Source organism: Nonomuraea sp. NPDC049714, from assembly GCF_044465295.1.
In the GTDB taxonomy this organism is placed as follows: Bacteria; Actinomycetota; Actinomycetes; order Streptosporangiales; family Streptosporangiaceae; genus Nonomuraea.
Genome location: NZ_JBITLM010000021.1, coordinates 1 through 55,052, shown reverse-complemented (window position 1 = coordinate 55,052; position 55,052 = coordinate 1). Strand labels below are relative to the sequence as shown.

Here is a 55,052-nt window from a genome sequence, read left to right as displayed (position 1 = left end):
TGATGGCCTTGACCGTCAGCCCGGTCCGCCGCGCCAGATCGCCGATCGAGTAGAGCGTGTCGCCGTCCATGCCCCCCACCTTCGCGCCTCCCCTTACTGGAGATTCAACCCCTCAGGGGTTCTCCTGGATCGGCGCGGTGTCGTCTACGGCCACGCACGGTTTCACCGGTGTCTCCGCCGTGGCCGGCCATCCGCCGAGCTGCCAGGGCTGGCGCGGATTCTGGTTGTCGCGGAACTCCAGCACCAGGGTCTCCCCCGGCTTCATGTGCCGCGGATAGATCTTGAACTCGTGCATGGAGACCGGCCGGATGGCCTTCCTGGACCGCCAGTTCTTCGCGTCGTCCCAGAGCTTCGCCGTGCCCATCCCCTCGGGGATCTTCCCATAGGCCGGATCGGCACTGGTGAAACGGTCGTCCGCGCACTTCTTGCCCGGTGCCGAGAACGTCACGTCGGCCGTGACGCCCGCGGCGATCAACTCCGTCGGCGACCTCCTGATAACTCAGCTCGGCCCAGGCGACGAGCAGCAGCACATCGCGATAAAGCCCCAACTCTGTACGCCGCCGCTTGCCGATCACGTTCGACGCGATCCCGTACGGCCATGGTCGAGCGTCGGGGCGGCCCCTGTCGTATGCGCCCCGGCGCTGGAAGGCGGCCAGAAAGGTGTCGGTGACCACGTCCTCGGCCTCGCTGGGACCGAGGCGCCGCACCACGTAGCGATGCAACATGGGCGCGTGCCGGTCGAACAGGGCGGCGAAGGTCTCCGGTTCGTTCAGCGATCTCTCGAGGAGGGTCGCGTCATCGTCTTCGATGACTTCGGGGGTGATGGTCATGCATTTCGGCCCTTCCTTGGCGTAAGCGGTCGTACGTACTTACCGCGCCATGCCGGAAAGGTTCGCGCGCTCGCGAGACACCCCTGCGACCTGTACGCACACGCGCCGTGGGCAGGTCCTGGGTCAGACCACCTCGGCATTCCGAAAAGTCGCCCTATATCACCTCGGAGGCAACGCAAGGCAGGTCAGACGCGAACCTCGCCCGGGCGGTTCCCGTCATAGCCTGAATAGTCAGAAATGACCGGAGTTATCGGAGTGCCTACCGGAGTGATAACGAAGGTGTAAAGATATGCCCCGTGCTACTTCACCTGGACCGCACGTTCGAGAGTGCTGATGCCGAGGCGGAGCACCGCATCGCGGAGCTCTACCGGGAGTTCGGCGGCCCTCTGCTGCGCCACATACGCAGGTCGACCGGCAACGATCTCCAATGGGCCGAGGACGTCGTACAGGAGACGCTCGTCAGGGCCTGGCGCAACTCAGCGAGACTGCAATGGGAGCCCGGCCTCATCTGGGCATGGCTGCTCACCGTGGCCCGCCGCATCGTGATCGACGGGCGGCGGCGTAGGAGCGTTCGGCCTCTAGAGGTCGAGCCGCCCGAAGTCGATATGCTGGCCGTCCCGGACGGAGCCGAACGATCTCTGTCGGCGATCGTGGTCGCGGACGCGCTGCGCAGCCTCACGGAAGAACACCGCGAAGTCATCGAGCAGACCTACCTCCGGGACCGTACGATAAGTGAAGCGGCGGAAATACTGGGGATTCCGCCCGGCACCGTGAAGTCCCGGCTCTACTACGGCATCCGGGCGCTGCGCGAGGTGCTGCGGGACAAGGGGGTAGCCGGGTAATGCACGAAGAGGTGGCGGCCTACGTTCTCGGTGTCCTCGATGAGGACGAGAACGAAGCGTTCGAGCGCCACCTCGACACGTGCACGGCGTGCCAGGCCGAGCTCAAGAGGCTGGTCGAGGTTCCCGACCAGCTCGACGAGCTGAAGCACCTGCCCTCGGCCTCCGAAGACGACCGGTCCCGCTGACGGTCCCGCACCGGCTCGGCTGATCCTCCGCCCCTGAACACCGAACCGGTGGTCTCCATGTCACAGTCGCCGCCCCGGCCCCCTGCCAAGGACGGACACCACGAATCCCGTGGCCAGAAGCCGATCAGCTCCGGCGCCTGGGCGGCGCCGCGCACCAGACGTTAACCGGCCGCGACGACACTTTCGGCCGGCCGTCGTCAGTCGGCGAGTGCTGCCAGGTGGACGGCGATGTCGTCGGCGAAACGTGCGAGGAGCCGGCCCAAATCCTGGCGGTCCTGCTCAGGCCAGTCGGACAGGACGCCGGCGAACCAGTCGAGCAGGAAGCGAAGATACCTGTCTGTCGCCGCCGTGCCCTCCGGAGTCAGCTCGACGAGCCGTGACCGCTGATCGTGCTCATCGGCGACCCGGTTGACCAGCCCTCGCTTCTCAAGATCGTTCACCAGCCGCGTGACGTGCGGGCCCACGACCTCCATCCGCGCGGCGACCTCCCCCACCCGTAGCGGCCGGCCGGCCAGCTGCACCGTGATGAGCACCGACATCGCCGGCCGTTCCAGCGGGACTCCGGCGGCTTCCAGGGCGCGTTCGATGAGGTGGCCTCGGTGGAGGACGGCACCGAGATTCGTCAGGCGTGGCAGCAGCTCCGACAGCAGGTCAGATCCGTCGTTCCGCTGCTCCTCCTGCTCGTTCATGGGACTCCCCGCTGTACATACATACCTAAGTTAGGTATATTCTTGTCATCGATCAGCTCGCGGAGGGGCCCTCCACGCGTCCAACAAAGATACCTAAGGTACACACCTATAGGAGACCGGCATGAAGCGAAAAGTCCTCATCTCCGGCGCCAGCATCGCGGGCCCGGCCCTGGCCTACTGGCTCCACCGCCGTGGCTTCGAGGTCACCGTCGTGGAGAAGGCGGACGCGGTACGCAGCGGCGGCTATCCCATCGACATCCGCGGCACCGCGCTGGACGTGGTTCGGCGCATGGGCGTGCTGCCCCGGCTCAGGGAAGCCCACGTCGACAGCCGTAAGATCACCTTCCTGAGCGCCGACGGCGGGCCGGTGGGCTCCATCAGGCCCGAGGCGCTGACCGGCGGGCTGGCGGGCCGGGACATCGAAGTGCGACGTCAGGACCTCGCCTACGTCATCTACAGCATCGTCCGCAACGACGTCGAGTTTCTCTTCGGCGACTCCATCGCCACCCTGCACGACCACGACGGCGGCGTGGACGTGACCTTCGACAGCGGGGTGCAGCGCACCTTCGACCTGGTCGTCGGGGCCGACGGCATCCACTCGAACACCAGGGGCCTGGCCTTCGGCCCGGAGGAGGACTACCACCACTACCTCGGCTGCAGCTTCGCCGGATTCACCATGCCCAACGAGCTCGGGCTCTCGCACGAAGCCCTCTTCTGGAACGTCCCGGGCAGGAGCGCCGTGCTCTACGGGGTCGCGGACAGCGACGAAGTGCTGGCCGTCATGACCTTCCTCCAGCCGGAGCCGCCCCTGCACGCCTTCCGCGACCCCGGCGCCCAGCGTGACCTGGTCGCCTCGGTCTTCGCCGGCGACCAGTGGGAGATTCCGCGCATGGTCGACGCCATGCGCACCGCTGACGACCTCTTCTTCGACGTCGCCGGCCAGATCCACATGCCGCAGTGGTCGAAGGGCCGGGTCGCCCTCGTCGGCGACGCCGCCTTCGCCCCCTCCTTCTTCTCGGGGCAGGGATCGAGCATCGCCCTGGTCGGCGCCTACCTCCTCGCGGGCGAGCTGGCCACCAGGCCGGACCACTCGTCCGCCTTCGCGGCCTACGACGCCGCCGCCCGCAAGTTCGTCGAGGAGAACCAGGCGATCGCCATCAGCGGACGCGCCGCTCTCCTTCCCCCCACCGCCGAGGATCTGGCGCTGCGCAACCAGGCGCTGCTCGGCGCGTCACTCCCGTCCGGCGACGAGGGACTGCTCGTCCACTCGTCGCTCCAGCTCCCCGAATATCCGTAGCGGTCAGGAACGCTCCGGCTCGAAGTGCAGCGCGGTGATCCCGCAGTCGAACGGCCTCGCGGTGACCAGGCGCAGCTGCTGGTACGCGCCCTCGGTGGGGAACACCGGCATGCCGGCGCCGATCGCGACCGGGTTCACCATCAGGTGGAGCTCGTCGATCAGACCCTTGGCGATCAGGCCTGTGACGAGCGTGCCGCCCCCGTACGTGATCAGATCTCCGCCCGGCTCGGCCTTGAGCCGGCTCACGATCTCTGTCAGATCACCGCCGGCGACGACGGCGTTCGCCCAGGGCGACTCGGTGAGGGTGTTGGAGATCACGACCTTGGGCGTGTTGTTCATCCAGTCGATGGACTCCCTGTCCTCGCCCTCCGGCTCGGCCGCCCAGGCCGGGATGAACCCCTCGGCGAGCTTACGGCCCAGCACGATGTGGTCCACCGACGCGGTGAGCGCGTCAAGATAGGCGTTGATGTCGTCGGTCCAGGGGAACGTCATCCAGTCCATCTCACCGTTCGGGCCGGCCATGTAGCCGTCCACGGTGGTCTGGACCTGGAGCTTGAGCTTGCGCATGAGCTGACTGCCTTCCGGTTCCTGGTACGGCGTTCCGTCGGGAGGCGAGGGACGGCAGATCCGCCAGGCTGTAGAGCACCGCGACCAGGGCCACCATGATCGCGAGCCAGGCGATTCCGACCTCACCTCCGAAGTCGGCATAGCCATATCCGGCAAGTATGCCCAGCGTGCCCAGGCCGGCCATGCCCCAGCGCAGCGTGTCGAGGAGGGCGAGCCTGGGGTGGTCTTCGTAGCGGCGTACCTGCCGGAGGACGGCGTCCACGATCAGCCAGACAGTGATCAACGCGCCGACCGAGCCGGCCAAGGCGCTCAGGTAGGCGAAAGGCGGCGCGCCGCGAGCTGCGCCGTTCGCCCGCCGGCCTGACAAGAAGGCGATCGTCTACCTGACGAGACACGACCGCCGCATGGTGCATCAGGACGCGACGGGCGTCCACCCTCTGACCGGCAGCCTGGCCGACACCGCGCTGCCCACCCTCACGTTCCACGGCCAGAGCAGGTACGTCGCGCTGGCCAGGGACAGCGCGACGATCACCGACACGAAGACCTGGACCACGACCTCGATCCCCGGCGCCCGCAAGGTCCACGATCTCAGCGAGAGCGGGATCGTGGCCACGACGGCGACTCGGGTGCTCGTGGTCGACCATCGGGGGAAGACCCGGCTGAGCCTGCCCCATGAGAAGTCTTCCAGGGACACCTACAACCTCCGGCCCGACGGACGCCAACTGGTGAAAATCCGACGCAGCAAGGGAGCCGTCGAGACCTTCACCGTGGCGACCGGCGAACGGGGTGTCGAGCGTCGTCCCCGTATTCCCCGTCGACGATTTCCTCGACATCGGTCTCGGCTGGTCAAAGAACAACCGCTTCCTGGTCCGCGCCGCCGTGTCCGAACAGGCCTACGAAGTCGACCTGTCGACGGGCGAACTCCGCAGACACCGGAAATAACCGTCCTCAGGCGGAGTGCCGACTGAGCACAGGGTCGACGACCAACCGGGCGGTCGGGCAGAGCGGAAACGGCCGCTGACCGGGCGGCGAGCCGCCGTTGCCGCCAACGGCAGGACGTCGCCACGCGTTTTCCCCGGCTCACAACCCCCGACTGCGCGGGAACACCGGGTCAGGAGCCCGAGAGCCACAGGTCGGGACCGAACACCTCGTAGTGGATGTCCCGCGCCGCCACTCCCCCCTCGATGAGCTGGGCCCGTGCTTCCCGCATGAACGGCAGCGGCCCGCACAGGTAGGCGACCGCGCCCGCCGGGATCTCGACCTCGGCCAGGTCGATCCGGCCGGGGGCTTGCCATCGCTCGGGACACCGCCGATCGGGAAGACCTGGCCGGCGACCGCGGCCTGGACGCCGTACGGCGTGGCGTTCGCCAGGTTGGCTCCGCCGTCTCCGAGCCAGTACGCCGCGACCTGCCGTGCGGTCACCGCGTCAGAAGCCAGAGCATCCGTCACCGTGGCGGCGGCCCCGGCGGGCGCGGCCACGACGACGGCCATCTCCAAGGTGATCTACGACAGATCAAGCCACAGATGTACAAAGCCGGTCAAGCGTTGCGTGTCCGCGACATCACCCAGCGCGCACCTAAACGGGCGTTTACGTACCGGCGACCAGCTGGCGAACTATCGCGTCAAGGCCTTTTGTCAGCGTGGTCCGTTGACGAAGATCCATGACGAGCGGCAGCACGAACACCGCTCCGGACAGAAGGGCCCATGATGAAGAACCTGCTCAAGACCGCCGTGGTAGGCGTCACTGTCGCCGCGGCCACTTTCGCGCTCGCCCAGCCCGCGCTGGCCAACTCCTTCTCCAAGAACGTCGGCGACGGCACCGTCAGCTACAACGACGGCGAGGACCGGCTCTGCGCTCAGGCGTTCAACACCGAGGGCGCCCGCTGGGTCCGGGTGACGCTGGTTCCGCTCTCCCGGTCCGGCCCGTCGCCCACCATCACGGACCGCAACAACTACTACGGCCACTCGGGCAGCACCTGCACGAGCCTGGCCACCGCCTACGAGGACACCCGCTACCGCGCCGACATCACGTCGTACTGGGGCGAGCGCGGCACCACGGTCTCCCGCGGCTCCGTCACCTTCTACAGCTGATCCGATCACACCCGCTCCCCCGTACGCGCTCGGCGTACGGGGGAGTTCGGCTGTCTGGAGGTGGTGGCCGGCGTGCCTTCAAGTCCGGAAAAATCATGTCACTTCCTGGACTTGACTGGTCACATGGGGTGTTGTCTTATGGTCGGTAGTGCTGTTTCCATAGGGTACGGCCCCCGTTTTTCGCGGCCGTGAGAATCCACGGTTCCATCGAATGCCGATCGTCGGTATTGCCTGAATGGTTGGAAATTCCGAAAGGACATCCAGCTCGGGAGGCTGCGGATGGCCGAATCACCGAATCAGCGGGAGCTTCCTCCCGACGGGATCGATCTGGACCTCGGGGAGTTCGACCTGAGTTCGGTAGAGGAGCTGGACGGAACGGTCCTCGGCCAGATTCTGAACGAGCTCTATCCCGAAGAAATGGCCGACGGCTCACTGGGGCATATTTTCAGCTCGCACAGCCGCCACAGCCGGTTCAGCTCATTCAGCGCGCACAGCCGGCACAGCCAGTTCGGTTCCTTCAGTTCTTTCGATTCGTTCAGCTCGTTCAGTTCCTTCGGCTCGTTCAGCTCCTTCAGTTCCTTCGATTCGTTCAGCTCGTTCAGCTCCTTCAGCTCGCACAGTTCGTGGGCCGGACGTGTTTGAGGCGGAGCCGTTCAAGTCGTTCATCTGCAAGGTCGCCTCTCGCTGCAACCTCGACTGCGACTACTGCTACGTCTACCACCACGCCGACCAGTCCTGGCGTGGGCAGCCGCACCGGATGTCACTGGAGACGGCGGCCCGGCTCGGGCAGCGGATCAACGAGCACGGCCTGGCCCACGGGCTGCCGCAGGCCGATGTCATCCTGCATGGCGGCGAGCCGCTGCTGCTCGGCGTGGCCTACCTGAGAGCGCTGTTCGAGACGGTCACCCGGCACACACCCGACGTGCGGATCCGGTGGAACGGTCAGACTAACGGCGTCCTGTACACCGAGGAAGTGCTGGCCTTGTGCGAGGAGTGGGAGGTCTCCTTCGGGCTCAGCATGGACGGCCCTCGCCCGGTCCAGGATCTGCACCGGGTCGACCACGCGGGCCGTTCGTCGTTCGAGGACGTGGAAAGGTCGATAGAGCTGCTGCGCAGCGTGCCCAGGCTGTGGGGCGGCATTCTGGCGGTCGTCGACCTGGGTGCGGATCCGCTGGAGACCTACTCCTATTTCCGTTCGCTCGAACCGCCGTCCGTCGATTTCCTGCTCCCGCTGGGCCACCACGACCGAAGGCCGCCGGGAAAGGACTCCCTGGAGACCACGCCGTACGCCGACTGGCTTTTACCGATCTTCCATGATTGGTATGCCGAACGGCCCCAGCCGGTCAGGATCCGGCGCTTCCGTGACATCATCGCGCTGTTCCTGGGAGCGACGCACAGCTCCGAGGAGTGGGGCCTGCAACCGGTCGACTTCGTCGTCGTGGAGACCAACGGCGAGATCCAAGCCGTGGACACGCTCAAGGTGACCTATCCGGGCGCGTGCGATCTGGGCATGAACCTTTTCGAGCACAGCTTCGACGACGCGTTGACGTCCCCGAAGGTCCGGGCCCGGCAGGACTCGTGGGCAACGCTCAGCGAGGTCTGCAGGGCCTGTGATCTCGTACGCGTCTGCGGTGGCGGCTACTTCCCGCAGCGCTACTCGCGCGAGAACGGGTTCGCCAACCCGTCGGTGTACTGCGCGGACCTGATGAAGCTCATCCGGACGATCAGCGGCAGGGTCCGTACCGACCTGAAAGGCCTCGGCAAGCGCGACGAAAGGCAGGTCCGGTGATGATACGGCTCGACCAGTCGGCCATCGCGGCGTTCGCCCGGCCCACCGGGTTGACGGACACGACCCGGGCCGTCTTCACAGCGCGATACCTGCACACGCTCGTCGGCCTGAAACGGCTGGCCGGGCTGCTGCCCGAGCCGGTGCTGGCCGCGTCCGGGTTCGCCGACCACCTCGCCACGCTGAGCAGCGTCCCCGCGCCTGTCCAGCGGCGCGTGCTGGACCATCCCAGCGCCGCGTTCTGGGTGGACGTCGCCTGGAACCTGGTCAGCCGGCGGACCCATGAACGCTTCCCTGAGGTGCACCTGGTCCCGCATCTGCGCGAGTTCGCGCGCCTGACCTGCGCGGCCCTGTGCCTGACGGGAACCGGACGGGTCGAGGCGACCGTCCGTGCCGACCCCTGCGGCCGGGTCAGCCTGCCCGGCGCGGGCCTGACGCTGGCCATGGGGTCGCCCCGCGGCCGCGTCCGGCTCGTGATCGAGGACGCCAAGTTCGCCGGGGACCCGCCACACCTGCGGGTGCCCCGGCTGGCCGACACCATCGAGCTCAACTGGCTCGACCACGACCTGCGGCTCGGTGGCCGCGCCGACTTCACCTTCGCCGAGTTGGACCCGGCCGCCGCGGCGCGTTGGCGCGGTGTCCTGGAGGAGCACCTGGACCTGGTCGCCCGGGCATCCGGGCCGCTGGCGGAGGAGCTGTCCGGTGGGCTGCGCGCGATCGTCCCGGTGCTCTCCCCGGACGACCGGCAGCACCTGTCCGGCAGCTTCCGGGAGGCCCCCGGTCTGGTCGCGCTCTCGCTCGGCGGCCGGCTGGCGACCGCCGAGGCGCTCGTGCACGAGTACGGGCACCAGAAGCTCAACACCGTCTTGACGCTCGATCCGCTGATCGTCGAGGACACCGGCGAACCGGCCCACTACTCGCCCTGGCGTGATGACCCGCGGCCGCTGATCGGCCTGCTGCACGCGGTGTACAGTTTCGCGACCGCGCTGCACTTCCACCGGGGCCTGCTCGACCTGCCCGACACGGGCGGAATACCGTCGCAGCAGGTGGTGGGCCGCGTCTATCGGATCGTTCGCCAACTGCGCGACGGACTGGCGGGCCTGCGCGAGCACGCGATCCTGTCACCGCTCGGCGAGGCGTTCGTCGCAGAGATCGCCGTCTGGATCGAGGAGTGCGCGGCCGGGCTGCCGCTGCCTCCGCCGGCCGAACGCCGCCAGATCGACGCCGACCACGCAGCGCACCGCGCCCGCTGGGACGAACGCAACCCGCCCTCGCCCGTCCTGGACCCGACCGTGCCGACCGTGCCGACCGCGCCGGATCCGGCGGCGGCCCCGGCCCTCCGCGCCCTGGGCCTGCCCGAACGGTGGACTCCCGGCGGGATCGTCCGGCGCTGGTATCCCGGAGACTCGCTGCTGGAGGCCGCCCGAGCGCTCGCCCCGGACACGGAGCTGCCGTCGATCCCGCCCGGCACGTCACTGACCGCCGATCTGGCGGCCGCCCATGTGGCCTACGTTCGCGGCGACTACCGGGGGGCCGCCGAGAAATACGCCTCCTGCGTCGCTCTGGACCCTCGGAGCCCGTACTTCTGGCAGTGCTACGCCTTCGCGCTCAGACATCTGGGACGGCGCGAGGAGGCGCTGCACATCCTCACCCGAACCGAAACGCTCATGGCCAGGGCCGAAGCCCCTGCCCTCGACCGAGACACACGGACCTCTGACGAGCCCATCCTCCGCCTACCGGCCGAGCCTCCCGCGCACACCCGCTCAGTGCTGCTGCCGGTATCGGGGCCGGTGGAAGACGAACTGCGCGCAAGCCCGTACTGGCACTTCGTCGCGGCGACACTCGCGGGCGTCCAGCTTCCGACTCTCATAGCGGTCGCGCACGGCCTGAAACCGGCGATGGACGCGTGGATACCCCCGGACGGCTGGCACCCGTTCCTCGCCCTGATCGCGGAGCTGGGGCTGGAGCATCATGTGGACGCCTGCTTCGACCGGTTCTCCCCGCAGATCGCCCAGGTCCCACCGGGCGAGCTCACCACCACCCGCGCCGCCTTCGCCCCAGCATTGACCGAAGGCACCGAGGCCCATGTCTTCATCGCGCGGGACCGTACAGCGCTGGACCGGGTGGTGGCGGCGGGCTGGTACCCGCTGATCGTCAACGGGAAGGTCGTCAACAAGCACCGGGCGGACCATGACAAATTCGGCGACGCCCTCGGCTACCCGCGCTGCTGCCAGGACTTCTTCCGCGCACGCAACAACTGGAACAACGACAACACCTACTACGCGACCCTCCGCAACACCGCCGGAGAACCATCCCTGTTGTGCAACCCGTTCATCCGGCATCGGGTGCACGGGCTCATCGCGTACATGCCGTGCTCGTACACATGCGCGGCCACGCAGGCGTACGCGGGGCGGCTACGCGACATCATCCGCACCGAGCTACCCGCGTACGCCGACGAGATCGGGCGGGAGAGCGCCAAACCGGTGCTGTGCGTCTCGGAACTGCGGATGTACGGCTTCAACGGCGAGACTGTCACCCGGTCGGCGGACACGGTGAGCATCACCTACGAGAAGGTCGAATCGCTCTACCCGGTGGAGAGCCACGACCCCCTCGCCGGCCTTCTCTCATCCGGGAACCGGTGCACGGTCGACGGCAACATCATCCACGCGCACCGCGATGCCGAGTACATCGGCTCGTACGAGGCCCGCAACGACCGCCACGGGCCGGAATGCCCGTTCGTCATCTCCTTCGGGCAGGCGTGACCAGAGCGTCCCACCCAGACGTCCGCGTTCTCAGTCGGTGATGGAAGCCCGGAAGCGGTAGCGGTCGCCCCGGTAGACCTGCATCGTCAGTTCGAGCGGCCGCCCGTCCTGGTTGAAGGTGAGCTGCTCGGCGACCAGCACCGGAGTCCCGTCGTCGATCTCCAGCAGCTCCCGCTCGTGCGCCTCGGGCTGCCGCGCCCCCACCGAGTAGTCCGCGATCCGGGGGACCTGCGCCGGGTCGGCGCTGCGCAGGGTCGCGTAGAGCGACGCGGCGGCGAAGTCGGTGTCGGCCAGCGCGGGGCAGAGCGCCAGCGGGACCCGGTTGTGCTCCAGTACGACGACGAGGCCGTCGAGAAACCGCAGCCGCCGCATCTCGAACAGCGCGGCGCCGGGGCCGATGCGCAGCATCTCGGCCTCGTTCACGGTCGCCGGCCTGGTTCGCGACTCCAGCACTCGACTGCGGGTGGCCAGGCCGTGCTTCAGCGCGTAGTCGGCGAACCCCTCCACCGTGTGCCCGCCCGCCGACGTGACGGCCTGGTCGTTCCCGGTGACGAACCAGCCGCGCGCGGCGGCGGACTCCAGCAGGCCCCGGTTCGCCAGCTCGGCCAGGGCGGCGCGCAACGTGTCCCGCGACACCGCGTATCGCGTGGCCAGACTCCGCTCCGACGGCAGCCGGTCCCCCGCCTTGGCGCCGCGGGCCGTGATGTCGTCCCAGAGCCGGGCGGCGACCTGGACGTAGCGAGGCAGCGCGTCATCGCTCAGCAAGCCTTGGGGGAAGGAGGGAAGATCCGAGGGAGTCATACCAGAATCATACCAGTTCCCTACCGTTGACGGCCATATGCCAGGCCAGTAATATTCCAGTTCAGTGCACCCTCTCCGCTCCTGAGACCCCACCGCAAGGGAGATTTTGTGACCGGCCTTCTCGGCAGCCTGGCTCGCGACACCGGGGCTGATGACACCATCCGCGAGATCGGGCAGCAGCCCGGCATCTGGCGGGAGATCGACGGCATCGTCGCCGCCTCCCGGGCCGAGCTCGACGGCTTCCTCCAGCCGCTGATGGCTCGCGACCACCTGCGCGTGGTGCTCACCGGCGCCGGCACCTCCAGCTTCGCGGGACAGGTGCTGGCCACGACGCTGGCCAGGCGGCTCGGCCGGCGGGTCGACGCCGTGTCGACCACGGACATCGTCGCCGACCCGCGAGGCTGCTTCGCCGAGGATCTCCCGACCCTGCTCGTCTCCTTCGCCCGCTCCGGGGACAGCCCGGAGAGCGTCGCGGCCACCGAGCTCGCCGAGCAGTGCCTGTCGGACGTGCGCCACCTCGTGATCACCTGCAACGAGGAGGGGCGGCTGGCCCGTGAGCATTCCGGGCGAACCACCTCGTACGTGCTCCTGATGCCGCCCGCCTCCAACGACCGCGGCTTCGCGATGACCTCGAGTTTCACCGGGATGACGCTCGCCGCCCTGCTCGCCCTCGGCGGCGCCGCCTACGCCCAGGTCACGGAGCGACTGGCCCGCGCAGCCGAGCGGATCCTGCGGGACGGCGTCTTCGACGAGGGCATCGACGCGCTCCTGGCGCGCGCTCCCGAACGGATCGTCTACCTGGGCAGCGGGGCTCTCAGAGGGCTGGCCGCAGAGTCGGCCCTGAAGGTGCTCGAACTGACCGGTGGCCAGATCGTCGCGACCTCCGACTCCTCCCTGGGCTTCCGCCACGGCCCCAAGGCCGTGCTGAACGAGCGCGCCGTCGTGGTCGTGTACGTGTCGAACGACCCGTACACCCGCCAGTACGACCTGGACATCATCGCGGAACTACGCTCGACCATGGCGCCCGGCAGCGTGATCGCCGTCGAGGCCGGGGACGACAGCACGCCGGACGAGGGCAGCTGGCGGCTGACCGGCGCCGGGGACATCGAGGACGCGGCGCTGGCTCTGCCCGCCGTCATATGCGCCCAGCTCATCGGCCTCAAGGCCGCTGTGCTCCGGGGAATCCGGCCCGACAACCCGTTCCCTTCGGGCGAGGTCAACCGAGTGGTGCACGGTGTCACCCTGCACCCGTTGCAGCACTGACATCACAGCAGCACGGAGGTGGCACGATGTTTCTCGGCGTCGACGGCGGTGGTACCAAGACCGCCTTCTGCCTGGTCGACCGGGACGGAAGGACAGTGGGGCAGGCGCGGACCGCCGGCAGCTACTACTTCTCCGAAGCCTCGGACGGCATCGGCCTGGTCGAGCGCGCCCTCAGACAGGGCGTCGACGCGGTCTGCGCGGACGCGGGCATCGAGCCCTCGGACATCGCGTACGCCTTCTTCGGCCTGCCGGGCTACGGCGAGGCTCCCGGTGACATCCCCGTCCTGGACGCCGCGCCGCGAGCGGTGCTCGGCCACGACCGCTACGCGTGCGACAACGACATGGTGTGCGGGTGGGCCGGCTCGCTCGGCGCGGTGGACGGCATCAACGTCCTCAGCGGCACCGGCTCGATGACCTACGGCGAGCGATCCGGACGCGGAGCCCGCGTGGGCGGCTGGGGAGAGCTGTTCAGCGACGAGGGCTCCGCGTACTGGATCGCGGTCCGCGGCCTCAACGCCTTCTCCCGGATGAGCGACGGCCGGATGCCCGAAGGCCCGCTCGCCGAGGTCTTCCGGCGGCATCTCTCGCTCACGTCGGACCTCAACGTGATCGACATCGTGTTCAACCAGTGGCACGGCGGCCGCGGCGAGATCGCGGCGCTCAGCCGGCGGGTCGTCGAGGCGGCCGACCTGGGCGACGAGTGCGCCGCCGCCATCCTGGCCGAGGCCGGACGCGAGCTCGCGCTGCTGGTGGACGCCACGCGTGAACGGCTCGGCTTCGAGCCCGGCGAGCCCGTCCCGGTCTCGTACTCCGGCGGCACGTTCACGGCCGGCGCGGTGCTCGACGCCTTCACGCGGGAGATGAAGAACCTCTACACCGGTTACGACCTGCGCCGCCCCCTGTACGAGCCGGTCATCGGAGCCGCGCTCTATGCGGCGAAACTCGCCGGCACCCCCCTGGACCGGGCCGCGCTCGATCGCCTGCGCTCCATCCCGGTGCCCACGACCACTGGAGAAGGAGAAGGCGAATGAACGCTGTCAGAAAGAGCTGGATGGTCTACGCGACCCTGTTGGTCGTCTTCTGGGGCGTGTGGGGCGCCTTCTCCAGCCTGCCGACCAGCCTGTACGGCTACCCCAACGAGATGGTGTACATCATCTGGGCGTTCACCATGCTGATCCCCGCGTACTTCGCGCTGCGCGGCAACCGGTTCGACCGGCGGCCCGTCGCCGCCCTCTACGGGCTGCTCGCCGGGCTCACCGGCGCGGGCGGGCAGCTGCTCCTGTTCCAGGCGCTGTCCAACGGCCCCGCATACCTGATCTTCCCGCTCGTGTCGCTGTCGCCCGTGATCACCGTGCTCATGGCCGTGGCGATACTTCGTGAGCGGATCCAACGGCTCGCCGTCATCGGGGTGATCGCCGCGCTGGCCGCGATCGTCCTGCTCAGCATTCCCGGAGGCGGCGGCGACTCGAACGAGACCGGGCCCTGGCTGCTGCTGGCCATCGTGATCTGCGTGGCCTGGGGCGCGCAGGCGTTCTTCATGCGCAAGGCCGCTCTCCTCGGCGTCAACGACGGCACCACCTTCGGCTGGATGACGATCAGCGGCCTGCTGCTGGTCCCCGTGGCGTTCGCGATGATGGGCGGCCTGCCCACCGGCGCCCCCTGGCAGGCGCCCGCGCTGACCGCGGTGACCCAGGTCCTCAACGCCGCCGGAGCCCTGTTCCTGGTGATGGCCCTCAGCCGGGGCAAGGCCGCGGTCGTGGCCCCCATCACCAACGCGCTCGCCCCCGTCCTGACCATCGTGCTGTCCCTGGCGGTCTACCAGACGCTCCCCTCGATCTTCGGAGCCATCGGCATCGTGCTCGCCCTGGCGGGCTCGACCCTGATGGTCTACAGCGACGAGAAGCGCGGCGACGACGCGACGGCGAGCGCCGTATCACCCCCGCCGGAAGCCACCACTCCCTGACCGGCGTCCCATGCGTGTCAGCACACCTTGAAGATGCTCTTCCAGCCGATGCCCGTCTCCTGCCTCGCGTTGCGGTTGGAGGCCAGCTGGAAGTGCACCGGGCCCCTGGCGTTGATGTCGTTGTGCATCCGGCCGTCCTGGCCGCCGCCGAACCACTTGTACGACCCGCGGTAGCGGATGTTGGTCGTGCCACACCTGGTGATGACCTGTGTCCGGCCGGTGAAGCCCGGCCCTTCGAAGGCCACGTACGTCGAGCTGTACCCCGCGGACGTGGAGGCGTAGGCGGCCCCGCTCATGGCCGTGACCAGGGCAGTGGCGACAGCGGAGACCAGGATGATTCTCTTCACGGCGATCCTCCGGATCACTTCGTAGATTTCTGTACGAAGAGAACATATGGATCACCACTTGATCGCCTCTTACATCCCACCAACACCGCTCTTCCCACGGGGTGTCAGGAGGGGACCTCCGTGACGGCGCTCATGGGAGTTTAAGAATGGGCGCCTAGAGTTCGTGATCGTGCTCATGGAAGAGGTTGTGCGGGAGCCGATGCGGGTCCGGCCGCGGCGGGCTCGGGCGGCGCGGCTGGCCGTCGTGGTGGCGGTGGTGTTCGCGGCCGGGACCGCGATGCGGCTGGGCGGGCTGGAGGCCGGGGTCCTCCTGGTGCCGCTGGTGTCGTTCACGCCGTACTTCGGAGTGGCGGCGCTGGTGGCGCTGGCGTGCGCGTTCTGGGCCAGGAGCCGGGCGGCCGTGGCGGTCCTCCTGGTGGTGTGCGTCTGCCTGGCCTGGCTCGTGCTGCCGCGCGCCGTGGCCGGCGAGCCGCCGGCCGAGGGCCGGCCGCTGCGGCTGCTGACCGCCAATCTCAACGGCGGCCGGGGTGACGCCCAGGTCGTCGTCGATCTCGTACGGAAACTCGACGTGGACGTGTTCAGCGTGCAGGAGCTCACCTGGTCGGCGCGGGACCGGCTGGCCGCGGCCGGGCTGGAGGAACTGCTGCCGTACGAGATCACCCAGCCGATGCCGCGCGGCCCCGAGGGCAGCGGCGTCTACGCGCGCTACCCGCTGCGGGAGCGGTCGGGGCTGTTCCGGCCGGTGGGGCACCACATGCCGGTGGCGCAGGTGTCGCTGCCCGGCGGATCGGCCGTGGAGGTGGTGGTCGTGCACCCGGTGGCGCCGGTCCCGTCGACCGTGGACGAATGGGAGGCGGGCATCGCCACGCTGCCGCCCGCCCCGTCGGACGGGCCGCCACGCATTCTGGCCGGCGACTTCAACGCGACACTCGACCACGTCGTGTTCCGGCGACTGCTCGGCACCGGCTACACCGACGCGGCGGCGGCCACCGGGCACGGGCTGACGCCGACCTGGCCGATGCGCCTGCTCCCGCCGCTGGTGACCATCGACCACGTGCTGACCGACGAACGCGCCGGCGCGGTGGCGACGCAGGTGTACGACATCCCCGGCTCCGACCACCGTGCCCTCTTCGCCGACCTGCGCGTCCAGTGACCTTCAGGTCATCAGAAGAGACTGTGCCTCTGGGGCAGATCGACGACGCCCGCCAGCGCCAGCCCCGCCAACACGATCAGGGCGACGGCGAGGACGCCGAGCACCAGCCAGGCGATCGGATGGCCGAGGTTGAGGGTCCACGAGGAGGAGCCGAGACGGTCGTGCACGAGCAGGGCCGGATCGCGGCGGTTGACGTAGACGCTGCCGGCCAGGAACCAGTGGCGGTCGTCGTCGCGCTGGCCGAGCCCCGAGTCCTCCAACTCCTCACCCGGCAGGGCGGGCAGCCGGTGCCCGGCCTGACCCACCTTGATCTCCCACATCACCCAGCCGCCCAGCAGCACGATGAGCGGGGCATAGACGGCCACCTGCCAGCCGATCGCGGGAGTGACCATCTCCCACAGCTGCAGAGCCGCGAGAAGCAGGCTCAGGTTCAGGCAGGCCGCGGACAGTAGCGACAGCACCGCGACGCCGCGCAGGTAGACGCGGTAACGGCGGGCCGACCCCTTGGGCCTGGCGGCGTCGAGGTCGGGGCGGGCGCGCAGCACGACCAGGACCGTGGCGACGACGACCAGAGTGACGGCGGCCTGGTAGATCACCGGCTCGAAGGCGCTCAGCACGGTCGTCGGCGCACGCCGCGCGGCGTCCGTGCCGCCCGCGAAGAGCCGCGGCAGCGTGCCCGGCAGCGAGCCGTACCGCGCCCAGCCGATCCCCGCGGTGAGCAGGAGAACGGCCAGCGCGGGCAGGCCCCACGACCACGGCACGCGAACCGGGTCGGTGCGGAAGGTGGTGTCCACGGCGACTCCCTGACGCCGCTCGGCCGTCCATCCCCCGGTGAGCTTGGCGGCGCGGACCATGCGATGAGCGCGGTAGAACACCAGCAGGTCCACGACCATGACCACCGAAGCGATGACGCCGATCACGGCGGCGGATCCCGTCACCAGCAGCACCAGGATCGAGACCACCGCAGCGAGCGCGGCCGCCACCACGGTCAGGCGGGCGTAGAACCGGCGCGCGGCGATGACGGCCGGATCGCTCACCCGCTCGATGCCCACGCGCACGCCGAACGGCAGGGTGGGCCTGGCCAGCGCCGGAAGCGCCAGCATCAGGGACGTGACCAGCGCGATGAGGATCAGGCCGGCGCCCAGGAGCAGAATCACGAGCTCTCCTCGAAACCGATCAGCAGCGCCTCGCACCGGCGCAACGCATCCTGCCGGTCCATGCCCTGAACGGTGGCTTCCGCCAGCAGCACACGCATGCGTTCCTCCCAGTCGTCGACGAAGGTTTCCTCGGGCGGGCCGGTGGCGGCATCACGCCGGACGACCGCGCCGCTCTTGCGGTTGATTCGGATGACGCCCTGCTGTCGCAGCAGGTCGTAGGCCTTGTTCACGGTATGGAAGTTGATGCCGAAGTCCGCGGCGAGCTGCCGCGTGGAGGGTAGCGGGTCGCCTTCGCGCGCCTGCCGGCTGGCGATCGCCTCCACGATCCGGTCCCGGATCTGCTGGTAGATCGGGACCTCACTGTCGAGATCAAGGGTCAGCTGCACGCCATCACTCTACCTGATATACAACTAATAGAACAGATTGAACCCAACCTGAAGTAAGGGCGAACCGATGACACAGTCCGTCAGCCGGCCGGCCGCGCCGCCCAGCACCGCCCCTCGGCTCCTCTACGTCGACAACCTGCGAACCGCCCTGATGGCACTCGTGGTGATCCATCATTCCGCGATCGGCTACAGCAACGTCCCGCGCTGGTACTACACGGAACCGCCGGCCGACCCCACAGGAACGCTCCTGGACGTCATGATCCTGTTGAATCAGGCGTTCTTCATGGGCGCCTTCTTCCTCATCTCAGGACTCTTCGTACCTGGCTCCTACGACCGCAAGGGAACCGGGCACTTCATCAGGGAGCGACTGCTGCGCCTGGGAGTCCCGCTGCTGCTCTGGCTGCTGGCGGTCCGCCCTCTGGCGACCGTAGGCGAGTACGCCGCCGCCCAGCAGGTGCCCTACTGGCACTACTACCTGCAGTCGTTATCACCCGGGCCCATGTGGTTCGTCGAGGTGCTGCTGGTGTTCAGCGCGCTCTACGTACTCTGGCGGCGGCTGACCGTCAAGGACCCGCGCGCATCCGCACCGACTCCGGCCACGGGCCGCCCGCCCGGCGCCGTCGCGATCGCCGGCTTCACCATCGCCCTGGCCCTGGTGACCTACCTGTGGCGCATCGTGGTGCCGATGGGTGTGTCGATCCTGGGGTTGCCGTCACCCGCCTACCTGCCGCAGTACGCGGCGCTGTTCACCGTCGGGCTGATCGCGGCCCGGCGCGGCTGGCCGGCAGCCCTCTCCAGAACGGCCGGCCGGGCCGGGTTCGCCACCGCGGCCGTCGCGGCGGTCGCGCTCCTCGTCGTCGCGATCTCCGCCGAAGAGGCCTTCCTGGGCCACGGAACCCTGCCGTCCCTGCTGACGGCAATCTGCGAGTCGGCACTCGCCGTCGGCATCACCCTCGGGCTGCTGGTGCTGTTCCGGGAACGCCTCGGCCACCAGGGCCGCCTCCGCCGGTTCCTGTCGACACACGCCTTCACCGTCTACCTCACCCACCCGGTCGTCCTGGTCGCCCTGGGCCACGCCCTCCGCGACGTGCAGGCGCCCGCAGCCGCGAAGTTCGCCCTGCTCACCGCCCTCGCCCTGCCGCTGTGCTGGGCAACGGCGTACCTGGTACGAGCCCTGCCGGGCGCCCGGAAGGTGCTCTAGACCGTACGGGATCCGAAAGACAGCCGAGCTCGGCCTGGTCCGGACACACCCGCGTGCCTCTCGGTGGGAACCTGTGTGAAGGCGGATGCCGCCCTATCGCGGCTGGGCTTCCAACCGTTCACGCTCAGCGAGAAACTCATCGAGCAGCTCGAAGAGAACCCCGATCACCCGAGACTCGTCCTCTGGCGACAGTTCCCGCTCGTCCCAGCCGGCGGGCAGAGCGATATGACGCACCAACCAATGCCAGACAAGGTTGTCGCCCCAGCCCAGCCGAGCCGCCAGCCATTCTCGCCACCCTGGCAGACCTGGCCCGCCATGGCGCTTCGCATGCTCGTCGTAGCCGTCCAAGAAACCTTCAACACCGGCGAGCGTAGAGCCCCTCACGTACATCCCCAGCCGCTTGGCCACAAGAGCGAAGTACTCACGCTCACTCATCCCCGCCAGATTCACCCTCACCCACTCCTTTCAGGCGTGGCGGCCGCCCTACTGAACTACAGCGGCCTGGATATCAGGCCGCCAACTGTGCCTCGCGTATGGCCACGGTGATGGACGTTGCCGTCAGGGTAGCCGTCGGCATTCAGCGAGGAACAACCTGAGCGCGCACGCCAGGGAGATCGTCGAATGCGGCGGACGCATCCATCGTCAGCACCGTTCTCGCGGTGGCCGCGGCCGTAGCTGCGATCAGGAGATCGTACGCGCCTCGCGACTTGCCCTCTCGCCGGACATGCGCCATAAGACGGGCGTGAACTCTGGCGACGTCCGTCGTGTACTCCTCGACAGGGATCAACGCGAGAACTTCGTCCACAAAGGACTGCCGATCGGGCCGTCGTGCCGCATCGGCCAGTTCCACGCCGACGAGCAACTCAGCCACAGTGATCGCCGAGATCGCCACATCATCGGCGTCTCCTATCACCGCGTCCACGGATGCCTTGCCTCGCTCGGCGGCGATGAGCACACCGGTGTCAAGGATCAGGCGTCGGGCCACGTGCCCCTCATCTCGTTGTCGATCGTCTCGCGGGCCGCCGCTACGTCAGCTTCGAAATCGGCGTCCAACGTCCCCGCCCTGCTTGCCAGAAACGCCTTGACCATACGTCCCGGCGCTGTCGGCGCGGGACCGATCACAGCGATCCGCTTCCCACCGCGAGTCACCACGATCGTTTCCCCATGCTCGGCCTCATCGAGAACCGTCGCAAAGCTTCGAGACGCTTCAGTGGCAGTCATCACCTTCATAAAATCAGATTATCTGATCCATGAGGTAGCGCTGGCAGCAACTGTTCGATGCGACCGGCGACGACGGCCAGGACGAGGCATCTTCCCGTTGTCCCACCCTCCGGGGAGTTGGCCCTGGTCTGCTCGGCTTGCCTTGGGATGACGGCGACAGGAAGATCCGCCTCCCGGCCACCTACGAACCCCGCTCTTGCCCCTGCTGATGAGAAACCTGCGGGTATGGTCCGAGGCATGGCTCACCAGCCGTCACTACCAGGCCCGCTCCACGGCCAGCACACGTGCGGCCTCGGCCTCGGTCGCGTCGCGGACCGTCAGCAGTTCGCCGTCCTCGTCGAGCACGGTCACGATCGCGGAGACCAGCACCTCATCGCGAGAGCAGTCCTCACTCTCGATCCGCCGGCCGACGCCGAGGACACCGGGCTCGCCCTCCCCCACCGGCCGCCAGAGCCGGACCCGGCAGGTCGCGCCGGTGTCGACACTCAAGGGGCTCTGAGGATCTTCCGCGTGCCGCCTGAGGATCGTGAAAGTGGGTGCAGCGTCGGGATTGAGCTGCCTCGCGATCCGAGCATGGGTCCTCCTGAGGTCGGCGTCCTCCCCGTCTTCGTTGCCGGGAGCGCCGGCCGCGTCGGGCTCTGGCAGGTCGGGCTGACCCCGCAGGGCCGGCCAGTCTGTGGCGGGAACTACGCGGACGGCCGGGGCTCCGTCGTCGTCCTCTCCGGCCGGGCATGCAGGACGGGGTCGAAGGCGTCCCGGATCGGCCAGAACCGCAGCAGCACATGCTCGGTCCGCGGATCCTCATAGAACTCGTGGCCTCTGCCCCAGACCGATGGGACCCGGTAGGCGCGCAGACCGTACAGAAAGTACGACGGCCCCAGCAGCAACAGGCCAGGCCACGCCTCGCCTCGCACACCGACGATTCCCGAACCGGCGAGGTAGGCGATCTCCCAGGTCAGCACCCAAGGAGCGGCAGCCGCCGCAGGCTCGGCGTCCCAGACCTCCACACGTACATTAGCTCTACCGTGAGTGATGTCGCATTCGATGCCCAGGTGATTCGACACCCTCAGGTGCGGGTGAGAAATCGCGGAACCGTCCAGATCAGGCCCGAAGCCCCCCACATAGAACTGTCCGTACTCGACGTCGTCCTCATAGTTGATCCTCCGCAGCACCTCTGCCACCGGTCGTCCTCCCGCCGAGTGCACGCCCACAGGAGGACCGACGGTAAACCTCAGGACCGACAGATTTGAGAGACTCCCGGGACCGGAACATACCGTGATCTTCACGTCGATCTGCGAGAACACGTCAAGGTTCATCGTGCGTATACCCGTGAGCGGCGACACACGCCTGCTCAGGGCAGGCATCCCGCTGCATGGGCCGGAGTTCAGAGGCCCCCTCGCGGGCCTCTGAACTGCTGTGACAGTTAGTGGCAGGTGATGCAGGCGGAGCGATCACCCTGCTCAGCCACCTGGTGCCGTGGTCAGAAGGCTGCCATCGTTCGCCCTATTCGGCTATCAGCTGAGGGGGCCTCGGACGGTGATGATATGGGAGGCCTCGGTCGGTTCGAACGTGGGGCTGTTGGTGATGCGTACGGTGTAGGCGTGGGTGCCGCCGTCGGCAGGGGTGTCGGTGAGGGTGAAGGAACCGTCAGCGGCGGGTGAGATGGACGGAAGATCGGTGGTGACTGTGCCGTCCCGGCTGGTGACCGTATGGGTGACTGAAATGGTGGTGCCGGGCGGGATGGGCTTGCCTGCGGCGTTCAGCGTGCCGGTGAACTGCAACTTTTTGCCAGTCACGCCGGTGGCAGGGCCAGTGAGGGTCAGCGAGGCAGAGTGCTTGGCGACCTGGACGGTGGTGGTGACCGTACTCCAACGGAAGGCGGAGTTGCCGTCCCAGAGCACGTCGTAGGAGACGCTCCCGCCCACGAGGGGTGTGTCGGTGAAGGCGAAGGTGCCGTCGTCAGCGGTGGTCACCTCGGCGAGCGACGTAGTGGTGCCGTCCGGGTGGCGACGGGTGATCTCGAGGGGCCGAGCGCCGGGTGCGATGTCCTCAGACAGGGTGAGGCGGCCGGTGATAGTGAGAGGTTCGAGCGCGGTGCCGGTGGCGGGGGCGGTCACGGTGAGCGTTGAGGCGGGCAGGAGCGCGCCTTGGATCCGCCAGAGGTAGCCCCGCTTGAGCACGGCGAACAGGTCGGAACCGGAGAAGGCGAGCCCCTGCGGGATGATCGCGTCGACGAGATTGTCATAGGTCCCGCCCCTGGCCTCGGTCTCCTTGTTGAACAGCGTGATGTCGGGTCCCGTCTGCGGCCAGCGAAGGGAGGAGTCCATTGAGGCGGCTACCTGGGTACCGTCGGGGCTGACGGCCAGGGCGGCGGGAATGCCTTCGACGGTGGGGCCGGTTCCGTACGTTTTGGTCTTGACCAGGGTGGTGGTGTCCCAGGCGTTGAAGATCCACGGGGCCTCGTAGGCCGTGATCGCCGAGGAGCCGTCCGGGGTGAGGGCCAGGTCACGCAGGTAGGAGCCGTTGGCGTCGATGGTCCCGCGCAGGGTAGGCGTGCCGCTCACGTCATAGACCAGTAAGTCGGCGGGGCTGATCTGAGTACTGCCCGCGACCAACGTGCCGTCCGCGACGGCCACCAGGGGCGCGCCGCTGATGTTCGTGGCAACCCTGACCAGCTGCGGGCTGGCCGCCGTCAGGTCAAGGCTGATGACGCCGCCGCCCCAGGAGGTATGGCAGCCGTGTCCCACGTACAGCTGGTCGCCGGACAGGGCCAGGTGTTCCGGGCAGGTGTAGGAGACCAGGTCGATGCGGCGCGTGACGGTAAGGGCCGCGGGGTCGATCTCGGCGATCTGGTTCGAGTCGGTCAGGGCGGCGTACAGGCGGGAGCCGTCGGGCGTCAAGGCTAGGCCGACCGCGCCCGAGAGGCCAGTGACGGTGCCAATGACCGTACCGGTGGCGTCGGTGGCGACGATGCGATTGTCGGCGGCTACGAAGACCTTGCCGCCGCCCGTGACGATGTCACCGCCGCGGCCGAGGGAGCCGAGGGAGGCGGTGGTGTCGGCGGCCGTCGCCGGGGCGGCCGGGACAAGGGCGAGCGCAGCGGCGAGGGCCAGCGTAACGATTGGCAGGGGGCGCACATGCACTCCGCGTGTGAGAGGTGAAAGAAAACCGCCCCCGATCAAGCCAGAGGACGGCGCTTTCGGTCAAGGCCTACGAACCGTAGTTTTCAAACGTTCGTTCGGAAGCATATGGAGCCCCGTTGACATGGGAAAACGGTGGGCCAGCCAGAGCGTTTTAGTGCGCCCGAAATATCTTGCTCTGAGTAATCACTCCAGGTGGCCTGCGTGACAATTGATGCCAAGCCGTAATGCTGGTTGGGCTGACCGGCTGCCTCTGGAGGAGATCGTCCGGCGCCCGGGCGTCGATGCCACAGTGACCGATGTTGCTGTCAGCGGCTACTCGGGGTGATCCCGCAGCCAGGCTTCGATCAGCCGGGTCGCCAACCAGTGACGGTTGACGAAGGCGAAGTGCTCCGCCGAGACTCCTGCGCCGCCGTCCGATCGCCGTCGCGGATCTGCTCCATTGGCGAGAAGGAGCGCCGTCATATCGACATGGAGTCGATCACCAGTTTGTGCATGACCATCCAATTCCGCCTCGATCGCGTGGTGAAGAAGCGTGAGCCCGTCGTGCTCCTCATGAACGCTCGCGCCTTCGTCCAAGAGCGCCTGGAGCTTCTCGGCATCCTCCATCTCGACGGCGAAATGTGCGGGACTCATGCCGTAGTCCAACCTATGCTCCATCGCGACGTTGCTGTCACAGACACGAAAACGCCCCGGAGCGATAATCGCTACGGGGCATCTTGGCTGGTCATCTACTGTGGTCAGGGGCGGGGTCGAACCGCCGACCTTCCGCTTTTCAGGCGGACGCTCGTACCAACTGAGCTACCTGACCTAGAGCGGTCCTGACGGGACTTGAACCCGCGACCTCCACCTTGACAGGGTGGCGAGCACTCCAAACTGCTCTACAGGACCTTGCTTCGTTCTGTTTGCGCTCGCTTAGCCTACCAGCTCTTCGGTGGTCTTGGACCAGCCGTTTCGCGGGTGCGCTAGGCGCTCGCAGTGCCCCCAACGGGATTCGAACCCGTGCCGCCGCCTTGAAAGGGCGGTGTCCTAGGCCGCTAGACGATGGGGGCTTAGGAATTCCCGTCGCCTTCCGTCGGGAGACCTCTGAAGCATAGGGGATGATCGGCCCTGATGCCAAAGTGGTTAACCGGCGGGTGGCGATGGGGTGCCGCTGATCGTCCCCGATGGGGTCGGGGCGCTCAGTTGCTCTGGAGAAATCATACGACTCGGCTCGGGTTCCACGTGACGCTGGATGTAGACCGATTGTTCGCCGAGTCCTCCCAGGGTGATGTCGTCCCAGGCTTGCAGGCGTTTGGTCTCCCTGTCGAAGTACAAGACCGAGGCCTGGACGGGGGTGGGTTCCTCGTGTTCGAGGGCGCGCAGGCCGGCGCCACCCGTCGAGCCCTGGACGAGGATGCGGGTGCCCGTGGGGAGCATGGTGGTGGAGCGGGCGTGGGCGTGGCCTGCGAGGACCATGGGGGTGGAGCCGGAGAAGCCGCGGCCGACGATGCCGTCGTGCACGGCGACCAGGTCGGCGTCCTTGACCTTCGGGCGGTACGTACGTCCGAATTGTTCGAGGCTGGCCGGATCTGGGTTGCTCGCGGTGGTCTTGTCCGGGGTGAAGCGGGGGTCACCGAGGCCGTAGATCTTCAGGCCCTCGACGGTCTTCTGCTGGTCGTCCAGGACGACGGCGTTCTTCTGCTTGGCGACGGCCTTCTCCGTGGTCTTGGAGTCGTGGTTGCCGCGGACGAAGACGTACGGGACGCCGAGGGTGCCGATCTCCTCGACGAACTTGTTCTCAGGCTTGGTGCCATGGTCGGAGATGTCGCCCGTGTCCACGATCAGGTCGACGCTGAACTGATCCTTGAGGGAGCGGATCACGTTCCAGGCGATCGGGTTGATGTGGATGTCGGAGACATGCAGGACACGGATCGACCGGGGATCGGCGTCGTACACCGGGAGTGTCGAGACCGTGTCGTACAGCTTGGAGACGTTCGTCACGAGTTTGGTGAGCTGTGACCGGTACGACTCGAACTTGGTGACGATCGACTCGGCGCTGCCCACCAGGGAGGGCGCGGCGGCCACCAGGCCCGAGTAGCGCGGCTCGATGAGCGAGTCGGGGCGGAAGGACTTGGCCGCGAACACCCCGGTGCCGGCGAGCGCGACAGAGGCCGCCAGCAGGCCCAGCAGCGCCACCTTGGGCCGCCTGAAGACCATCAGGACCGCGATCAGCGCCCCCGCGCCCGCGCACAGCAGCGAGCGGATGGCCAGCAGTCGCACGCCGTCGATCAGGTCGCTCTCGATGAGCTCCGGCAGCCGCTCGGTCAGGCGCGGGTCCTCCAGGAACGCCCTGGCGCGCTCCTGGTCGATGTTCTCCAGGGTGATGCGCAGACGGAGGGGGGCGTCGTGGGTGTCGAAGGTGAGCGTGCCGAGCGGGCTCGCGTCCACGACCGTCTCGCCCGCCAGGGCCGGGCGCAGGGACATGCCGGTCTCGACCGGCCCGACCTCCGCTTGTACGGTGCCGCTGAGGAAAATGCCGAGCCACGCGCCGATCGCGGCGACGACGAGCACCGCCGCGGCCTTGGACGCGGGCGACCGGATGACAGCCTTCAACCTGTTCAGGAAGTTCATACGGTTTCTTGCTTACCCGACCGGCGAGGCAGAATGGCAACTGTGATCGACGTTTCGCGGGAGAGGTTCGAGGAGTTGGTGTCCGAAGCGCTGGACACGATCCCTGCGGAGTTGGCTCGTGTGATGAGCAACATCGTCGTCACGGTCGTCGACGATCCCCCTGAACCCAACTTGCTGGGCCTGTACACGGGCATTCCCCTCACCGAGCGCGGCGACTGGTACTCCGGAGTATTGCCCGACCGCATCGAGATCTACCGCAATCCGATCTGTCGGATGTGCAGCACGGAAGAGCATGTGGTGGACGAGGTGCGGATCACGGTGGTTCACGAGGTAGGTCACCACTTCGGCATCGACGACGCCAGGCTGCATGAGCTGGGCTGGTAACCCTTTGCATTCGGAACGCGTCTTTGAGTTGCGCCTTGCCGAGTGATCGGGCACCTTAGGTGATATACCGAACACTCTGAGTCAGGCACAGCGGAGTCCAATGGGGGCCATGCGGACGCGACGGCTGTCGGGGCGGCATCGCCGTGCCAGGGAGCGCCAAGTAACCTACGGCGAGGTCATCGCCGTCAAGGAGTTCAGGGCGCTCTGGTACGGCCAGGGCCTGTCTCTCCTCGGTGACCAGCTCGCCCAGGTCGCGCTGGCCGTGCTCGTCTACGAGCGCACGCGTTCCCCGCTCGCCACGGCCGCCGTCTACGCGCTGACCTACCTGCCGTCGATCGCGGGCGGCCCGCTGCTGGCGGGACTGGCCGACAGGTTCGCGCGCCGGGGCGTGATGGTGGCGTGCGACCTGATCCGCGCGGCGCTGGTCGGCATCATGGCGCTGCCGTTCATCCCGTTCCCGGTGCTGTGCGGGCTGGTCTTCCTCGTGGTGCTGCTCAGCGCCCCGTTCTCGGCCGCACGGGCGGCGCTGCTGCCGGAAGTGCTCGAAGGTGACCGCTACGTCGTCGGCTCGGCGTTGCAGAACATGACGAACCAGGCCGTACAGATGATGGGGTTCGCCGCAGGCGGCGCCGTGATCGCCACCATGGGCCCCTACCGCGCGCTGGCGCTCGACGCGGCCACGTTCGTGGGGTCGGCGCTGATCCTCCTCGCGGGCGTACGCCGGCGCCCCGCGGCCGGTCAGGACGGCGACAAGCCGTCCATGTGGACGATGACCACGGCCGGGGCCCGTCTGGTCTTCGGCGACAAGAAGCTGCGCACGCTCGTGCTCTTCGCCTGGCTGTGCGGCTTCTACATCCTGCCGGAGGGCATCGCGGTCCCGTACGCCGTCGAGCTCTACACCGGGGTGCTGCCGATCCCGGTGATCACCGGGCTGCTGATGGCGGCGATGCCGACGGGGACGGTGCTGGGGGCGTTCCTGTTCAGCAGGTTCGTCTCGCCGCCGGGGAGGCTGCGGCTGATGGGCTGGATGGCCATGCTGAGCTGCGCTCCACTGATCGTGACGGCGATGCGGCCGCCGCTGGAGGTGGTGCTGGCGGCCTGGGTCCTGTCGGGCGTCGGCGGCGCCTATCAGCTCGCCGCGAACGCGGCGTTCGTCCAGCGCGTCCCCAGCGAGCAGCGGGGCCAGGCCTTCGGCCTGGTGCAGTCAGGGCTGATGGCGGTGCAGGGCATCGGCATCCTGGCGGGCGGGTACGCCGCGGAACGGCTCGGTCCTGAGCCGGTGGTCGCGCTGGCCGGCGTAGCCGGCCTCACAGCCGCGGCCGTGCTGGCCCTGATGTGGACCGAGCCCCGCGGCGACACCCCTTCCCGGATGCGTCCCCGGGCCGCCGCCTGATCACTGCTGCGGCTTGTGCTCGTCACCGCCCCAGGGGCTGCTACTGCCGTGGCTCTTCTGCTGCTGCTTCTCGATCAGGTCCTGAACGATCGAGGTCTCCTTGCCCTCCTCGGGCATCAGCAGCCAGCCGATCGCGTACACGCCGATCCCGAGGCCGCCGAACAGCGTCATGACCGCCAGCCCGATGCGGATGAGGTTCGCGTCGATCCCGACGTACTCCCCCACCCCCGAGCACACGCCCGCGATGATCCTGCCCTTACGAGTCCGACGCAGCTGCTTACTGTTGAATTCGTTCATGCCTCAACACTGCCCTCCGCCCCGGCATTCGCACATCAGGATTACCCCTGGTAGAACCCTGGTAGCGCCCTAAGCGAGGAGAGGACCGTCATGGACGATCTGCTGCGCCTGGACGAGCGGCTCAACGGCGACCAGCGGCTGATCCGCGACACCGTCAGATCCTTCGTCGCCGATCGCGTCCTACCGCACGTCGGCGACTGGTTCGAGGAGGGCACCTTCCCCGCGCGCGAGCTCGCGCCGCAGCTCGGCGCGCTCGGCCTGCTCGGCATGCACCTCGAAGGCTTCGGCTGCGCCGGCACGGACGCGACCTCGTACGGCGTGGCCTGCCGCGAGCTGGAGGCCGGCGACTCGGGCCTGCGCTCGTTCGTGTCCGTACAGGGCTCGCTGGCGATGTTCCCCATCTGGCGTTATGGCTCCGACGAGCAGAAACAGCAGTGGCTCCCCCCGATGGCGGCCGGCGAGGCGATCGGCTGCTTCGGGCTGACCGAGCCCGACCACGGCTCCGACCCCGCCAACATGCGCACGTACGCCAAACGCGACGGCTCCGACTGGGTGCTGAACGGCTCCAAGATGTGGATCACGAACGGATCCATCGCCGACGTGGCCGTGGTGTGGGCCCAGACGGACGACGGCATCCGCGGCTTCGTGGTGCCCACGGACACCCCCGGCTTCTCCGCCCCTGAGATCCACAAGAAGATGTCCCTTAGGGCATCGGTCACCTCCTCCCTGTACTTCGACGACCTCCGCCTGCCCGAATCCGCCGCCCTCCCCGGCGTACGCGGGCTGAAGGGCCCGCTGTCGTGCCTGTCCGAGGCCCGGTTCGGCATCCTCTGGGGAGTGGTGGGCGCCGCCCGGGCCTGCCTGGAGGCAGCGGTGGAGTACGCCCAGACACGCGTGCAGTTCGGCAAGCCGATCGGCGCCTTCCAGCTCACCCAGGAGAAACTGGCCTGGATGTACGTGGGGACCGCCCAGGCGGGGCTCACCGCGCTGCACCTGGGGGCGCTGAAGGACGCCGGGGAGCTCGAACCCCGCCAGATCAGCTTCGGCAAGCTGGCCAACGTACGGGCGGCGCTCGACATCGCGCGACAAGCCCGGTCCATACTCGGAGGCAACGGGATCACGCTGGAGTATCCTGTGATCAGGCACATGAACAACCTGGAGTCTGTGCTGACGTACGAAGGCACACAGGAGATCCACACGCTGGTGCTGGGCGAGGCACTGACCGGACTGGCCGCATATCGGTGATGGGGCGGGTGGGAAGGGTGTCGCGGGCGGGGCGGTAATCTCTGTACGCTTGCTTGTTGCGAGGGGCGTTAGCTCAATTGGCAGAGCTGCGGACTTTTAATCCGTAGGTTCCGGGTTCGAGCCCCGGGCGCCCTACCATCTCTTACCCTATTTGACCTGCGAGTTCTCGATTCTCCGGGGCGTTTCGCCGAGAAGATGATCTCGCGTGGTCGCTCGCTGGTTGCTCTTGGGTACGGACTGGGCACGTACGCGACCGATCGAAGATCATTTAGGCGCCTGATGTCAAGGCAGGCTACTCGGACGGCGAAGAGAAGACCCCTGAGAGGCGGGTCGTCAAGGCGGCCACGCCCGAGTTGAGCGACCCGATCATCATGAATTGATCAAGCCGTCCGCGTTCGTGCACAAGTTCTTCACCAGCGTGACTCACCTATCGACGCACATCACTCCCGAAGAACACTCTTAGTGATAAGACGATTACTTTCCGAGAGAGAGGATCATCAGTGCGTCGTTTCCAGGTTGTCGTGCAGACCCCCGCCGTCCTAGCCGTCGCCCTTGCCTTGCCCGCATCCGCCCACAGCCGACAACACGAGCTTCCCGCAGCAGCGACCTGTGACATATCGATCGAAGTAACCGCCAAAAAGGCAGCAGTCCGCGACGAAGCCAGAGCCGACGCTCCCATCGTCACCGGCGTCAAGAAAGGTGACATCCTGCAGAGTTGCACCATCGCCGTCGGACGCGGGGAGCCTTACTTCAAGTGCGGCGCAGAGCATTACGACTGGTACCTCGTCAGCACCGGAACCCCGAAAAGCGGCTACCTACCGGTCACCTGCGCCCGCAAGCTGTGACCCCCGCGCGCCGATCCCCGCCTGACATGCGGAGACTCTGACCCCTGGCCTCACCAGTCGCCCTGGATGGCGCCCATGCGCTGCGCCACCAGGGTCTTGATCAAGGTGACCAGGCCGAGGGCGACTCCCGCGATGATCGCGGTGATGATCACCCACTCCACGGCCGAGGAGCCTCGGGCAGGTGCGACGCGCGCCCGGTCAAGACGCTCCCACAGCAGAGCCTGCACATAGATCACCCAGGCACAGCTCATCCGGAACCCCTACGCCAACAAGGTCGGCCCAACCCCTGCGTGCCGACCTGGCAAGGCCCGCCTGGACACCCACCCAAAACCCTCACGGCGCAGGCTGCAACGTAGAGCCAACCACTCCGGTAGTCACATTAAGGGATTGAACCATTACCAAGAGCTACGGTCGAGCGCTCTCCGTGGAATGACACGTGCTGAACGCCCGTCAAGTGTTGATCAAGCCACGTCCGTAAGGCCTCCGCCTACACGACTTCCCCTGGGCAGACCATCCACAGTGGCTCCGTTCCAATCTCCTACCCGGAACGGGAAACCAGCCCATGCTCAATCGGATCACCCTGGCCGGCACCGCCGCCCTCGGCCTACTCCTCATACCCTCGGCGCACGCGCAGACGGCCAACGGCTGGGAGGACCACCAACGATGGGGCTCCGTCACCGTCTCAGCCGACCGCCGCCACATCGAAGTCTGCGACCTGAGAAGCGATCACGTGGGAGTCAAGGTCGAGTACGCCACCTCCATGCTCTTCACCCACACCGCGACCGACTCCAACGGCGCCCAACCCGGATGCGAAACGGACCGCGTCTGGCTCGGCCGCATCGACGCCTTCAAAATGTGCCGCACCGGCTTCGCCAGCGGCGGCTGCAACCAGCCGATCTGGATCAAAAGACGCTGACCACAGCGGCCCTGCTCACCAACCAGGTGGGTCTTGGTGGTCAGCCCACCGCGTGAGCGGCCCAGCGCATGATCGTCCGGTTCGCTCTGCACTCCGCCGGGCGGTTCCTTCTGCAGGTGACCGTCCCGGCGCGCCCTGGCGGCATGCTGATGGGCCCGGCTGACAGTGGAGTCCACGCTCACCGTCCAGCCGATCTTTCCGGCGGCGTCCGCGTGCGCCTGCAACGCGGCCAAGATCTTGGCCCAGGTGCCATCACGCTGCCAGCGGCGGAACCGGCCGCACACCGTCGACCAGGGCGCGTACCCCTCAGGGACATCCCGCCACGGCGCGCCGGTCCGAATCCGCCACCGGATCCCGTCGATCAACTGCCGCCTGCTCCACTTCGGCGGATGACCGCAGCCCGAGACGGCGGGTAACAGCAGCTCCAGCGCTGCCCACTGCGCATCGGTCAGGTCATGTCGCCTCGTCACCGTTACGCTGGCCACGAGGTCTCCGGTACTTGGCTCTTCTTGGTCGTTGAACCAACTGCCGGAGACCTCGTCGTCTATCGAGGAACGCCACGCCGCGAGCCCTCAAAGACTCTTTGAACACGGCCTAGTGCGAGGCTTAGCAGGCCTTCATCCCTCTAACGGCCGCCCAGCCCGCGATGACTCGCGTCCTTGATGCGCTCTGTCCAGCACGGATCGTTAGACACGGCTCGTCAGTGGTTCCAGCCAAATCCAGCTTGCGCTTCACCGCGAAGGAGTGACAATTACGAATCGTGTAATACACGGTCTTCAGAGGGCCAAGAGGCACCTCACCCATCTGGTGGCTAAGGCCGCACGGTGCCGCTGCCATTGCCTGCGAAGTGCTCAAAACGACCATTCCGGATGCCAGTACTCCGACTGTGGCTGCAGAGATGGCCAGGCGCTTGAATAGCTTCTTCACATTCCTCCCTTCTTAACATGTGCTGATCCAGCATCTGTGGCGCTCGCCCATAGGAGACATGACAAATAACACCTCCATTGGCTTGCCCGTTTGCCCCACATTGCCGGGACAACTCAACACGGATCACTCCCCTTCCGCAACCGCTTCGCGGCACTTGAACACTTCTGACGCACATTCATCGCTCTACAGGCGCCTGTTATAGCGATCAATAAGGTGTTCATGTGGCGGGTACCTAATTGTGACGATTTGGCCTCCGGGGAGCGGTTAAGCGGAACATCAGCCAGAACGTGCCGAGCATCCGCACCGTGCCCCACTGCACGGCCCAGCCGAGCTTCGTGGCCGGACGCCGTTTGGACGCCAGCGCATCCAGTGCACTGCGGTCCAGCCGGAAGAACTGCTCTAGCTCCACGGCAACCGCAGCCATCTGCGCCGGCGTGGAATCAAGGCGGCATCCCGAATAAGGCCGACCAGGACGCCAGTCGGCGCGCCAAGGGATCCGAGGGCGGGCGATCTCCCACCTTCGACCCCATCCTCTACCGCTGGCCCCACGCCGTGGAATGCGGCATCAACCAGCTCAAACAAAACCGTGCCATGGCCACCCGCTACGACAAGATCGCCGTCCGTTTCGAGGGCACACTCACCATCGCCGCGATCAACAAGTGGCTCCGAGCCTTATTAAACACGGCCCAGTAGATGATCAGCCGATTGGAGTACGCATATCAGGCCCATAGCCCGCTGTCAACGGCCGATATTCTCCGCGCACATGAAGACCAGGGCACCCAGGACCACTCGACCAGGCCAAGGACCTTTGCTCTGGTTCGGTACCGAAGGGGTTCAGAAGTCGAACTCACCTTTCTTGGCACCATCGATGAACGCCGCCCAGACCGACGGTGAGAAGACATAGGGGGCTTTCTCAGGATGGTCCGAGTCGCGCAGGCCCACTTGGCCGTCGCCCAGGGGAGCCACTTCGATGCAGTCGCCGGCCTCGCCGGAGCGGGTCGCCTTGCGCCATGCGGCGCTCTGCAGCAGTTCTTCGGTCACGTCGTCCATTGCTCTTCCATCTTCCCGATCAATTGGAGTGAAGCCCGTCGGGGCAGGGCCTCGTTGTGCAACATCTCGTACCTTGACTTGATCTCGCGGACTCGCCCGCTGTCGGCGGTGATCTGGCTGAGTGTGATCGACTCAAGGTAAGCCATGTCCGGCATCCCTGGCCCGTCGGCGAGGACGAAAGCTCCTTGCAGGCCGGTGGTCAGCCAGGAGTTGTGTGGGAGTACGCGAACGTTGATGCGAGGATGCTCGTCCAATACGGCCAGGTGCGCCATTTGTTCAGCCATCACCGCCTCGCTACCGATGGGCCGATTCAGAACCACTTCGTCCAGTATTACCCATACCGTCGGCCCGTTGTCGCGCTGAAGAACACGCTGGCGCTCCATGCGCGCCGCGACATTCTGTTCGACCTCTTCAGGAGTAGTGGCGGGCTTGCCGCGGAAGATGGCTCGCGCGTACTCCGGGGTTTGCAGCATGCCAGGCACGATCAGCGGCTGCCACAGGCGGAGCGTGGCCGCCTCCTGCTCGATCTCCGCCAGCCGGGCCAGCCAGACCGGCCAGCGCGAGGAGTGTTCGACCGTCTCGCGCCAGCGCGCCAGCAGACCCCCCTCCGCCCCCAGCGCGGTGTCGGCGGCGCGAGCGAAGTCTTCATCGGCCGCGCGCTGTCCCCGTTCGACCATGCTGATCTTCGATACCGACCAGCCGAGCATCGCGGCGATTTCTTTCTGTCGCCTCCCTGCCGCGATGCGGTATTCGCGGAGATAAACGCCGAATTCTGCTCTCGGCGTTTTCAGAGCGGGTTCCGGCTCGGTGTTGTTCAAGGCAGAGCGCCTCCTTCCCGATGGCGCACAACAAATGCACGCGCCATGTGTAGTAGCACACCTGGTTCGTGCGTGGGAAGTGCTTTGCCTTACCCCCTATGGGCAGGGGATTTCTGGGATGGTCACTTCAGGCCCGCTCGACGCAGCATCGGTCTGCACGAAAAGACAGACGGGCGTGCGCAACGGTGCTCGCATTATTCGCATAAAGGACGCGGCCGGTGATCGAGGAGTAGCGAGGCGAATTCGGTGATCCAAATCCCTGTACCGACCGAACATCAGGAACTCGGTGTTATCCAACTCGTGCGCAATGATCGGGCGCCGTATCTGGCGCGGGAGGCGGTCACCGCCTGGACGGGAACCGCGCACCCCACCCGAGAGATCTTGATCTTGGTGGCATCCGAGCTGGTCACCAACTCCGTCAAGCATACCGCCGGCCTCGGCCCGAGCGGTGACCTCGATTGGATCGAGCTCACCTTGTCCCAGGGACCGGGCTTCCTCCGGCTGGTGGTGACCGATCCAGGATCGGCCTGCTCGGCGCCCTCGTGCATCCCGATGCAGGCGTCGAACCTGTACGCGGAGCAGGGGCGGGGACTGGCGATCGTGGACAACCTGTCGCGCGGGCGGTGGGGAAGCTACCGGCTGCCCGTGAGTGGGCACCGTGTCGTCTGGTGCCACCTCGACCTCAGCCCTACCCCGGCGCAACTCGAAGAGCTCTTCCACGGGCCAACCTCCCTCCCCACCACCTATCCCATCCACTCCCGGAGTCAGCCATGCCCGACCCCATCACCCCCGCTGTAGCCGCCCAAGCCGCCACCCACCTCGCCAACCTGCAGGACCTGCTGCAAAACCTCGGCCTGCACGCACGTCTGCTGACCCAGGACGAACGGCTACCGTGCCTTCGCGTGATCAACCCTGAAGTCGCCACCCTGTCCGAGGTCATCGCCGCAGCGCCGAAGGACGACCAATGGCTGTTTTGGTGGTCATGGAGCGAACCGATCGTCGAGATCTCCCACCTCGCCACGGCAGCCGACCGTATCCGCCACGTACTGGCCGCAGCCCGCCCGAGCGTCGCGTAATCCCAATCAGGGATCGGTGGTTCTGGGTCTTGTGCCGAACGGATCACTCCCGTCGACGGACTCACCGCATCCGGCACGTCCTGACCCCGGCAGGTGGATCCTCTCCTGAAATCCAGCACCCCACTCTGGGCTATCAAGGGCGGACTCCGCCAGATCGCGGCTTCCGACGCGACCTTGAGCGTGCCGCCCACCCCATCACACGTCCGGCAGCAGTCCTTCCCTTCCAAGAGCTGCTGCCGGATCCAGGCCCTGCCGATCGATGCCCCCACCGATGCGCAGGGCCGTCTCTCCTTCGCCGGGAGAAGGAGAGGAGGGAGGCAGGGCCCGCCATTGGTGTCCGGCAGGCTCTGCCTCCCTCACCGCTGAGGTGCGGGACGTGAGCTATGCGATAGGCAGGGTGATCACAGTGCCGCCTCCATCACCTGACGATGCCCGCTGACGGCTTTCTGATCGGCGTGAACGACTCGGCCGGGGCGACTCTGGTTGGGCGGCGAGCAGAGCGGCGGTGGATTCGGCGGCGGCTGCCGCGACCTCGGGATACACACTGGTGTAGGTGTCGCGCGTAAAGGTAGAGGAGACATGCCCAAGGGTCTCCTGCACGATTTTGAGATCCACTCCGGCAGCCAGCATGATCGTGGCCGCGCCGTGGCGCAGGTCGTGCAGTCGCACCGGTGGTAGTCCTGCCTGGTAGGCCAGCCAGTAGAAGGCGTCGGTGGCATGCTGTGGGTGCAGCGGCCGACCGAGGGTGTCGGTGAAGACGAAGCCGCTGTCGACCCAGTCCTCGCCCATGGCCAGCCGTTCCTTGCGCTGGCGCTGCTGGTGCTCTTTGAGGACGGCCATGGTCTCGGCGTCGACGGCGATCGTGCGGTCGCTGGCCTCGGTCTTCGGCTTGCCCTGCACCGGCTGCCAGCCGAGTTGGGTGATCTGCCAGTGCACCCCGATCGTTCCCGCGTGGAAGTCGATGTCGCTCCAGCGCAGCCCGACCGCCTCTCCACGGCGCAGGCCGCGCAAGGTGATCAGCCGATACAGGGCGAACAGCCGATCCCGGCGGGCGTAGGCGAGGAACGCCGAGGTCTGCGGAGCCGTCCACACCATGACCGGCGAAGGCCGGGACGTACCGATGTAGACAGCGATCGGATCCACCCGCTTGCCGCCTCGCGCCCGCCGGACCTCGGCCATGCGTGCCTCGTGGTCGAGACGCCACTGGGCCACCCGCGTCTCGGTCCACACCAGCGGCTTACACTTCACCGCGGGCGGGAGCTCGACGGCGGCGGCAGGGTTGAAGTCCAGCAGCCGATCCTGCTTGATCGCGATGTTCAGGGCATGGCGAAGTGTGGCGCGGATACGGTGCATGGTCGACGGGCCGACCGGACGCCGGTAGCGGACCGTCGCCTGCCGCTCCGGGTCGTCGCTGGCCCGTTCGGTGCGGATGACGTCGTTGAACTCCTCGATCGCGTCGAACATGCCCGCGATGTCGGAGACCCGAAGCCGGTCCAGTCTGATCGTGCCGAGATACGGGGCAAGGTAGAGGCGGATGTGTGATTCGTACGTGCGCCGGGTGGTCGGCTCGATCCGGCGCTTACGGCCCAGGAACTCCTCCAGCCATTCACCGACGGTGACGTGCCGGTTCAGGTCTTGATGCGTACGGACCTTGCGCCGCACTTCTTCGGCATCCGGCAGCTTCTTGGTGTCCTTGAGGACCGACAGCATCAACGTGGTGATCTGCCTGCGCACGGCCGGGTCGTCATCGAGGGCGAGCAGGCCGCGGGCGTGGTCGAGTTCGGTCTCGGCGTCCTCCAGGCAGGTGAAGCCCCTGCGCCGCAACGGGGTGCGGCGGCGGCCGTCAGCGTGGGCGGGCAACTCCAGCTGGTATGCCCAAGTGCCGTGCGTGCTGCTCCAGCGCTCGCTGCCGCCCGCGCCACGGCGCAGCTTCGGACACGACTTGCCGAGCTTCTTGCCCGTCGCCGGGTCCTTGCAGGCGCAGGTCTTGTAGGTGGTTCCGTTCGCCACCGCGTTCACCCTTCTTTCGTGTGGGGACGGCTCTCGCCGTCGTGGTCGAGCAGCGCCCGCAGCCCACGAACCGGTACCGCGTACCGGCCGCCGAACCGCAACACCCGGCACGGGAACTGGCCCGCCTGGGCCAGTCGATACGCCTTGGTACGGCCCATGCCGAGCAGACGGCCCGCCTCGATCAGGCCGATCACCTCCGGGGCGAGCCCAATCGGGACGTCGACACTCACGGGAGGAGTGTCGACGGCTCGGGCGCGGTGGGTCTTGGCCTGTGACGGGTCCTGCACCGCTGTCAGGGTGAGTGGTGTCTGACTGGTCATTGATCACCTCCGTGTCGCAGAAGCAGGGTTGGGTCCCGGCGCGTTGCATCGGGCGTAGGCCGGGGTTGGGGCCGGATCGGGTGTGGGCGGGTGGCGGGCGCTACGCCCCCGTTCGGCTGCCCGGCGTCCCCTGGGTGCCGCTGATAGCCGCCGTTCATGGACGGGCGATCACAGCGGCCCACAGGGGCCTGCCGGGCGTGGGGCCGATCGGGTGGCGGCGGTATCGACGCCCACCTTCACCGCCCGCGTCAAGCAAAATCCGCTGGTCACCGCTCCGCCCGGCGTCCGCGCCGTTGCCTGCCCGGATAACGTCACTCCGGTTGCCGGCACCTTCTGTCCGGTGAGCGGTCTGTGGGTGGTGAGGCCGGCGGCTTGCCGAAGATCAGCAGGTCCTCGTGCGCTACCGCGTGAATCGGCAGCCCGCGCGCCCAGCCCTTACGTGCTTCGTGTAGTTGGAAGAACGACGCCCGGTTGAGCAGCTTGCCCTCGCCGAGCCCGCACAGCAGGCACACGATCCGATCAGCCAGCACCAGTCCCGCCTTCTGGGCCACGGCCTGGACATGGCCCGGCAGATCGACCAGCTCGCCCCGCACCCGGTACGGACGGACGGTGATCGCCACCGCCCCGCCCGGCTCCAGCAGTTCAGCGCAACCTGACAGGATGCGGCCGAACCCCTCCAACAGCTTGGGAAGGCTCTGATGGGCGAGATTCGCCCGATCGCGGGAGTAGTGGTGATTCCACTTGTGCACCCCCGGCACGCCGGTGTCACGGCTGGATCGGATATGGCCGTGCGTGGCAGCCCCGTACGGCGGTGAAGTCAGCACCAGCGCCACCCGCCCGCACAGGTCCGGAAGCAGCGCGGCGACGTTGCGCGCGTCCCCCGCGACTACACGGCCGAACCCCGACGCGCCCTGCCGCTTGGCCAGAGCGAGGTTAGCGACCGCGAGCCGAGCCCAGCCCTCCTCGTACTCCACCCCTGCCGCGTGCCGCCCCAGGTGGACGGCCTCGACCAGTGTGGTGCCGATCCCGCACATCGGATCCACCACCAGCTCGCCCGGCTGGGTGTATGTGGAGATCGTCTTCGCGGCGATCGACGGCAGCATCTTGCCTGGATGCCGCATCGACTCCGGCACATACCGGCCCTGCCGCTGCGCCCGCGACTGCCGCTGCCCGGTGGCCCACACCGACGCCGTCACCTCGACCATCAGCGCTCCTCCTCGCGCCGTACCGTCGTATCCGGGTCACCCTGCGCCGCTACAGCTCGGGCCCTCCGGTCCTTGGTCTCCGCTGGCGCCGACGAAGCAGGTTTGGTGAACAGCAGCAGATCGGAGTGCACCCTCGCGCTGTCCGATGGCCCGACCCACCCGCGCAGCTTCTGCGCCATCGTCACCACGCAGGGCGAGACGACGGGGTCGCTCCGCTCACCACGGGCCGGAACCCGCAAGGCGATGATGTGCTGCAGATACAGCAGACCCACCTGCCGCGCCCGCGCGATGATCCCCGGCGCCGGGTCCACGACTCCGTTCTCGGCATGGCACAGGCCGGTGATCACCGCGAGATAGCCGCCCGGCTTCACTAGCTCCCCCGCCGACTCAACGTCGAACGACCCCGCCGTGGCAGGCTGGCCGGCGGTACATGTCTGCTCGATGAGGACCAGCGCGGCTGCCCCGGCCAAGTCGGCCAGCACCGGGCCGACACGTTCAGGGCGAGTGACGCGCAGGTCGGCGACCTGTAGATCGTGCTCGGGATGGGAGCGGGTCAGCCGCGTCCAGACGACCCCGGCCTGGACCGAGTCGGAGAAGGTGACCGACGCGCGGCAGCCCATCGACAACGCCGCCGAGATGACCTGGTGGTCGGTGGCGCCGATGTGGATGACGGTTTCACCGAGCCGAGTGCATGCCGACACGAGCTGGCGAGCCAGCGGCCCACTCACCGGAACACAGCAGCCGGCACCGCAGGCGAGGACCGTCTCGGTGTCAGCTGCGGCCAGCCAGACGCTCAACGGCAGATGCCGCTGAGCCTGCTCACGAACGGCCTGATAATCAGAGCCGGTGAACTGGAAAGAACGGGTGGAACTGATCGGGTGTGGCGTCACGGTGATGTGGCCCGATCACCCAGGCCACCTGATCCCTGTCACCCCTTCCAAATACCTGCCACCAGACACGAGTTGGGACGGCCTGTCACGCAAAGGAACCGTAATACCTGCTCACACCCCCGAACGAGGGGTCCCGAGCCGGCGGTGACGCGGAGCTCGACCATGGCGCTGAATATCCCGTTGGCCATGATCTGGTGCGTCTCTAAGCTCGACGGACATGAGCGAGATCGACTACCTGACCGTCAATCGCGCCAACTGGAACGGCCGCGTGGCCATCCATGTGGCCAGCGATTTCTACGACGTCCCCGGCTTCAAAGCGGGCGCGGACCCGCTGCGGGACTTCGAGATCGACGAGGTCGGTGACGTCACCGGCAAGTCACTGGTTCACCTGCAATGCCACTTCGGGCTCGACACCCTCGCCTGGGCCAGGCGGGGTGCGCAGGTCAGCGGCCTCGACCTGTCGGACAAGGCCATTGAGACCGCCACCGCACTGGCGCAGGAGTGCGGACTGCAGGCGCGCTTCGTCGCCGCGGACATCTACGACGCGCCCGCCGCCCTGAAAGACACCTACGACATCGTCTACACCGGCATCGGCGCGCTCGTCTGGCTGCCCGACCTGTGGCGCTGGGCCGAGGTGGTGGCCGCCCTGCTGAAGCCGGGTGGATTCCTGTACCTGGCGGAGTTCCACCCGGTCACCGACATGCTGGACGACGCCACCGGATCGACCGTCACCGCCGACTACTTCGACGGCGAACCGCACCTCTACGACGAGCCCTGCACCTACACCGGCTCGGAGACACTCGCGAACACCACCTCCGTCCAGTTCCAGCACACCCTGGGCGAAGTGATCTCCGCACTGGCCGCAGCCGGACTGCGCATCGACTTCCTGCACGAGCACGACCACACACTCTTCAAACGCTTCGAAAACCTGCAAGCCCACAACGGGCGCTACCAGGTGCGGGAAGGACAGCCGCGCATCCCGCTGATGTTCTCCATCAGAGCCAGCCGATAACCGCCAGGCCAGGCATGAGGCGCCCTGACACTTACAGCGCCCGGTCCAGGACGAGGTACAACTCCGTGCGCCCACCGACGTAGTGTGTGGCGATCGTTTCGCAGGAGGATCGAGCCAACTCCACGGAGCGTTTCTCCAGGTCACAGCGTTCCCGTACAAAACTCGGACAGTCAGCCGACGAACGACGACACCCAGGGAATGCGGTCGCTCCATCGGTCAGGCTCGGCGGCCTACGCTGAAGGCGAGCTCACGACAAGCGGACCCCGTGAGGGGTGATGAGGTGGCAGCCGCCAAGGATGAGCTGGCCGAACACCGCTGGGTGCGGCTCTTTCTGAGGGACCGAGCTGATCAGGCGATGAGCTCGTAGTCGTGTCGGCCGTGGACGCGTTGATGTTCTTGGCCGAGGTGATAGCACCAGTATTCGGGCAGATCCTCGTTGCTGGTCCGTAAGCACCGCAGGACCGGCGAGCAGGCCTGCCACTACTGCTTCATCCCCGCAGGCCGGCCCGGTGCTCAGCCCCGCCTGATAGCCGCAGCCGGGTTGCGCTGGCCGGTGAGAAAAGTCTCGAGTTCGAAAGAAAGGTGCACCTGCTTCTGCACTGGAGACGGACGCGACACTCGAATCCTCACAGGACAGACGCAACTCTTCTGATGCTTCACCGAAGTTGATCATCATTGCTGGATACGGGAGACCGGCTGGGGAGGACCGGGAAGTCACGCATGCCGCGCATTGAGGTGGCGAGCAGGAGCAGCGGAGTGACGGCGAAGAAGGTGGCCAACACCCACATCGCGGCGCCGATCCCGAAGGCTGTCGCCAGGACGGAGGCGGTGGCTGCGCCGAGCGGCACGCTGCCGGAGATGACGAACCGGGAGACCGCCGTGACCCGGCCCAGGAGGTGCGCCGGTATGTAGTTCACGCGGAAGGTAGCGGTGACGGTGCCCGATATCGTGGCGCCGAGCATGACCACGAACGATCCCACCGTGAACAGCGCCAGCTGCCAGCCAGGGCCGCCGACCGGCAGCAGCAGCATGAACGGCGCGGTCACGACATTGACCCCCACGTAGGTGCGCGCGCTGCCGAAGCGGGCGACAGCCCGGGACGCGAGCACGGCGCCCAGCAGGCCGCCCAGGCTGGCGAGGCTGATCAGGCCGCCCACAGTTCCCGGCGCGATACCTTCGGCGCGCACCAGGAAGACGATGCGCAGCGAGAACACGCCGAGCATCCCGAGGTTGATCATCGCCGCCACGATGAGCATGGGCAGCATGAACTCGCCGTACTTGAAGTACCCTAGGCCCTCGCTGAGCTGCCGGAGCATGCCGGGCCGCTCGCCCGCCGCCGCCCTCGGCTCAGGCGTGGTCCGCAATCTGAGCAGGCAGGCAGCCGAGACGATGAAGGTGACCGCGTCGATGAGCAGGCCGCCGACCGCTCCGGCCACCTCGGTGAGCAGACCGCCGAGGCCCGGGCCGGCGATCTCGGCGGCCGAGGCGCTGGCCTGGAGCCTGGCGTTGCCCTCCATCCGGTCATCCGGGGCCAGTAGGTGCGGCAAGTAGGCGTTGAACGCCAGGGTGAAGAACATGCTGGACGTGCCGGCGATCAGCACCGCGGCCAGCAGCATGGGCACGGTCAGCACACCGGTCCAGGCGGCGACCGGGATAGCGGTCAAGACCGCAGCGGACACCAGGTTGGCGGACACGAGGATGCGGCGGCGCGGCCAGCGGTCAACCCAGGTACCGGCCGGGAGGCCGATCAGGAACCAGGGCAGCCAGCTGGCTGCGGTCAGCAGGGCCACCGTGCCAGTGCTGGCATGCAGGACGGTTATCGCCACGAACGGGACCGCCACCGTGGTGATCGCCGAGCCTAACCCGCTGACCGACTCCCCCGCCCACAGCAGGCCGAAGTTCCGGGTGCGGAACAGGCCACCCGGCCGCCTTTTCTTAGCCACAGTGGTGCGCGACGAAACCCCCATCTCGCGATTACCCACCGAACTCACGGTATCGCCACAGCCAGGAGTGGCAGCGGCATTTAACAGAGCGGTGCGACCGGGCGAAGTGGTGGCGCCGCGCTCTCTGCTCAGCCACTCCCTCAAAAGGAGCCGCACCCAACGCCGCCTCCGCAAGCTCGTCAATCACCCCCACGCGACGATGGGTGCCTGCCTGAAACCCGAGTACAGCGGCTATTACGGCCAGCCGATCCTCAGCCGCGACGCCGTAGCCGAACTGGCCGAGGTGGCGGAGGTACGGCGAGCAGTCCGCGCAGCCGGCCATGAGCTGGGTTGGCGTGTGCGTACCCATGTGGCTTACGACGGGTTGCTGCTCATCCTCGATGACCGCGACCCGCCGGAGGAGGTACGGCTCCTGGCAGGACGCAGAACCGCCGAGGCCGTCTCAGCCGTCATCACCGGCGCGCAGCAGAGTGCCCGCCTGCGCCGTACCAGCCAGCATCACCAGCCATCTGCCCCTCAAGACTCGGACGATCGCCCGACGCCTTGTTGACGCAACCTTGACCGGTGAACTTCGCCAGCTCCATATGCGCAGGTCAAAGCAGTTCTCGCGCGCGGTGCTCCAAGCACCGGAACACGCCAGTTCATGGCCGGATGAAGCCACATCAGCGTTTTCCTAGGCCAGCACCGATTCCGGCGCATGACCTGATCTTTGCGTGGTTCTTCCCCTGCCCGACGTCTGTCCGAATCGTGCCCGGTTCGCGTCCGGACTCTCTGGCGGGATGAGCAGCGTCCGAACCGATCCGACTTCGGGAGCTGCCATGTTCCACGTACCGGCCCGCCTCTCCACCGGCTCCACTTCGCCCGCCGTCACCAAGCACAGCGCCGAGGGCCCAGCCGTCGACCTCCCTGAGCAGGCCACCAATGACCTTCCCGCCTGCGCGAGACATCGCAGCCGATGCGGCAAGTCATCACTACCGCTTGACGTGGCCGAACACGCCTTCGACCTGCTGATGCGCGGTCCGCAACCTCTGTCAGTGAACGGCACCGAACTCGGGCACGGCCTACCCGCCCGGCCGATCCCCTTGCATGAGCTGCGCGCGATCTTGCTGCACCCGTCCTGCTCGCGCACCACCCGCGACCACGTCTGGCGCCACCTCATCGACCAGGCCCGCACCCACCGAGGATCGTGGATGGTCGCCGCCGTCGCGCTGGCCCTCCCCATGCTGCGTCGACTCACCAGGGCCCTGGCCGATAAGACCGGTGACCAGCGAGCCGATCGCGAGGATCTGGAGGCCGAGGTGCTGGCCGCCTACATGCACGCATTGTGCCGGGTGAAGCTCACCTGGTCCCACCCTGTGCTGCGCCTGTCCCGGCTCACCCAACTCGCCGTCATCCGCGCCTACGCATCCGAGCGGCCCCTCCTCCTCACCGATCCCGAGCATCCGGGCGAGCGGGAGGTAAGCCACCCAACCGGCCACCCTGACCTGCTCCTCGCCCAAGCTGTACACCAGCAACTCATCACCGCCGAGGAGGCGGAGCTGATCGGGTTGACGCGACTGGAGGGCATCTCGCTGAGCTCCTACTGCCGACGCCGTGGGCTGCTCTACTGCACCACCCTCAAGCGCCGCCAACGCGCCGAAACCGCGCTCTACCAGGCCATTCTCAACGGCGACCTGCCAAGCCCCCGGTAGCGGCTTCAGCGGTGGCTCGCCAGTCAAAGGTGAGCAAAATCCGCTGGCACCGATGTCCTAACTCGACTCTTCGACCTGGTCTTTGTCCAGGTGAAGGCAGCGCGGACGGCACCGGCCCAGCCTCAAGGCCGCACCCGGCCACCGGTCCCTGTCACCACCGGACGCCACCGCCCCGCTCTCGCGAAGGAGGACGCCCACCCGGCCCCACGCCGGGCTCGGCGCCTTCCGCGCCGCCTTCTTCGGCACCAGGGCCAATACCGAACAGCAGTCCCAAGGGAGGCAAGAACCATGACATCCCGCCCACGCCGCACCACCACGCCAGGCTGTACGTTCAGCGTTCTGCTCATCGCCGCCGTCATCCTCGGCGGCATCGTCCTGGGCACCCTGCTCGAACTCGCCCTCGCGCACGCCGACACCACCGCGAGCGTCCTGGCTAAACCAGCGCAGGGCCCCACGTCGCTCAACGCGGTGATCGACAACCTGCGCAACGTCATCGTCGGCCTCTTGGTCGCCCTGGCCACCCTCTTCCTCACCGTCGGCGGAGTCCGATACATCCTGGCCGGCGGGGACCCCGGCGAGGTCGAAGCCGCCAAGAAGACCCTGCGCTACGCCGCCCTCGGCTACGGGATCGCTGTCCTCGCCCCACTGCTGGTGACCATCCTCAAAGGCATCGTCGGAGCTTGACGATGGGCTGCCATCACCTTTCACGTCCACCTGAACAGCTCGCCCGGTGGTTTCGCGGTGTCCTCGCGGCCATCATCTTGACCAGCGCCGTCATAGCCCTACTCGCCGCCTCGGCTTCGGCAACGCCAAGCCCGGTTCCCAGCTCACAGCCAGCGGCGTCACCCACTCCGTCGCCGCACAGCTGGATCCCGCCCGCCCAGCCTGCGGGCACGGACGAATGCGGTTGGGTGGACATCGGCTGCAAGATCAACCAGGCAGTGAACGGCTTGTTCACCAAGTTCGTAACGGAGGCGGTCAGTCCGGCCTTCGTCATGATCGGCCGCACTCTGCTCTGGGCTCCGCCGCCATCCATGTTCGCCCGCGTTCATGATCTGTCCAATCATGTCCGGCTGGTGGCTAACGCCCTACTGCTGCTGTTCGTCCTGGCAGGCGGCGTCATCGTGATGGCGTACGGCAGCGTGCAGACCTCGACGACCACGCGCGAGATCGTTCCGCGCCTGGTCGTGGCGACCATCATGCTCAACCTCTCGCTTGTCGTCTGCGAGCACGCTGTCCAGCTCAGCAATGCTCTGGTCGCCGCTCTTCTGGAAGGGGGCGTCGACAGCAAGCGCGTCGGGGACTTCCTCGCCGGCAAGGTCGGCAGCCTCATCAGCGATCCCGAGGGCGCAGTGCTCTACCTGGTGCTGATGGTCGCGGTCGCCGTGGTGATGGCCACGATCTTGGTGTTCGTCGCCATCTTGCGCATGACGCTGCTGCTGTTCCTCATCATCGTCGCTCCGCTCGCGCTGCTGTGCCACGCGCTGCCGCAGACCGAAGGCATGGCCAAGCTGTGGTGGCGCGCCATCACCGGCATCCTGGCCATGCAGGTGTTGCAAGCCCTCGCACTGGTCCTCGCCTTCAAGGTGTTCTGGACCGACGCCTTCCTGCCTACCCAGGCGGGGGACGAAGCTCTGGCGGTGGTGCAGCCCACGGTCAGCCGGGCCATCGACACCGTGATGCTGATCGGCCTGCTGTACGTGCTGATCAAAATACCGAGCTGGGTCGCGCGGACCATCTGGCGTCAAGCCCAACCCCAGCTCCTCAAACGCCTGCTCAAGACAGTGATCCTCTACAAGACGCTGGGCGCGGCCAAGGCGCTCGGCACGGCCAGTAGGGGTGCCGCCGCGCGGAAAACCAAGACCGCCGCCAATCGTCGGCGACCTTCCAGGGGCGGTAGCTCCGTGGCCCGAACGACACGACGCCGCCCGCATTCCAACCGGCCACCGACAGGAGCGCAGCCCGTGAACCCGTCGCCTTCTGCCCGCTCCGCACCAGGCGGGAATCATGCACCGCAGCAGCTGGCGCTGCCACTCGGCATTCCACCCCAGGCGAGAGCGTCGGCTCCGGCCTCGCCTCAGCGTGGGCGTCAGTTGGCGTTGCCGTTCCCGGTCACGCGTGTTCCCCGGCCGCCCGCTTCCGCACCGGCTCCTCCCCCGGCCAACGCGCCATGGATCCGTCCCCGGCCTCCCTACGTGCAGGACATGCTCCCCGGCATGCCCAGACGGCGGCCCCGCCCCGGCCAGCTCCGGCTACGTCTGGACCCGCCACCGCGGCGTGTTCCAAGGAGGCGGAACAGGTGAACGAGTCCGATCCCCTGAGCGCCAGGATTCCTGTCGACATCGATCGCCCGGACAAGATCGCCTACGGGCTGACCTTTCGGCAGGTCCTCATCGTCACGATGACGGGAGCCACGGCAGCAGGCGTCTACTACCTGTTCCACCAGATCCTGCCCATCGTGATCCTTGCGGCGTTCCTGCTGCCGCTGGTGGCGCTCGGTCTGGCTCTTGCTCTCGGCCATCGCGACGGGCTGAGCTTGGACCGGTTCGCTCTCGCCGCCGTGTTGTTCAGCCGCTCGCCCAAGCGCATGGCGGCCGCACCGGAAGGGGTCAGCGAGCCGCCCCGCTGGTGCCGTCTACGCGGCAAACTACCGGCACCGCTACGGCTGCCGGTGCGTGCGATCCGGACCGACGGAGCCCTTGAGCTGGCCGACGGAGGCGTCGCCGTACTGGTGGAGACCTCCACCCTGTCCTTCCACCTGCGCACGGCCGGGGAGCAGGCCGCGCTGGTCGCCGCGTTCGGCCGGTGGCTCAACTCCCTGGAAGCGCCCGTGCAGATCCTCGCACGTGCCCGCTCTGTCGATCTTGCTGCCGTGATTGATGCCCTCGATCAACGGACTCAAGCGCTGCCGCACCCGGCACTCTCCAATGCCGCCAGCCAGCACATCGCCTTCCTGGACGAGTTGAACGCCTCCCGTGACCTGCTGACTCGCCAGGTTTTCGTCGTTCTACGCGATCACTCAACAGCGAGCGGTCGTCGGTCGGTACGGCGAGACGCCAGCGCAGCCGTTGTCCTGCGCCGAGCCGCCGACACCGAACGGACGCTGGCCGCACTCGGCATCACCACCCGCCTCCTCAACGCGCGCGAGGCACATCAGGTGCTCACCGAGTGCCTGGACCCGGGCGGCTGGCACCCCGCAGATCTGGCGCTGCCTGATGACCTGATCACCACCAGCCAGGAGAGTCCATGAGACTACGCCGCCGCAATCACGCATCAGCTCCGAGCGCTCTTGCCGCACTATCGGCGCTGGAGGTCGGCCGACACACCCTCACCTTCCCGAACGGAGTCGCCGCCTCCTTCGCGGTCGTCGGCTACCCCCGCGAGGTCGGCGCGGGCTGGCTGGAACCACTGCTCACCTATCCCGGCCGGCTGGACGTCTCCTTGCACATCGAGCCGATCCCGCAGGCCGTTGCTGCGACGCGGCTACGCCGCCAGCTCGCCCGCCTGGAATCGGCCAGCCGCTCCGACGCCCAGCATGGACGCCTGCAAGACTTCGCCGCCGAGGCCGCCGCCGACGACGCCACCGACCTGGCCGACAGCCTGGCCCGAGGCCACGGCCGCCTGTTCAAGGTCGGCCTCTACCTCACGGTTCACGCCCACGGGGAGCCGGAGCTCGCTGCGGAGGTCGAACGCGTCCAGGCGCTGGCCGCTTCTCTGCTCCTGGATGCTCAGCCGACCACGTTCCGAGCGCTGCAAGGCTGGATGACCAGCCTGCCGCTGGCTCACGACGCTCTGCGGACGAGGCGGAGTTTCGACACCACCGCGCTGGCGGCTGCCTTCCCCTTCGCCTCTCCTGACCTGACCGCATCGGTCGGTGACACGGCAGTGCTGTACGGCTTGAGCGCCACCAGCTCCAGCGTTGTCCTATGGGACCGGTACGCCCAGGACAACCACAACTCCGTCGTCCTGGCCCGCTCCGGCGCCGGCAAGAGCTTCTTCACCAAGTTGGAGACCCTGCGGTTGCTGTATCAGGGCGTCGAGGTCGCCATCGTCGACCCTGAAGACGAGTACGCGCCTCTCACCCGCGCCGTCGGCGGCACCCACCTGCGGCTCGGTGCGGCCGGAGTCCGGTGGAACCCGCTCGATCTGCCCGCCAGCCACGGGCCTCAGGACGACGTCCTGGCCCGACGAGCGCTCTTCCTGCAGACCCTCGCGGCGACCATGCTCGGCGGCCCACTCACATCTCAGGATCGAGCAGCGCTGGACGCGGCGATCATTGCCACGTACGCCGTAGCCGGGATCACCCGAGACCCTGCCACCTGGGGCCGTCCCGCGCCGCTGCTGGGCGACCTCGTCGCCACCTTGAAGGGCACCAAGCGTGCCGAATCGCTGGCGGCGCAGTTCACGCCGTACGTGACCGGCTCGTACCGGGAGATGTTCGACGGGCCGACCACGACCACGCCAACGGGCCATCTGATCGTCTTCTCCCTCCGGGACCTGCCCGACGAGATGAAAGCGGTCGGCACGCTACTCGCCCTGGACGCCATCTGGCGGCGGGTGGCCAATCCCCGAGACCGTAGAAAGCGCCTGGTCGTGGTCGACGAAGCCTGGCTGCTCATGCGCGAGCCTGAGGGCGCCCGCTTTCTGTTCCGGATGGCCAAGGCCGCCCGGAAGCACTGGGCGGGGCTCGCCGTCATCACCCAGGACGCCGCCGACCTACTGGGGACGGAGCTCGGCCAAGCCATCGTGGCCAACGCTGCCAGCCAGATCCTGCTCCGCCAGGCGCCCCAGGCGATCGGCGCGGTCGGCGACGCCTTCGACCTCACCGACGGTGAACGGCAATTCCTACTCACCGCCGAACGTGGTGAAGCCCTCTTGGTGGCTGGGCCCGCCAGCCGAGTCGCCTTGACCGTCGTCGCCTCACCCGCCGAAGCCGAGCTGATCACCAGTGATCCCGCCGAGCTGGCGCGGTTGGAGCTGCGTGACGCGCAAGCGCCACCACCTGAGCCGCTCGACTCCGAGACCGCCTACGACGATGCCGACGGGGACCCGCTGTGACAACTCCCTCTCCATGCCTGATCTGTGACGTCGATGAACGCGATATAGAGGTATTTCTCGCGTTCTTCCGAGACTTGCCCACCCGGTTGCCTGACTTGTTGATCGGCTATGGGCCACGTATCGCCATCTCCCTGCTTGTGCTTTTCTCGGCAGTGGCGCTGGTACGCCGCCTGCTCGGCTGGATTCGCCATGCGGAACTGAAGCCGGGTGCCCGCTTGATCGAGATCTCCTCTCCACCGGTGAGCGAGCCGGCGGGAGCAGTCGTGCTCTGGAGCCAGCTCATCGGGCTCCTCCGACCTGCCTGGAAACGCTTCTGCGCCGGCCAACCGCACCTCGTGTGGGAGTACCTCGGCGACGACTCCGGCGTGCGGATCCGGCTTTGGGTTCCCGGCACCATCCCGCCCGGCATGGTGGAGAAGGCCATCCGAGCGGCCTGGCCTGGCGCGACGACCACCAGCGAGCTCGCATCCTGCCCGCTGTCTCCTGCTGCGCAGCTGGCAGGCGGACGGCTCATGCTCGGACAGGCCGAGCACTACCCCCTCAGGACCGACCACTCCAATGATCCGGTCCGATCCCTGCTGACCGCCATGAGCGAGCTTCGCGACGGAGAACAGGCTCTCGTACAGATCCTGGTGCGGCCCACCACCGGCAAGCGCCTGCGCCGGGCACACCGTGCGGCGGCGGCCCTGCGCGGTGCGAAGACCAGCAGCCCGGTCGGTCAGCTCCTCGACGAGCTCGCGCCCACATCGGGGCGCCATCGGTTCGGTGATCTCGCCCGTGCCTTCCCCGAACGCGCCGAGCAAGTCCGCGCCATCCTCGCCAAGGCGAACCAACCGCGCTATCAGGTCGCCATTCGCTACGCCGTCGCCAGCAGCCAGGACAACGACTCCGTACGCGCACGGCTCCGAGGCCAGGCTCATACCCTGGCCGGCGTCTTCGCCTTGTTCACCTCTGGCCACCAGTACCTGCGCCGAGCACGCCTGATCCGCGTGGCGAAAGTAACCGGCTCGCGCCGTCTGGACACCGGGTATCTCCTGTCGGTCGCCGAGGTGGCCGCGCTCGCCCACCTGCCCTGGGACATCGATGCCCCCGGCATCACCCGCGCCGGGGCACGCCCTGTAGCCCCGTCACCGGCCATCCCACGCGATCAGGCGCATGGACCGGCCCGGACATTGGGGGACAGCGACAGCGGCCACACGCGGCCCGTCGCGCTATCCGTCGCCGACGCCCGCCATCACACCCACATCCTCGGCGGCACCGGCGTCGGCAAATCCACTCTCCTGGCCAACCTGGTGCTCGCCGACGCTCACGCCGGCCGAGGCGCCCTGGTCATCGACCCCAAAGGTGATCTCATCACCGACATCCTCGCTCGTCTGCCCGAACGGGTGATCGGCAAGACCGTGGTGTTCGATCCGCAGGACCGAGGTCGTCCCCCTGCGATCAATGTGCTCGCCGGGCATGATCCGGCGTTCGCGGTCGACTCGATCGTCACCATCTTCCACCGCTGCTTCTCCTCCGCCTGGGGACCGCGGGTGGACGACCTTCTCCGCTCCACCTGCCTGACCCTCACCAGGGTGCTCGGGACGCGGGCCACCCTCGCCGAAGTCCCCCGGCTTCTGACCGACTCGGCCTTCCGCGCCCGCATCACCGCCCGGCTCGACGATGAGCTGCTGGCCGGCTTCTGGGAGTCGTACCAAGCCCTCACTCCCGCAGGCCAGGCCACGGTCATCGGCCCTGTCATGAACAAGCTGCGCGCCGTCCTGCTCCGCCCGTTCATCCGGCACGCCCTCGCCAACCCCGTCAGCACGGTCCCGATGGAACAGCTTCTCGGCGAGGGCGGCCTGGTCCTCGCCCGCCTTCCTAAGGGGATCCTGGGGGACGACGCGGCCAGGCTGTTCGGCTCGATCCTGCTCGCCCACACCTGGCAGGCCGCCACCCGTCGAGCCAACGTCGCCGAGGCCAAGCGGCCGGACGCCTCCCTGGTGATCGACGAATGCCACAACTTCCTCAACCTGCCCGGCCACATCAACGACGTACTGGCCGAGGCACGCGGCTACCGCCTCTCGCTGGTCCTCGCTCATCAGCACCTTGATCAGCTCCCCGCCGACCTCCGCGAAGCCCTCTCGGCCGACGCCCGCAACAAGATCTACTTCGCGGCCTCGCCCAAGGACGCGAATGACCTCAAGCACCACACCGCACCGCTGATCACGCCTTACGACCTCACCCACCTCGGCGCCTACCAAGCCGCCGCGCGGCTCATCGTCGACGGTCAGCAAACCCACGCCTTCACCTTGCGCGCCCGCCCTCTGCCACCGATTGTCCAGGGTCGGGAACAGGCCATCCGCGACTCCTCTCGTGAGCGCTTCAGCCCTGCTCCGACCATGCCGAGAACCGGGATCACTCGAAGGCAGCGCACAAGCGCCGCCCCTGATCCGCGAGCCACGCCACCTGCGAACTAACGGAGGAGACCGCTCATGTCCGCGAACCGCATCACCTTGGGCCAGCCTCGTCTCAACGCCGACCGGGTCGCCGAGATCGTCGCCCGCTTCACCCCACGTGACTACGACATCCTCAGCCACCTGCACGAGCACCGCGTTCTGACCACACACCAGATCGAGAAGATCTTCTTCACCTTGCCGCAGCCCACCCGCCGCCGTATGAGCGTCCTGTTGGGCCTCAACGCCGTCGCCCGGTTTCGGCCCTGGACCCCACACGGCGGGTCCACTCCCAGTCATTGGGTGCTGGGCCGTGCCGGAGCCGCCGTCCTGGCCCTTCGCCAGGACATCACCGTCAAGGAGCTCGGCTACCACCCCGACACCACCCTGGCCATCTCCATGTCCAGCAAGCTCGGCCACCAGCTCGGCGTCAACGACTTCTTCGCGCAGCTCCACCACCACGCCCGCCGAGCTACCGGAGCCCAGGTGAAGGAGTGGTGGTCCGAGCGACGCTGCGCCAAGCTCTGGGGAGACCTGGCCAAGCCCGACGCCTACGGCCGATGGGCCGAGAACGGCCGGGAGATCGACTTCTTCCTCGAACACGACACCGGCAGCGAGACCCGCTCCAAGGTCGCAGCCAAGCTCACCGACTACGCCAACCTCGCCGACGCCACCGGCATCACCACACCGCTGCTGCTCTGGCTGCCCAGCCACGCTCGCGAATCCAACTTGCGCCAACTGATCTCCAGCAGTGACCTACCGGTCGCCACCGCCGTCCACACCAGCCTGGGTGACGGCCCCGCCGGAGCTGTCTGGCTGCCGCTCGGTGCGGAGCAGCCCAGGCTTCGTCTGGCCGAACTCGTCAACGCCTGGCCTCACCTCATCGCCCCACGGAACGAAGCAGAGATGAGGTGAAGTACGCCGCGGCCGGCGCCGCTCTCCTCCTGCTCTTCCTCGTCGTCGTCATCGCAGCAGTTGTCACCGTCTTCACCGGGCCGGGGAGCCCGGCGGGCTATGGCTGCCTGACCACGGCACCGAGCAGGACCACGGACAGCGGCCCGGCCGAGGGCCTGGATCACGAGCAGAGCGGCAACGCCGCACTCATCATCCAGACCGGCATGGATCTCGGCCTCCCCGCTCGCGCCGCCGTGATCGCCATAGCAACCGCTCTACAGGAATCCCAGCTCCGCAACCTTCCTTACGGCCACCTCGACAGCCTCGGACTGTTCCAGCAGCGCCCCTCCCAAGGCTGGGGAACCCCGAGGCAGATTCTCGACCCCGCCTACGCCTCCCGCCGGTTCTACAACCGGCTTGCCGCGATCCCCCGCTGGGAACGACTCCCACTCACTCAAGCCGCACAGGCCGTACAACGGTCAGCCAGGCCGAACGCCTACGCTGTGTGGGAACCGCTGGCCCAGCGCACCGTGGACGCGTTCACGGGGGCCTGCGTGATGCCGATCCCGGGTGAACAGGCAGCAGCCGCCATCGCCTACGCGCACGCCCAGCTCGGCAAACCGTATGTCTGGGGAGCCGAAGGGCCCGGCTCCTTCGACTGCTCCGGACTGACCATGCGCGCGTACCAGGCGGCAGGCATCAACATCCCACGCGTAGCCGCCGACCAATGGCGGCACGGGCCACCGATCCCCGCCGGGGGCGAACAGCCTGGTGACCTCGTCTTCTTCCGGATGACGGCGAACGGCCCAGGGCACGTGGGGCTCGTCATCGCGGAGGGCCAGATGATCCACGCACCTAACCAGCACGACGTCGTCAAGATCGACACCTACCGGAGAGCCGACTTGGTCGGTTTCACCCGTCCGGCTGGCCGCCCTTCTCAAGCGGCTTTTCGGTGAACCGATAGTCAGGCTGAGGTATGTAGCCGATACTCTCCGGGAAGATCCTCAATACGGCGCGAAGACGAAGGAGGACCCGCGTGGAGGTGCAGACGCCCTACCGGGTGACGATCCCGCACTCCTTGAACGGTCCTCTGGAGATCTGCGCGGACAACTCCGTGGTGCGCATGGCAGTGGTCGAACGCGCCTGTGCTGCTCGGCTGCCCGACATCTGGGACACAACCGGCGTCTACCTGCTCCTGGACCATCTCGACGCTGCCGGGAAGTGGGGCGCGTACGTGGGGAAGGCCGCCCCCGGGACCTTGCGCAAGCGGCTCGGCAATCACCTGCGCGCCCGCGATCACTGGTATCGGGCGCTGCTGATCCGACGCGTTACCGAAAGCCCTTTTCACACGAGCCAAGTGGGATGGCTCGAAGGCCGCCTGTACGACATCCTCGCCGAGGCGGAGCTCGTACGGCTGCGGAACGGCAATCGCCCGCAAGACCACACCATGCACGCCGACGACCAGGCCAGCATGCTGGGCTACCTCCCGCCGATCGTCGGCGCTCTGCATCTCATCGGCCACAACCTCACCCCTCCGGTTGCGACCAGACGCTCGCCCAGAAGCAGGACAACCGGCTCGCTTCCTCCGCATGCGCTGGGCACGTCGGGGCGAGGTACTCAACGTACAAAGAAGCACAGCGGGGTCTCCCTGGCAGATCTCATGAAGCAGGGCATGATCCAGCCCGGGGCCGAGCTCGTTTCCGTCTCTCGCCTGCATCCGGCCAAGGCGAAGCTCACCGCTGATGCGCGGATCGAGTACGAGGGAATCGCGCACAGCAAGCCGTCCAGTGCGGGGCATGCGGTGACGGGGTACAGCGTGAACGGCTGGACGTTCTGGGAGGTCGAGACGCCTCGCGGTCCGCGCTTGCTGTCGGCGCTGCGCCAAGAGCTTGAAAGACGCCTGGCCTCGTCGTGATCGTTCAGCCGAGAAGGCGGCGCTCAGCGGAAGGGACCGGTGGTGCAGGAGGTGCGCCCCGGTCGCACGCATTCTGTGCGTGACCGGGGCACACCACCTACTCCACCGGGCCTGACTACGGTCGGAGTTCGCGTTCCTCGCCTCCGTGGATCCGGCAGGAAAGCTCCTCCTCGGGCGTCAGTACGATCACCGGCAGCTTCTCGACTCCTGCGGTGAGGGCCTTGTGGATGCGGTGCCAGCCGTCGATGATCAGCCATCCGGCGTCTGGGATCGGTACCGCGATCAGCGGCTCGGCAAGGTCTACGGTCGCCGCGTACTCGTGATCGATCCGGATCAGGAACAGCATGCCCGCCCAGTTGGCTGGATCAAGGCTCCCTTCGGGCTCGCGGTCGGCCGTGTGCTGCTTGGCTGCGGTGACGTTCCACTTCCAGGCC

At 67.5% G+C, this 55,052-nt stretch carries 60 protein-coding genes, 4 tRNA genes and 2 pseudogenes (1 of these 66 running past the window's edge); 31 read left to right on the top strand and 35 right to left on the bottom strand.

Going from position 1 to position 55,052, the window contains the following annotated elements; genetic code table 11:
• From ACIBQX_RS47910 to ACIBQX_RS47900, 3 genes and pseudogenes are all read right to left on the bottom strand, one after another.
• Positions 1-70: the 5' end (the start) of a MerR family transcriptional regulator gene (locus ACIBQX_RS47910; RefSeq protein ID WP_397017006.1), read on the bottom strand. 842 nt of this gene lie to the left of the window's left edge; 70 of the gene's 912 nt are visible here — the first part of the coding sequence; its start codon is at positions 68-70; the stop codon falls past the left edge of the window.
• Positions 71-112: 42 nt separating this feature from the next.
• Positions 113-475, bottom strand: coding sequence for a hypothetical protein (locus ACIBQX_RS47905; protein ID WP_397017123.1), 363 nt, complete (start codon positions 473-475; stop codon positions 113-115).
• A gap of 139 nt (positions 476-614) precedes the next feature.
• Positions 615-725: pseudogene (locus tag ACIBQX_RS47900) on the bottom strand (sigma factor); the annotation flags it as partial.
• Between the two features lie 401 nt (positions 726-1,126).
• Between ACIBQX_RS47900 and ACIBQX_RS47895 the strand changes: the two are divergent.
• Positions 1,127-1,672: a sigma-70 family RNA polymerase sigma factor gene (locus tag ACIBQX_RS47895; protein ID WP_397017004.1), complete on the top strand. Its 546-nt coding sequence runs from the start codon at positions 1,127-1,129 to the stop codon at positions 1,670-1,672.
• On the top strand, positions 1,672-1,857 hold the full coding sequence (locus ACIBQX_RS47890) for a zf-HC2 domain-containing protein (RefSeq protein ID WP_327107189.1): 186 nt from the start codon (positions 1,672-1,674) through the stop codon (positions 1,855-1,857). The genes ACIBQX_RS47895 and ACIBQX_RS47890 overlap by 1 nt, the downstream gene beginning before the upstream one ends.
• Positions 1,858-2,054: 197 nt before the next feature.
• On the opposite strand, the gene ACIBQX_RS47885 is transcribed toward ACIBQX_RS47890, so the two are convergent.
• Positions 2,055-2,546 carry a MarR family winged helix-turn-helix transcriptional regulator gene (locus tag ACIBQX_RS47885; RefSeq protein WP_397017002.1) on the bottom strand — a complete coding sequence of 164 codons (492 nt, stop codon included), beginning with the start codon at positions 2,544-2,546 and terminating at the stop codon, positions 2,055-2,057.
• Between the two features lie 121 nt (positions 2,547-2,667).
• Between ACIBQX_RS47885 and ACIBQX_RS47880 the strand changes: the two genes are divergently transcribed.
• A complete protein-coding gene (locus ACIBQX_RS47880; protein WP_397017000.1) occupies positions 2,668-3,843 on the top strand; it encodes an FAD-dependent monooxygenase in 1,176 nt (391 codons plus the stop codon).
• Positions 3,844-3,846: 3 nt separating this feature from the next.
• Here the strand turns inward: ACIBQX_RS47880 and ACIBQX_RS47875 are convergent, their stop codons facing one another.
• The 4 genes and pseudogenes from ACIBQX_RS47875 to ACIBQX_RS47860 form a co-directional block, all read right to left on the bottom strand.
• Positions 3,847-4,410: a dihydrofolate reductase family protein gene (locus ACIBQX_RS47875; RefSeq protein WP_397016998.1), complete on the bottom strand. Its 564-nt coding sequence runs from the start codon at positions 4,408-4,410 to the stop codon at positions 3,847-3,849.
• The gene (locus ACIBQX_RS47870) at positions 4,346-4,777 is read right to left on the bottom strand and encodes a hypothetical protein (RefSeq protein ID WP_397016996.1); all 432 of its coding nucleotides are present in this window, start codon (positions 4,775-4,777) and stop codon (positions 4,346-4,348) included. The genes ACIBQX_RS47875 and ACIBQX_RS47870 overlap by 65 nt, the downstream gene beginning before the upstream one ends.
• Before the next feature lie 45 nt (positions 4,778-4,822).
• Positions 4,823-5,104, bottom strand: a complete 282-nt coding sequence (locus ACIBQX_RS47865) for a hypothetical protein (protein ID WP_397016994.1) — start codon at positions 5,102-5,104, stop codon at positions 4,823-4,825.
• 417 nt (positions 5,105-5,521) lie between these two features.
• Positions 5,522-5,695, bottom strand: a pseudogene (locus ACIBQX_RS47860) (hemin transporter); the annotation flags it as partial.
• 419 nt (positions 5,696-6,114) lie between these two features.
• On the opposite strand from ACIBQX_RS47860, the gene ACIBQX_RS47855 reads away from it, so the two are divergent.
• The 4 genes from ACIBQX_RS47855 to ACIBQX_RS47840 all read left to right on the top strand — a co-directional run bounded on the left by ACIBQX_RS47855 (position 6,115) and on the right by ACIBQX_RS47840 (position 11,049).
• The gene (locus ACIBQX_RS47855) at positions 6,115-6,501 is read left to right on the top strand and encodes a hypothetical protein (RefSeq protein ID WP_397016992.1); all 387 of its coding nucleotides are present in this window, start codon (positions 6,115-6,117) and stop codon (positions 6,499-6,501) included.
• A gap of 279 nt (positions 6,502-6,780) precedes the next feature.
• A complete protein-coding gene (locus tag ACIBQX_RS47850; RefSeq protein ID WP_397016990.1) occupies positions 6,781-7,143 on the top strand; it encodes a hypothetical protein in 363 nt (120 codons plus the stop codon).
• A complete protein-coding gene (locus ACIBQX_RS47845) occupies positions 7,136-8,290 on the top strand; it encodes an FxsB family cyclophane-forming radical SAM/SPASM peptide maturase (protein ID WP_397016988.1) in 1,155 nt (384 codons plus the stop codon). Before ACIBQX_RS47850 ends, ACIBQX_RS47845 begins: the two co-directional genes overlap by 8 nt.
• Positions 8,290-11,049, top strand: coding sequence for an aKG-HExxH-type peptide beta-hydroxylase (locus ACIBQX_RS47840; RefSeq protein ID WP_397017117.1), 2,760 nt, complete (start codon positions 8,290-8,292; stop codon positions 11,047-11,049). Before ACIBQX_RS47845 ends, ACIBQX_RS47840 begins: the two co-directional genes overlap by 1 nt.
• Positions 11,050-11,079: 30 nt before the next feature.
• Here the strand turns inward: ACIBQX_RS47840 and ACIBQX_RS47835 are convergent, their stop codons facing one another.
• The gene (locus ACIBQX_RS47835) at positions 11,080-11,850 is read right to left on the bottom strand and encodes a GntR family transcriptional regulator (RefSeq protein ID WP_397016986.1); all 771 of its coding nucleotides are present in this window, start codon (positions 11,848-11,850) and stop codon (positions 11,080-11,082) included.
• Positions 11,851-11,958: 108 nt separating this feature from the next.
• Between ACIBQX_RS47835 and ACIBQX_RS47830 the strand changes: the two genes are divergently transcribed.
• The 3 genes from ACIBQX_RS47830 to ACIBQX_RS47820 are packed head-to-tail and all read left to right on the top strand — an operon-like array spanning position 11,959 to position 15,076.
• The gene (locus tag ACIBQX_RS47830; protein WP_397016984.1) at positions 11,959-13,113 is read left to right on the top strand and encodes an SIS domain-containing protein; all 1,155 of its coding nucleotides are present in this window, start codon (positions 11,959-11,961) and stop codon (positions 13,111-13,113) included.
• Positions 13,114-13,139: 26 nt separating this feature from the next.
• Entirely contained in the window at positions 13,140-14,144 is a 1,005-nt protein-coding gene (locus ACIBQX_RS47825) for an N-acetylglucosamine kinase (protein WP_397016982.1), read from the top strand.
• Positions 14,141-15,076 carry a DMT family transporter gene (locus ACIBQX_RS47820; RefSeq protein ID WP_397016980.1) on the top strand — a complete coding sequence of 312 codons (936 nt, stop codon included), beginning with the start codon at positions 14,141-14,143 and terminating at the stop codon, positions 15,074-15,076. The genes ACIBQX_RS47825 and ACIBQX_RS47820 overlap by 4 nt, the downstream gene beginning before the upstream one ends.
• A 17-nt stretch (positions 15,077-15,093) precedes the next feature.
• On the opposite strand, the gene ACIBQX_RS47815 is transcribed toward ACIBQX_RS47820, so the two are convergent.
• A complete protein-coding gene (locus tag ACIBQX_RS47815) occupies positions 15,094-15,423 on the bottom strand; it encodes a MiAMP1 family antimicrobial peptide (protein ID WP_397016978.1) in 330 nt (109 codons plus the stop codon).
• A 175-nt stretch (positions 15,424-15,598) separates the two neighbouring features.
• Here ACIBQX_RS47815 and ACIBQX_RS47810 point away from each other — a divergent pair, with 175 nt between their 5' ends.
• Positions 15,599-16,576 carry an endonuclease/exonuclease/phosphatase family protein gene (locus tag ACIBQX_RS47810; RefSeq protein WP_397016976.1) on the top strand — a complete coding sequence of 326 codons (978 nt, stop codon included), beginning with the start codon at positions 15,599-15,601 and terminating at the stop codon, positions 16,574-16,576.
• An 11-nt stretch (positions 16,577-16,587) separates the two neighbouring features.
• Here ACIBQX_RS47810 and ACIBQX_RS47805 read toward each other — a convergent pair whose 3' ends face one another.
• Positions 16,588-17,733, bottom strand: a complete 1,146-nt coding sequence (locus tag ACIBQX_RS47805) for a DUF1648 domain-containing protein (protein WP_397016974.1) — start codon at positions 17,731-17,733, stop codon at positions 16,588-16,590.
• Positions 17,730-18,119 carry a GntR family transcriptional regulator gene (locus ACIBQX_RS47800; protein WP_397016972.1) on the bottom strand — a complete coding sequence of 130 codons (390 nt, stop codon included), beginning with the start codon at positions 18,117-18,119 and terminating at the stop codon, positions 17,730-17,732. Before ACIBQX_RS47800 ends, ACIBQX_RS47805 begins: the two co-directional genes overlap by 4 nt.
• Positions 18,120-18,186: 67 nt before the next feature.
• Between ACIBQX_RS47800 and ACIBQX_RS47795 the strand changes: the two genes are divergently transcribed.
• The gene (locus ACIBQX_RS47795; protein WP_397016970.1) at positions 18,187-19,320 is read left to right on the top strand and encodes an acyltransferase; all 1,134 of its coding nucleotides are present in this window, start codon (positions 18,187-18,189) and stop codon (positions 19,318-19,320) included.
• 93 nt (positions 19,321-19,413) lie between these two features.
• Here the strand turns inward: ACIBQX_RS47795 and ACIBQX_RS47790 are convergent, their stop codons facing one another.
• The 11 genes from ACIBQX_RS47790 to ACIBQX_RS47740 all read right to left on the bottom strand — a co-directional run bounded on the left by ACIBQX_RS47790 (position 19,414) and on the right by ACIBQX_RS47740 (position 26,276).
• The gene (locus tag ACIBQX_RS47790) at positions 19,414-19,755 is read right to left on the bottom strand and encodes a hypothetical protein (protein WP_397016968.1); all 342 of its coding nucleotides are present in this window, start codon (positions 19,753-19,755) and stop codon (positions 19,414-19,416) included.
• Positions 19,756-19,897: 142 nt separating this feature from the next.
• Positions 19,898-20,305, bottom strand: a complete 408-nt coding sequence (locus tag ACIBQX_RS47785) for a PIN domain-containing protein (RefSeq protein WP_397016966.1) — start codon at positions 20,303-20,305, stop codon at positions 19,898-19,900.
• A complete protein-coding gene (locus ACIBQX_RS47780; RefSeq protein WP_397016964.1) occupies positions 20,290-20,550 on the bottom strand; it encodes a type II toxin-antitoxin system Phd/YefM family antitoxin in 261 nt (86 codons plus the stop codon). The genes ACIBQX_RS47785 and ACIBQX_RS47780 overlap by 16 nt, the downstream gene beginning before the upstream one ends.
• A 246-nt stretch (positions 20,551-20,796) precedes the next feature.
• Positions 20,797-21,030 (bottom strand): hypothetical protein, encoded by a 234-nt coding sequence (locus ACIBQX_RS47775; RefSeq protein WP_397016962.1) that lies wholly within the window; start codon positions 21,028-21,030, stop codon positions 20,797-20,799.
• 197 nt (positions 21,031-21,227) lie between these two features.
• Positions 21,228-21,722, bottom strand: a complete 495-nt coding sequence (locus ACIBQX_RS47770; protein ID WP_397016960.1) for a hypothetical protein — start codon at positions 21,720-21,722, stop codon at positions 21,228-21,230.
• A gap of 333 nt (positions 21,723-22,055) precedes the next feature.
• Positions 22,056-23,678, bottom strand: a complete 1,623-nt coding sequence (locus tag ACIBQX_RS47765; protein ID WP_397016958.1) for a hypothetical protein — start codon at positions 23,676-23,678, stop codon at positions 22,056-22,058.
• Positions 23,679-23,996: 318 nt separating this feature from the next.
• Complete coding sequence (locus ACIBQX_RS47760; RefSeq protein WP_397016956.1) at positions 23,997-24,329, bottom strand: ankyrin repeat domain-containing protein; 333 nt, start codon at positions 24,327-24,329, stop codon at positions 23,997-23,999.
• A gap of 89 nt (positions 24,330-24,418) precedes the next feature.
• Positions 24,419-24,492, bottom strand: a tRNA-Phe gene (locus ACIBQX_RS47755).
• A gap of 5 nt (positions 24,493-24,497) precedes the next feature.
• Positions 24,498-24,572 (bottom strand) — tRNA-Asp (locus tag ACIBQX_RS47750).
• 88 nt (positions 24,573-24,660) lie between these two features.
• Positions 24,661-24,733, bottom strand: a tRNA-Glu gene (locus ACIBQX_RS47745).
• Positions 24,734-24,806: 73 nt separating this feature from the next.
• On the bottom strand, positions 24,807-26,276 hold the full coding sequence (locus ACIBQX_RS47740; protein ID WP_397016954.1) for a metallophosphoesterase: 1,470 nt from the start codon (positions 26,274-26,276) through the stop codon (positions 24,807-24,809).
• A gap of 51 nt (positions 26,277-26,327) precedes the next feature.
• Here ACIBQX_RS47740 and ACIBQX_RS47735 point away from each other — a divergent pair, with 51 nt between their 5' ends.
• Positions 26,328-26,678, top strand: a complete 351-nt coding sequence (locus tag ACIBQX_RS47735) for a metallopeptidase family protein (RefSeq protein ID WP_397016952.1) — start codon at positions 26,328-26,330, stop codon at positions 26,676-26,678.
• 109 nt (positions 26,679-26,787) lie between these two features.
• Positions 26,788-28,071, top strand: coding sequence for an MFS transporter (locus tag ACIBQX_RS47730; protein WP_397016950.1), 1,284 nt, complete (start codon positions 26,788-26,790; stop codon positions 28,069-28,071).
• Here ACIBQX_RS47730 and ACIBQX_RS47725 read toward each other — a convergent pair whose 3' ends face one another.
• Positions 28,072-28,368: a PspC domain-containing protein gene (locus ACIBQX_RS47725; protein WP_397016948.1), complete on the bottom strand. Its 297-nt coding sequence runs from the start codon at positions 28,366-28,368 to the stop codon at positions 28,072-28,074.
• A 90-nt stretch (positions 28,369-28,458) separates the two neighbouring features.
• On the opposite strand from ACIBQX_RS47725, the gene ACIBQX_RS47720 reads away from it, so the two are divergent.
• The 3 genes from ACIBQX_RS47720 to ACIBQX_RS47710 all read left to right on the top strand — a co-directional run bounded on the left by ACIBQX_RS47720 (position 28,459) and on the right by ACIBQX_RS47710 (position 30,458).
• A complete protein-coding gene (locus ACIBQX_RS47720; protein ID WP_397016946.1) occupies positions 28,459-29,613 on the top strand; it encodes an acyl-CoA dehydrogenase family protein in 1,155 nt (384 codons plus the stop codon).
• A gap of 62 nt (positions 29,614-29,675) precedes the next feature.
• Positions 29,676-29,751: transfer RNA gene (locus ACIBQX_RS47715), tRNA-Lys, on the top strand.
• A 362-nt stretch (positions 29,752-30,113) separates the two neighbouring features.
• The gene (locus ACIBQX_RS47710) at positions 30,114-30,458 is read left to right on the top strand and encodes an SH3 domain-containing protein (protein ID WP_397016944.1); all 345 of its coding nucleotides are present in this window, start codon (positions 30,114-30,116) and stop codon (positions 30,456-30,458) included.
• Positions 30,459-30,508: 50 nt separating this feature from the next.
• Here ACIBQX_RS47710 and ACIBQX_RS47705 read toward each other — a convergent pair whose 3' ends face one another.
• The 3 genes from ACIBQX_RS47705 to ACIBQX_RS47695 all read right to left on the bottom strand — a co-directional run bounded on the left by ACIBQX_RS47705 (position 30,509) and on the right by ACIBQX_RS47695 (position 32,725).
• A complete protein-coding gene (locus ACIBQX_RS47705; protein WP_397016942.1) occupies positions 30,509-30,709 on the bottom strand; it encodes a hypothetical protein in 201 nt (66 codons plus the stop codon).
• A gap of 475 nt (positions 30,710-31,184) precedes the next feature.
• On the bottom strand, positions 31,185-31,859 hold the full coding sequence (locus ACIBQX_RS47700) for an IS5 family transposase (RefSeq protein ID WP_397016940.1): 675 nt from the start codon (positions 31,857-31,859) through the stop codon (positions 31,185-31,187).
• A 674-nt stretch (positions 31,860-32,533) separates the two neighbouring features.
• On the bottom strand, positions 32,534-32,725 hold the full coding sequence (locus ACIBQX_RS47695) for a DUF4158 domain-containing protein (RefSeq protein ID WP_397016938.1): 192 nt from the start codon (positions 32,723-32,725) through the stop codon (positions 32,534-32,536).
• 128 nt (positions 32,726-32,853) lie between these two features.
• Here ACIBQX_RS47695 and ACIBQX_RS47690 point away from each other — a divergent pair, with 128 nt between their 5' ends.
• Positions 32,854-32,994: a hypothetical protein gene (locus tag ACIBQX_RS47690; protein WP_397016936.1), complete on the top strand. Its 141-nt coding sequence runs from the start codon at positions 32,854-32,856 to the stop codon at positions 32,992-32,994.
• Positions 32,995-33,135: 141 nt separating this feature from the next.
• On the opposite strand, the gene ACIBQX_RS47685 is transcribed toward ACIBQX_RS47690, so the two are convergent.
• Complete coding sequence (locus ACIBQX_RS47685; RefSeq protein ID WP_189136875.1) at positions 33,136-33,351, bottom strand: DUF397 domain-containing protein; 216 nt, start codon at positions 33,349-33,351, stop codon at positions 33,136-33,138.
• The gene (locus ACIBQX_RS47680; RefSeq protein ID WP_397016933.1) at positions 33,339-34,169 is read right to left on the bottom strand and encodes a helix-turn-helix domain-containing protein; all 831 of its coding nucleotides are present in this window, start codon (positions 34,167-34,169) and stop codon (positions 33,339-33,341) included. Before ACIBQX_RS47680 ends, ACIBQX_RS47685 begins: the two co-directional genes overlap by 13 nt.
• A 300-nt stretch (positions 34,170-34,469) precedes the next feature.
• Here ACIBQX_RS47680 and ACIBQX_RS47675 point away from each other — a divergent pair, with 300 nt between their 5' ends.
• A complete protein-coding gene (locus ACIBQX_RS47675) occupies positions 34,470-34,967 on the top strand; it encodes an ATP-binding protein (RefSeq protein WP_397016931.1) in 498 nt (165 codons plus the stop codon).
• A complete protein-coding gene (locus tag ACIBQX_RS47670; RefSeq protein ID WP_397016929.1) occupies positions 34,940-35,245 on the top strand; it encodes a hypothetical protein in 306 nt (101 codons plus the stop codon). Before ACIBQX_RS47675 ends, ACIBQX_RS47670 begins: the two co-directional genes overlap by 28 nt.
• A 381-nt stretch (positions 35,246-35,626) precedes the next feature.
• On the opposite strand, the gene ACIBQX_RS47665 is transcribed toward ACIBQX_RS47670, so the two are convergent.
• The 4 genes from ACIBQX_RS47665 to ACIBQX_RS47650 form a co-directional block, all read right to left on the bottom strand.
• On the bottom strand, positions 35,627-37,255 hold the full coding sequence (locus ACIBQX_RS47665) for a tyrosine-type recombinase/integrase (RefSeq protein WP_397016927.1): 1,629 nt from the start codon (positions 37,253-37,255) through the stop codon (positions 35,627-35,629).
• A gap of 5 nt (positions 37,256-37,260) precedes the next feature.
• Positions 37,261-37,575 carry a helix-turn-helix transcriptional regulator gene (locus ACIBQX_RS47660; protein WP_397016925.1) on the bottom strand — a complete coding sequence of 105 codons (315 nt, stop codon included), beginning with the start codon at positions 37,573-37,575 and terminating at the stop codon, positions 37,261-37,263.
• A gap of 311 nt (positions 37,576-37,886) precedes the next feature.
• Positions 37,887-38,780 (bottom strand): TRM11 family SAM-dependent methyltransferase, encoded by an 894-nt coding sequence (locus tag ACIBQX_RS47655; protein WP_397016923.1) that lies wholly within the window; start codon positions 38,778-38,780, stop codon positions 37,887-37,889.
• Complete coding sequence (locus tag ACIBQX_RS47650; RefSeq protein ID WP_397016921.1) at positions 38,780-39,670, bottom strand: hypothetical protein; 891 nt, start codon at positions 39,668-39,670, stop codon at positions 38,780-38,782. The genes ACIBQX_RS47655 and ACIBQX_RS47650 overlap by 1 nt, the downstream gene beginning before the upstream one ends.
• Before the next feature lie 217 nt (positions 39,671-39,887).
• Between ACIBQX_RS47650 and ACIBQX_RS47645 the strand changes: the two genes are divergently transcribed.
• A complete protein-coding gene (locus ACIBQX_RS47645) occupies positions 39,888-40,682 on the top strand; it encodes a class I SAM-dependent methyltransferase (protein WP_397016919.1) in 795 nt (264 codons plus the stop codon).
• A gap of 656 nt (positions 40,683-41,338) precedes the next feature.
• On the opposite strand, the gene ACIBQX_RS47640 is transcribed toward ACIBQX_RS47645, so the two are convergent.
• A complete protein-coding gene (locus tag ACIBQX_RS47640) occupies positions 41,339-42,625 on the bottom strand; it encodes an MFS transporter (RefSeq protein ID WP_397016917.1) in 1,287 nt (428 codons plus the stop codon).
• 1 nt (position 42,626) lies between these two features.
• Here ACIBQX_RS47640 and ACIBQX_RS47635 point away from each other — a divergent pair, with 1 nt between their 5' ends.
• The 10 genes from ACIBQX_RS47635 to ACIBQX_RS47590 all read left to right on the top strand — a co-directional run bounded on the left by ACIBQX_RS47635 (position 42,627) and on the right by ACIBQX_RS47590 (position 54,618).
• Entirely contained in the window at positions 42,627-43,175 is a 549-nt protein-coding gene (locus ACIBQX_RS47635) for a hypothetical protein (RefSeq protein ID WP_397016915.1), read from the top strand.
• Positions 43,176-43,443: 268 nt separating this feature from the next.
• Complete coding sequence (locus ACIBQX_RS47630) at positions 43,444-44,316, top strand: hypothetical protein (protein ID WP_397016913.1); 873 nt, start codon at positions 43,444-43,446, stop codon at positions 44,314-44,316.
• Between the two features lie 288 nt (positions 44,317-44,604).
• Complete coding sequence (locus ACIBQX_RS47625) at positions 44,605-45,000, top strand: pilin (RefSeq protein ID WP_397016911.1); 396 nt, start codon at positions 44,605-44,607, stop codon at positions 44,998-45,000.
• A gap of 227 nt (positions 45,001-45,227) precedes the next feature.
• Entirely contained in the window at positions 45,228-46,619 is a 1,392-nt protein-coding gene (locus ACIBQX_RS47620; RefSeq protein WP_397016909.1) for a hypothetical protein, read from the top strand.
• Positions 46,616-47,566 (top strand): PrgI family protein, encoded by a 951-nt coding sequence (locus ACIBQX_RS47615; protein ID WP_397016907.1) that lies wholly within the window; start codon positions 46,616-46,618, stop codon positions 47,564-47,566. Before ACIBQX_RS47620 ends, ACIBQX_RS47615 begins: the two co-directional genes overlap by 4 nt.
• Positions 47,563-49,374 carry a VirB4 family type IV secretion system protein gene (locus ACIBQX_RS47610; RefSeq protein ID WP_397016905.1) on the top strand — a complete coding sequence of 604 codons (1,812 nt, stop codon included), beginning with the start codon at positions 47,563-47,565 and terminating at the stop codon, positions 49,372-49,374. Before ACIBQX_RS47615 ends, ACIBQX_RS47610 begins: the two co-directional genes overlap by 4 nt.
• Positions 49,375-49,511: 137 nt before the next feature.
• Entirely contained in the window at positions 49,512-51,833 is a 2,322-nt protein-coding gene (locus ACIBQX_RS47605; protein ID WP_397016903.1) for a type IV secretion system DNA-binding domain-containing protein, read from the top strand.
• 15 nt (positions 51,834-51,848) lie between these two features.
• Positions 51,849-52,724, top strand: a complete 876-nt coding sequence (locus tag ACIBQX_RS47600; protein ID WP_397016901.1) for a replication-relaxation family protein — start codon at positions 51,849-51,851, stop codon at positions 52,722-52,724.
• A complete protein-coding gene (locus tag ACIBQX_RS47595) occupies positions 52,721-53,659 on the top strand; it encodes a C40 family peptidase (protein ID WP_397016899.1) in 939 nt (312 codons plus the stop codon). Before ACIBQX_RS47600 ends, ACIBQX_RS47595 begins: the two co-directional genes overlap by 4 nt.
• An 80-nt stretch (positions 53,660-53,739) precedes the next feature.
• Positions 53,740-54,618, top strand: a complete 879-nt coding sequence (locus ACIBQX_RS47590; RefSeq protein ID WP_397016897.1) for a hypothetical protein — start codon at positions 53,740-53,742, stop codon at positions 54,616-54,618.
• 115 nt (positions 54,619-54,733) lie between these two features.
• Here the strand turns inward: ACIBQX_RS47590 and ACIBQX_RS47585 are convergent.
• Positions 54,734-55,052 (bottom strand): ParB N-terminal domain-containing protein (locus ACIBQX_RS47585; RefSeq protein ID WP_397016895.1); only part of this gene is annotated, 319 nt, incomplete at its 5' end.

Bases quoted from the DNA above. Each gene is read 5' to 3' on its own strand.
- ACIBQX_RS47890 (WP_327107189.1), top strand. From the start codon at position 1,672: ATGCACGAAGAGGTGGCGGCCTACGTTCTCGGTGTCCTCGATGAGGAC.
- ACIBQX_RS47885 (WP_397017002.1), bottom strand. From the start codon at position 2,546: ATGAACGAGCAGGAGGAGCAGCGGAACGACGGATCTGACCTGCTGTCG.
- ACIBQX_RS47880 (WP_397017000.1), top strand. From the start codon at position 2,668: ATGAAGCGAAAAGTCCTCATCTCCGGCGCCAGCATCGCGGGCCCGGCC.
- ACIBQX_RS47875 (WP_397016998.1), bottom strand. From the start codon at position 4,410: ATGCGCAAGCTCAAGCTCCAGGTCCAGACCACCGTGGACGGCTACATG.
- ACIBQX_RS47855 (WP_397016992.1), top strand. From the start codon at position 6,115: ATGATGAAGAACCTGCTCAAGACCGCCGTGGTAGGCGTCACTGTCGCC.
- ACIBQX_RS47850 (WP_397016990.1), top strand. From the start codon at position 6,781: ATGGCCGAATCACCGAATCAGCGGGAGCTTCCTCCCGACGGGATCGAT.
- ACIBQX_RS47840 (WP_397017117.1), top strand. From the start codon at position 8,290: ATGATACGGCTCGACCAGTCGGCCATCGCGGCGTTCGCCCGGCCCACC.
- ACIBQX_RS47835 (WP_397016986.1), bottom strand. From the start codon at position 11,850: ATGACTCCCTCGGATCTTCCCTCCTTCCCCCAAGGCTTGCTGAGCGAT.
- ACIBQX_RS47825 (WP_397016982.1), top strand. From the start codon at position 13,140: ATGTTTCTCGGCGTCGACGGCGGTGGTACCAAGACCGCCTTCTGCCTG.
- ACIBQX_RS47820 (WP_397016980.1), top strand. From the start codon at position 14,141: ATGAACGCTGTCAGAAAGAGCTGGATGGTCTACGCGACCCTGTTGGTC.
- ACIBQX_RS47810 (WP_397016976.1), top strand. From the start codon at position 15,599: ATGGAAGAGGTTGTGCGGGAGCCGATGCGGGTCCGGCCGCGGCGGGCT.
- ACIBQX_RS47795 (WP_397016970.1), top strand. From the start codon at position 18,187: ATGACACAGTCCGTCAGCCGGCCGGCCGCGCCGCCCAGCACCGCCCCT.
- ACIBQX_RS47790 (WP_397016968.1), bottom strand. From the start codon at position 19,755: ATGAGTGAGCGTGAGTACTTCGCTCTTGTGGCCAAGCGGCTGGGGATG.
- ACIBQX_RS47780 (WP_397016964.1), bottom strand. From the start codon at position 20,550: ATGAAGGTGATGACTGCCACTGAAGCGTCTCGAAGCTTTGCGACGGTT.
- ACIBQX_RS47735 (WP_397016952.1), top strand. From the start codon at position 26,328: ATGGCAACTGTGATCGACGTTTCGCGGGAGAGGTTCGAGGAGTTGGTG.
- ACIBQX_RS47730 (WP_397016950.1), top strand. From the start codon at position 26,788: ATGCGGACGCGACGGCTGTCGGGGCGGCATCGCCGTGCCAGGGAGCGC.
- ACIBQX_RS47725 (WP_397016948.1), bottom strand. From the start codon at position 28,368: ATGAACGAATTCAACAGTAAGCAGCTGCGTCGGACTCGTAAGGGCAGG.
- ACIBQX_RS47720 (WP_397016946.1), top strand. From the start codon at position 28,459: ATGGACGATCTGCTGCGCCTGGACGAGCGGCTCAACGGCGACCAGCGG.
- ACIBQX_RS47705 (WP_397016942.1), bottom strand. From the start codon at position 30,709: ATGAGCTGTGCCTGGGTGATCTATGTGCAGGCTCTGCTGTGGGAGCGT.
- ACIBQX_RS47695 (WP_397016938.1), bottom strand. From the start codon at position 32,725: ATGGCTGCGGTTGCCGTGGAGCTAGAGCAGTTCTTCCGGCTGGACCGC.
- ACIBQX_RS47685 (WP_189136875.1), bottom strand. From the start codon at position 33,351: ATGGACGACGTGACCGAAGAACTGCTGCAGAGCGCCGCATGGCGCAAG.
- ACIBQX_RS47670 (WP_397016929.1), top strand. From the start codon at position 34,940: ATGCCCGACCCCATCACCCCCGCTGTAGCCGCCCAAGCCGCCACCCAC.
- ACIBQX_RS47660 (WP_397016925.1), bottom strand. From the start codon at position 37,575: ATGACCAGTCAGACACCACTCACCCTGACAGCGGTGCAGGACCCGTCA.
- ACIBQX_RS47655 (WP_397016923.1), bottom strand. From the start codon at position 38,780: ATGGTCGAGGTGACGGCGTCGGTGTGGGCCACCGGGCAGCGGCAGTCG.
- ACIBQX_RS47645 (WP_397016919.1), top strand. From the start codon at position 39,888: ATGAGCGAGATCGACTACCTGACCGTCAATCGCGCCAACTGGAACGGC.
- ACIBQX_RS47630 (WP_397016913.1), top strand. From the start codon at position 43,444: ATGTTCCACGTACCGGCCCGCCTCTCCACCGGCTCCACTTCGCCCGCC.
- ACIBQX_RS47625 (WP_397016911.1), top strand. From the start codon at position 44,605: ATGACATCCCGCCCACGCCGCACCACCACGCCAGGCTGTACGTTCAGC.
- ACIBQX_RS47610 (WP_397016905.1), top strand. From the start codon at position 47,563: ATGAGACTACGCCGCCGCAATCACGCATCAGCTCCGAGCGCTCTTGCC.
- ACIBQX_RS47600 (WP_397016901.1), top strand. From the start codon at position 51,849: ATGTCCGCGAACCGCATCACCTTGGGCCAGCCTCGTCTCAACGCCGAC.